58 protein-coding genes and 1 tRNA gene (2 of these 59 running past the window's edge) are annotated in these 56035 nt (G+C 63.1%); 30 read left to right on the top strand and 29 right to left on the bottom strand.

Annotated features, from left to right (window positions below):
• From HL657_RS06350 to HL657_RS06335, 4 genes are all read left to right on the top strand, one after another.
• On the top strand, positions 1 to 840 hold the 3' portion of the coding sequence (locus HL657_RS06350; protein WP_317295986.1) for a thiamine pyrophosphate-dependent enzyme. Its footprint begins 45 nt before the window's first position; 840 of the gene's 885 nt are visible here — the last part of the coding sequence; its start codon lies off the left edge, out of view; the stop codon is at positions 838 to 840.
• 87 nt (positions 841 to 927) lie between these two features.
• A complete protein-coding gene (locus HL657_RS06345; RefSeq protein ID WP_317295985.1) occupies positions 928 to 1740 on the top strand; it encodes a glucose 1-dehydrogenase in 813 nt (270 codons plus the stop codon).
• 227 nt (positions 1741 to 1967) lie between these two features.
• Positions 1968 to 3479, top strand: a complete 1512-nt coding sequence (locus HL657_RS06340) for an MFS transporter (RefSeq protein WP_317295984.1) — start codon at positions 1968 to 1970, stop codon at positions 3477 to 3479.
• Positions 3480 to 3502: 23 nt separating this feature from the next.
• On the top strand, positions 3503 to 4264 hold the full coding sequence (locus tag HL657_RS06335) for a SagB/ThcOx family dehydrogenase (RefSeq protein WP_317295983.1): 762 nt from the start codon (positions 3503 to 3505) through the stop codon (positions 4262 to 4264).
• A gap of 219 nt (positions 4265 to 4483) precedes the next feature.
• Here HL657_RS06335 and HL657_RS06330 read toward each other — a convergent pair whose 3' ends face one another.
• Positions 4484 to 6397, bottom strand: coding sequence for an agmatine deiminase family protein (locus tag HL657_RS06330; protein ID WP_317295982.1), 1914 nt, complete (start codon positions 6395 to 6397; stop codon positions 4484 to 4486).
• 98 nt (positions 6398 to 6495) lie between these two features.
• Between HL657_RS06330 and HL657_RS06325 the strand changes: the two genes are divergently transcribed.
• Positions 6496 to 7056 carry a manganese efflux pump MntP gene (locus HL657_RS06325; RefSeq protein ID WP_317295981.1) on the top strand — a complete coding sequence of 187 codons (561 nt, stop codon included), beginning with the start codon at positions 6496 to 6498 and terminating at the stop codon, positions 7054 to 7056.
• 3 nt (positions 7057 to 7059) lie between these two features.
• On the opposite strand, the gene HL657_RS06320 is transcribed toward HL657_RS06325, so the two are convergent.
• Complete coding sequence (locus HL657_RS06320; protein WP_317295980.1) at positions 7060 to 7980, bottom strand: DUF362 domain-containing protein; 921 nt, start codon at positions 7978 to 7980, stop codon at positions 7060 to 7062.
• Positions 7981 to 8300: 320 nt separating this feature from the next.
• Between HL657_RS06320 and HL657_RS06315 the strand changes: the two genes are divergently transcribed.
• Positions 8301 to 8744 (top strand): hypothetical protein, encoded by a 444-nt coding sequence (locus HL657_RS06315; protein WP_317295979.1) that lies wholly within the window; start codon positions 8301 to 8303, stop codon positions 8742 to 8744.
• Here the strand turns inward: HL657_RS06315 and proS are convergent, their stop codons facing one another.
• The 3 genes from proS to HL657_RS06300 are packed head-to-tail and all read right to left on the bottom strand — an operon-like array spanning position 8745 to position 11618.
• Positions 8745 to 10178 (bottom strand): proline--tRNA ligase, encoded by a 1434-nt coding sequence (proS, locus tag HL657_RS06310; RefSeq protein ID WP_317295978.1) that lies wholly within the window; start codon positions 10176 to 10178, stop codon positions 8745 to 8747. It lies immediately after the preceding gene.
• A 35-nt stretch (positions 10179 to 10213) separates the two neighbouring features.
• Entirely contained in the window at positions 10214 to 10780 is a 567-nt protein-coding gene (locus HL657_RS06305; RefSeq protein ID WP_317295977.1) for a stage II sporulation protein M, read from the bottom strand.
• Positions 10773 to 11618, bottom strand: coding sequence for a DUF63 family protein (locus HL657_RS06300; protein WP_317295976.1), 846 nt, complete (start codon positions 11616 to 11618; stop codon positions 10773 to 10775). Before HL657_RS06300 ends, HL657_RS06305 begins: the two co-directional genes overlap by 8 nt.
• A 12-nt stretch (positions 11619 to 11630) precedes the next feature.
• Between HL657_RS06300 and HL657_RS06295 the strand changes: the two genes are divergently transcribed.
• Positions 11631 to 12713, top strand: coding sequence for an NAD(P)-dependent glycerol-1-phosphate dehydrogenase (locus tag HL657_RS06295; protein ID WP_317295975.1), 1083 nt, complete (start codon positions 11631 to 11633; stop codon positions 12711 to 12713).
• Positions 12714 to 12719: 6 nt separating this feature from the next.
• Positions 12720 to 13172: a UPF0179 family protein gene (locus HL657_RS06290; protein WP_317295974.1), complete on the top strand. Its 453-nt coding sequence runs from the start codon at positions 12720 to 12722 to the stop codon at positions 13170 to 13172.
• Between the two features lie 684 nt (positions 13173 to 13856).
• Here HL657_RS06290 and HL657_RS06285 read toward each other — a convergent pair.
• Positions 13857 to 14729, bottom strand: coding sequence for an ADP-ribosylglycohydrolase family protein (locus tag HL657_RS06285; protein ID WP_317295973.1), 873 nt, complete (start codon positions 14727 to 14729; stop codon positions 13857 to 13859).
• A gap of 67 nt (positions 14730 to 14796) precedes the next feature.
• Between HL657_RS06285 and HL657_RS06280 the strand changes: the two genes are divergently transcribed.
• From HL657_RS06280 to HL657_RS06230, 11 genes are all read left to right on the top strand, one after another.
• Positions 14797 to 15063 carry a UPF0058 family protein gene (locus HL657_RS06280; RefSeq protein ID WP_214020594.1) on the top strand — a complete coding sequence of 89 codons (267 nt, stop codon included), beginning with the start codon at positions 14797 to 14799 and terminating at the stop codon, positions 15061 to 15063.
• A gap of 3 nt (positions 15064 to 15066) precedes the next feature.
• Positions 15067 to 16641, top strand: a complete 1575-nt coding sequence (locus tag HL657_RS06275; RefSeq protein ID WP_317295972.1) for a tRNA uridine(34) 5-carboxymethylaminomethyl modification radical SAM/GNAT enzyme Elp3 — start codon at positions 15067 to 15069, stop codon at positions 16639 to 16641.
• Complete coding sequence (locus HL657_RS06270; RefSeq protein ID WP_317295971.1) at positions 16638 to 17753, top strand: DNA primase small subunit PriS; 1116 nt, start codon at positions 16638 to 16640, stop codon at positions 17751 to 17753. Before HL657_RS06275 ends, HL657_RS06270 begins: the two co-directional genes overlap by 4 nt.
• Positions 17753 to 18412 (top strand): hypothetical protein, encoded by a 660-nt coding sequence (locus HL657_RS06265; RefSeq protein ID WP_317295970.1) that lies wholly within the window; start codon positions 17753 to 17755, stop codon positions 18410 to 18412. The genes HL657_RS06270 and HL657_RS06265 overlap by 1 nt, the downstream gene beginning before the upstream one ends.
• A 37-nt stretch (positions 18413 to 18449) precedes the next feature.
• Positions 18450 to 18728, top strand: a complete 279-nt coding sequence (locus HL657_RS06260) for a 50S ribosomal protein L44e (RefSeq protein ID WP_317295969.1) — start codon at positions 18450 to 18452, stop codon at positions 18726 to 18728.
• Positions 18729 to 18735: 7 nt separating this feature from the next.
• Positions 18736 to 18924: a 30S ribosomal protein S27e gene (locus HL657_RS06255; RefSeq protein WP_317295968.1), complete on the top strand. Its 189-nt coding sequence runs from the start codon at positions 18736 to 18738 to the stop codon at positions 18922 to 18924.
• A 7-nt stretch (positions 18925 to 18931) separates the two neighbouring features.
• Positions 18932 to 19711: a translation initiation factor IF-2 subunit alpha gene (locus HL657_RS06250; RefSeq protein ID WP_317295967.1), complete on the top strand. Its 780-nt coding sequence runs from the start codon at positions 18932 to 18934 to the stop codon at positions 19709 to 19711.
• 6 nt (positions 19712 to 19717) lie between these two features.
• A complete protein-coding gene (locus HL657_RS06245) occupies positions 19718 to 19885 on the top strand; it encodes an RNA-protein complex protein Nop10 (RefSeq protein ID WP_317295966.1) in 168 nt (55 codons plus the stop codon).
• Complete coding sequence (locus HL657_RS06240) at positions 19867 to 20613, top strand: proteasome assembly chaperone family protein (RefSeq protein WP_317295965.1); 747 nt, start codon at positions 19867 to 19869, stop codon at positions 20611 to 20613. The genes HL657_RS06245 and HL657_RS06240 overlap by 19 nt, the downstream gene beginning before the upstream one ends.
• 458 nt (positions 20614 to 21071) lie before the next feature.
• Positions 21072 to 21209, top strand: coding sequence for a hypothetical protein (locus tag HL657_RS06235; protein WP_276832671.1), 138 nt, complete (start codon positions 21072 to 21074; stop codon positions 21207 to 21209).
• Between the two features lie 407 nt (positions 21210 to 21616).
• Positions 21617 to 22285 carry a DUF2115 domain-containing protein gene (locus HL657_RS06230; RefSeq protein WP_317295964.1) on the top strand — a complete coding sequence of 223 codons (669 nt, stop codon included), beginning with the start codon at positions 21617 to 21619 and terminating at the stop codon, positions 22283 to 22285.
• Between the two features lie 118 nt (positions 22286 to 22403).
• On the opposite strand, the gene HL657_RS06225 is transcribed toward HL657_RS06230, so the two are convergent.
• The 8 genes from HL657_RS06225 to HL657_RS06190 form a co-directional block, all read right to left on the bottom strand.
• Positions 22404 to 22486, bottom strand: a tRNA-Leu gene (locus HL657_RS06225).
• 101 nt (positions 22487 to 22587) lie between these two features.
• On the bottom strand, positions 22588 to 26445 hold the full coding sequence (locus HL657_RS06220) for a DNA-directed DNA polymerase II large subunit (RefSeq protein WP_317295963.1): 3858 nt from the start codon (positions 26443 to 26445) through the stop codon (positions 22588 to 22590).
• A gap of 58 nt (positions 26446 to 26503) precedes the next feature.
• Positions 26504 to 27097, bottom strand: a complete 594-nt coding sequence (locus HL657_RS06215; protein WP_317295962.1) for a CheB methylesterase domain-containing protein — start codon at positions 27095 to 27097, stop codon at positions 26504 to 26506.
• Positions 27098 to 27112: 15 nt separating this feature from the next.
• The gene (locus tag HL657_RS06210) at positions 27113 to 27499 is read right to left on the bottom strand and encodes a response regulator (RefSeq protein ID WP_317295961.1); all 387 of its coding nucleotides are present in this window, start codon (positions 27497 to 27499) and stop codon (positions 27113 to 27115) included.
• 44 nt (positions 27500 to 27543) lie between these two features.
• Positions 27544 to 29442: a sensor histidine kinase gene (locus tag HL657_RS06205; RefSeq protein WP_317295960.1), complete on the bottom strand. Its 1899-nt coding sequence runs from the start codon at positions 29440 to 29442 to the stop codon at positions 27544 to 27546.
• Positions 29443 to 29471: 29 nt separating this feature from the next.
• Positions 29472 to 29999, bottom strand: a complete 528-nt coding sequence (locus HL657_RS06200; RefSeq protein ID WP_317295959.1) for a HEAT repeat domain-containing protein — start codon at positions 29997 to 29999, stop codon at positions 29472 to 29474.
• 26 nt (positions 30000 to 30025) lie between these two features.
• Positions 30026 to 31228: a HEAT repeat domain-containing protein gene (locus tag HL657_RS06195; RefSeq protein WP_317295958.1), complete on the bottom strand. Its 1203-nt coding sequence runs from the start codon at positions 31226 to 31228 to the stop codon at positions 30026 to 30028.
• Between the two features lie 57 nt (positions 31229 to 31285).
• Entirely contained in the window at positions 31286 to 31840 is a 555-nt protein-coding gene (locus HL657_RS06190) for a type 1 glutamine amidotransferase domain-containing protein (protein WP_317295957.1), read from the bottom strand.
• Between the two features lie 230 nt (positions 31841 to 32070).
• Between HL657_RS06190 and HL657_RS06185 the strand changes: the two genes are divergently transcribed.
• Both HL657_RS06185 and HL657_RS06180 read left to right on the top strand, forming a co-directional pair.
• A complete protein-coding gene (locus HL657_RS06185; protein WP_394804645.1) occupies positions 32071 to 34767 on the top strand; it encodes a cation-translocating P-type ATPase in 2697 nt (898 codons plus the stop codon).
• Between the two features lie 15 nt (positions 34768 to 34782).
• Positions 34783 to 35022: a hypothetical protein gene (locus HL657_RS06180; protein WP_317295955.1), complete on the top strand. Its 240-nt coding sequence runs from the start codon at positions 34783 to 34785 to the stop codon at positions 35020 to 35022.
• Positions 35023 to 35029: 7 nt separating this feature from the next.
• Here the strand turns inward: HL657_RS06180 and HL657_RS06175 are convergent, their stop codons facing one another.
• The 3 genes from HL657_RS06175 to glnA form a co-directional block, all read right to left on the bottom strand.
• Positions 35030 to 35314 (bottom strand): HEAT repeat domain-containing protein, encoded by a 285-nt coding sequence (locus HL657_RS06175; protein WP_317296019.1) that lies wholly within the window; start codon positions 35312 to 35314, stop codon positions 35030 to 35032.
• An 89-nt stretch (positions 35315 to 35403) separates the two neighbouring features.
• Positions 35404 to 35667: a HEAT repeat domain-containing protein gene (locus HL657_RS06170; protein WP_317295954.1), complete on the bottom strand. Its 264-nt coding sequence runs from the start codon at positions 35665 to 35667 to the stop codon at positions 35404 to 35406.
• A gap of 105 nt (positions 35668 to 35772) precedes the next feature.
• Complete coding sequence (gene glnA, locus HL657_RS06165) at positions 35773 to 37101, bottom strand: type I glutamate--ammonia ligase (protein WP_317295953.1); 1329 nt, start codon at positions 37099 to 37101, stop codon at positions 35773 to 35775.
• A 108-nt stretch (positions 37102 to 37209) separates the two neighbouring features.
• Between glnA and HL657_RS06160 the strand changes: the two genes are divergently transcribed.
• Together HL657_RS06160 and HL657_RS06155 are read left to right on the top strand one after the other, a co-directional pair.
• On the top strand, positions 37210 to 38250 hold the full coding sequence (locus HL657_RS06160; protein ID WP_317295952.1) for a class II glutamine amidotransferase: 1041 nt from the start codon (positions 37210 to 37212) through the stop codon (positions 38248 to 38250).
• Positions 38247 to 39755: a glutamate synthase-related protein gene (locus HL657_RS06155; protein WP_317295951.1), complete on the top strand. Its 1509-nt coding sequence runs from the start codon at positions 38247 to 38249 to the stop codon at positions 39753 to 39755. Before HL657_RS06160 ends, HL657_RS06155 begins: the two co-directional genes overlap by 4 nt.
• A gap of 6 nt (positions 39756 to 39761) precedes the next feature.
• Here the strand turns inward: HL657_RS06155 and HL657_RS06150 are convergent, their stop codons facing one another.
• From HL657_RS06150 to HL657_RS06130, 5 genes are all read right to left on the bottom strand, one after another.
• On the bottom strand, positions 39762 to 40922 hold the full coding sequence (locus tag HL657_RS06150) for an aconitase X catalytic domain-containing protein (RefSeq protein ID WP_317295950.1): 1161 nt from the start codon (positions 40920 to 40922) through the stop codon (positions 39762 to 39764).
• On the bottom strand, positions 40922 to 42163 hold the full coding sequence (locus tag HL657_RS06145; RefSeq protein WP_317295949.1) for a UbiD family decarboxylase: 1242 nt from the start codon (positions 42161 to 42163) through the stop codon (positions 40922 to 40924). Before HL657_RS06145 ends, HL657_RS06150 begins: the two co-directional genes overlap by 1 nt.
• Entirely contained in the window at positions 42156 to 42710 is a 555-nt protein-coding gene (locus tag HL657_RS06140) for a UbiX family flavin prenyltransferase (RefSeq protein ID WP_317295948.1), read from the bottom strand. Before HL657_RS06140 ends, HL657_RS06145 begins: the two co-directional genes overlap by 8 nt.
• A 14-nt stretch (positions 42711 to 42724) precedes the next feature.
• Positions 42725 to 43933, bottom strand: coding sequence for an HD domain-containing protein (locus HL657_RS06135; protein WP_317295947.1), 1209 nt, complete (start codon positions 43931 to 43933; stop codon positions 42725 to 42727).
• Positions 43934 to 44368: 435 nt separating this feature from the next.
• The gene (locus HL657_RS06130; protein WP_317295946.1) at positions 44369 to 44917 is read right to left on the bottom strand and encodes a hypothetical protein; all 549 of its coding nucleotides are present in this window, start codon (positions 44915 to 44917) and stop codon (positions 44369 to 44371) included.
• Between the two features lie 131 nt (positions 44918 to 45048).
• Here HL657_RS06130 and HL657_RS06125 point away from each other — a divergent pair, with 131 nt between their 5' ends.
• The 4 genes from HL657_RS06125 to cofD all read left to right on the top strand — a co-directional run bounded on the left by HL657_RS06125 (position 45049) and on the right by cofD (position 48195).
• Positions 45049 to 45570 carry a MarR family winged helix-turn-helix transcriptional regulator gene (locus HL657_RS06125; RefSeq protein ID WP_317295945.1) on the top strand — a complete coding sequence of 174 codons (522 nt, stop codon included), beginning with the start codon at positions 45049 to 45051 and terminating at the stop codon, positions 45568 to 45570.
• 7 nt (positions 45571 to 45577) lie between these two features.
• Positions 45578 to 45886, top strand: a complete 309-nt coding sequence (locus HL657_RS06120) for a hypothetical protein (protein ID WP_317295944.1) — start codon at positions 45578 to 45580, stop codon at positions 45884 to 45886.
• Positions 45887 to 46316: 430 nt separating this feature from the next.
• Positions 46317 to 47219, top strand: coding sequence for a 2-phospho-L-lactate transferase CofD family protein (locus HL657_RS06115; RefSeq protein ID WP_317295943.1), 903 nt, complete (start codon positions 46317 to 46319; stop codon positions 47217 to 47219).
• 73 nt (positions 47220 to 47292) lie between these two features.
• On the top strand, positions 47293 to 48195 hold the full coding sequence (gene cofD / locus HL657_RS06110) for a 2-phospho-L-lactate transferase (protein ID WP_317295942.1): 903 nt from the start codon (positions 47293 to 47295) through the stop codon (positions 48193 to 48195).
• 10 nt (positions 48196 to 48205) lie between these two features.
• On the opposite strand, the gene nifU is transcribed toward cofD, so the two are convergent.
• Genes nifU through HL657_RS06085 form a run of 5 tightly spaced genes read right to left on the bottom strand, consistent with a single transcriptional unit; the run spans position 48206 to position 50694 of the window.
• Positions 48206 to 48595: a Fe-S cluster assembly scaffold protein NifU gene (gene nifU / locus HL657_RS06105; protein WP_317295941.1), complete on the bottom strand. Its 390-nt coding sequence runs from the start codon at positions 48593 to 48595 to the stop codon at positions 48206 to 48208.
• A 10-nt stretch (positions 48596 to 48605) separates the two neighbouring features.
• Positions 48606 to 49760 carry a cysteine desulfurase family protein gene (locus tag HL657_RS06100; RefSeq protein ID WP_317295940.1) on the bottom strand — a complete coding sequence of 385 codons (1155 nt, stop codon included), beginning with the start codon at positions 49758 to 49760 and terminating at the stop codon, positions 48606 to 48608.
• Positions 49761 to 49772: 12 nt separating this feature from the next.
• On the bottom strand, positions 49773 to 50132 hold the full coding sequence (locus tag HL657_RS06095) for a DsrE family protein (protein WP_317295939.1): 360 nt from the start codon (positions 50130 to 50132) through the stop codon (positions 49773 to 49775).
• 57 nt (positions 50133 to 50189) lie between these two features.
• Positions 50190 to 50441 carry a sulfurtransferase TusA family protein gene (locus HL657_RS06090; RefSeq protein WP_317295938.1) on the bottom strand — a complete coding sequence of 84 codons (252 nt, stop codon included), beginning with the start codon at positions 50439 to 50441 and terminating at the stop codon, positions 50190 to 50192.
• 10 nt (positions 50442 to 50451) lie between these two features.
• Positions 50452 to 50694, bottom strand: a complete 243-nt coding sequence (locus HL657_RS06085; RefSeq protein WP_317295937.1) for a sulfurtransferase TusA family protein — start codon at positions 50692 to 50694, stop codon at positions 50452 to 50454.
• 489 nt (positions 50695 to 51183) lie between these two features.
• On the opposite strand from HL657_RS06085, the gene HL657_RS06080 reads away from it, so the two are divergent.
• The 3 genes from HL657_RS06080 (at position 51184) to HL657_RS06070 (ending at position 54058) form a co-directional block, all read left to right on the top strand.
• Positions 51184 to 51726 carry a pyruvoyl-dependent arginine decarboxylase gene (locus HL657_RS06080; RefSeq protein WP_317295936.1) on the top strand — a complete coding sequence of 181 codons (543 nt, stop codon included), beginning with the start codon at positions 51184 to 51186 and terminating at the stop codon, positions 51724 to 51726.
• Between the two features lie 143 nt (positions 51727 to 51869).
• A complete protein-coding gene (gene aspS, locus HL657_RS06075; protein WP_317295935.1) occupies positions 51870 to 53159 on the top strand; it encodes an aspartate--tRNA(Asn) ligase in 1290 nt (429 codons plus the stop codon).
• On the top strand, positions 53156 to 54058 hold the full coding sequence (locus HL657_RS06070; protein WP_317295934.1) for a methionine synthase: 903 nt from the start codon (positions 53156 to 53158) through the stop codon (positions 54056 to 54058). The genes aspS and HL657_RS06070 overlap by 4 nt, the downstream gene beginning before the upstream one ends.
• Here HL657_RS06070 and HL657_RS06065 read toward each other — a convergent pair.
• Together HL657_RS06065 and HL657_RS06060 are read right to left on the bottom strand one after the other, a co-directional pair.
• Positions 54055 to 54639: an RAD55 family ATPase gene (locus HL657_RS06065; protein WP_317295933.1), complete on the bottom strand. Its 585-nt coding sequence runs from the start codon at positions 54637 to 54639 to the stop codon at positions 54055 to 54057. The two genes, HL657_RS06070 and HL657_RS06065, sit on opposite strands and share 4 nt — an antisense overlap.
• A 317-nt stretch (positions 54640 to 54956) precedes the next feature.
• Positions 54957 to 56035, bottom strand: the 3' portion of a protein-coding gene (locus HL657_RS06060; protein ID WP_317295932.1) for a class I adenylate-forming enzyme family protein. 451 nt of this gene lie beyond the right edge of the window; the window shows 1079 of its 1530 coding nt (coding positions 452–1530); its start codon lies off the right edge, out of view; it ends in the stop codon at positions 54957 to 54959.

Genomic DNA, 56035 nt, shown 5'->3' with positions numbered 1-56035 from the left:
AGCCCGGCGCAGAACACCTGGTGCCCCGGGTGCGGCAACTTCTCGATCCAGCACATGATGAAGTCGGCCATCGCGGAACTCTCCGAGGAGGAAGGGATACCCCTCGAGAACTTCGTCCTCCTCGGCGGGATCGGGTGCCATGGAAAACTGGCCGATTACTTAAACGTCAACAGCCTCTACGCCATCCACGGGCGTTCTATCCCGGCAGCAACCGGGATACGCCTTGCAAACCCGGATCTGAAGGTGATCTGCCACGTCGGGGACGGGGACATCTACGCCGAGGGGCTCGATCACCTCATCTTCGCGGCCAAACGGAACAGCGACATCACCGTCATCGTCCACGACAACCGGGTCTACGGGCTGACGACGGGGCAGTACACCCCGACGTCGCCCACCGGCTTTAAGGGCCGGTCGACCCCCGGCGGGATAACGGAGCACCCCATAAACCCGCTCGAAGTCATGCTCGCCGCCGGGGCCACCCATATCGCGCGGGGCTACACGAAGAAGGTCCGGCACCTAAAAGATCTCTTCAAGGAGGCGGTCATGCACCGCGGGTTCTCGCTCATTGACGTCCTCCAGATCTGCGCGACCTACTTCAACCTGACCGACTACTACAATGAGCACGCCTACGAGATGCAGGAGGGCGAGGTCGATACCGGGAGATTCGAGAGCGCTCTAGGAAAGATCCGGGAATGGGACTACGATCGGGAAGCGTCGATCCCGCTCGGGACGTTCTACTCGGTTGAAAAGCCGGTCTACGAGGAGAAGTTCCAGGCGCTCACCGCCGGGAGGCCGGAGAGGAGAGCGCTTGTCCGGAAGGTTATCGAGGAGTGGCGGTGAGCCCCGCCCGAGACCTTCATAAACCACCCGCTCCACCGGGGGCCGGGACGGGCGGAGTGCCCGGACCACCCAGAAGGTGAAGCGGGTATGAAACGGCTGGAAGGAAAGAACGTCCTCGTCACCGGCGGTTCGACCGGCATCGGCCGGGCGACGGCGATCCGGTTCGCGGACGAAGGTGCAAACGTTGCCATAAACTACCATTCAAGCAAGACGGAAGCGGAGATAACGCTTGAGGAGACGAAAGATGCCTGCAGCATCATCCGCGAGAAAGGGTGCCGGGAGATGCTGGTCCAGGGAGACGTCGCCCGCGAGGAGGACGTGAGGCGCATATTCCGGGAAGTCCTCAAGGCCTGGGGGAGGCTCGATATCCTGGTCAACAACGCGGGCATCCAGACCGCGAGCCCGACCCATGAGATGGCCGCGGACGCCTACGACCGGGTCCTCGCGGTGAACCTCCGGGGCGCGTTCCTCTGCGCCCGCGAAGCGGTGCGCCATTTCCTCGACCGCGGGGGCGGGGGCATCATCCTCAACAACACCTCGGTTCACGAGACCATCCCGAAACCGCAGTACGCCCCCTACGCTGCGAGCAAGGCGGGACTCAGGGCTCTTTCGAGGACGCTCGCGCTCGAGTATGCCGGGCAGGGCATCCGGGTGAACACGGTCGCCCCCGGCGCTATTAGAACCCCGATCAACCGGGAGTGGACGGACGACCCCGGGAAGAAGGCGGCCGTAGAAGGCCATATCCCGATGGGGCGCGCCGGAGAGCCCGAGGAGATCGCTGCGGTCTTCGTCTTCCTCGCATCCGACGAGGCCGCCTACATCACCGGGCAGACCATCTACGTGGACGGCGGGCTGACGCTCTGCGCCGACTTCAGGACCCCATGGTCGTCGGGAAGTTGAGGGATCGGTAGGAGAGCCCCCATAGGGGGCCTGCCGGAGAATGCCCGGGAACGCTCCCGGGAACCCTCCAGAAAAACCCGGCAGGCCGTGGAATCCATTTGAACAAATTAATATAATCCTATTTTTATATTATATGGCTCCAAAAAAGCGCCCGGCACCGGATCTGCTGTTGCAGTCCGGCAATGATCCCACCTGTCGCCGGGCAATCCTTTGAGGGGAGAGGTTTCGTGAGCATCAGGAGAGGACGCAGGCAACACACGATCTTCGAGACAAAGGAGAGCCTGACGGAAGAAGAGATCCGTCACGGCTTAAAACTCGTCATCCGGGACGGCCTTGCCACCCAGGCGATGGTGACGCTGACCGGCGGCATCTTCCTCGTAGCCTTCGCCCTGCAGCTCGGGGCATCCAACACCGTCATCGGCCTGGTTGCCGCCATCCCGCCACTCGCAGAACTCCTGCAGATACCCGCCATCTACGTCGTCAACCGCGTCAGGAAAAGGAGGCTCGTGGTCGTGGCGGCGTCGTTCGCCGCGCGCCTCTGCTGGATACCCATCATCCTGATACCCTTCTTTCTCTCGCCGGGGCAGGGAATATTCATGCTCATCGCGTCGATTGGCCTCTACGCATCGTTCTCGGCGATATCCCACTGCGGGTGGAACTCCTGGATGCGGGACCTGATACCGCAGGACCGGCTCGGGGACTTCTTCTCCCGCCGGCTGACCCTCTCCACGGTAATTGCGCTCGTCATCAGCCTCGCCGCCGGATTCTTCATCGACTCGTGGGAGATCGCCTTCCCCGACCTCGCCGCCTACGGCTACTCGATCCTCTTCCTCCTCGGGCTCATCGCCGGGCTCGTCGGGATCACGTTCATCGCCCGCACTCCCGAGCCCCGGATGACCGTCGAGGGCGGCGAGGATGGCCTGTTCGCCGCGATCAAAAAACCATTCGCAGACATCAACTTTAAGAACCTCATCATCTTCCTCGGGTCATGGAACTTCGCCGTCAACCTCGCGGCGCCGTTCTTCACGGTCTATATGCTGCAGAGGATCGGCCTGGACATCTCCGTCGTCGTCGCTCTCAGCGTCGGGAGCCAGGTCATGAACATCGTCTTCTACCGCTCGTGGGGCCGGGTCTCCGACCGCTACTCCAACAAGTCGGTGCTTGCCGTGAGCGGCCCGCTTTTCATGCTCGCGATCTTTGCGTGGATGTTCGTCACCCTCCCGAACGTCTATATCCTGACCTACCCGCTGCTCATCCTCATCCACATCCTGATGGGAATCTCGCTTGCGGGGGTCTCGCTCGCTTCGGGAAACATCAGCCTGAAGATGGCGCCGCAGGGCCAGGCGACCAGCTACCTTGCGGCGAGCACCTTTGCTAACTCCGTCGCCGCCGGTGTTGCCCCGATCCTGGGCGGGCTCCTGGTGGACTTCTTCGCCGAGCGGGAACTCATCTGGACCCTGATCTGGAAGGATCCGGTACAGGAACTCGTCTTTGTCACCCTCGACATTCAGCAGTGGGAGTTCTTCTTCCTCTTCGCCTTCATCCTCGGCCTCTACTCCCTCCACCGCCTGACAGTGGTGCAGGAGGAGGGGGAGGCAAAGGAGCAGGAGGTCGTCGACGAACTCATCTCAGGGGTCCGGCGGGATATGCGCAACTTCTCCCCCGCAGGGGGGCTCCGGGACTTCGTGAAGTTCCCCTTCTCGTCCGCCGGGAGCCGCCGGCGGAAGAAGAAGCGGTAGGGGCGGGGTGCGCCGATACTTTCATGAACCCGGGAAAGAAGCCCGGCACCATGGACAGGAAGAATCACCGCACCATCTCCGTTGCCGTGGCAATGCTGGCAGTAGCGGTGCTCGCCGCCGGGTGCGCAGGCACCCCGGCACCGGACGGGAACAACACGCCGGCACCGCCATCGGAAGGCGCCGTCACCCTTCCGGAGCCCCGCACCGAGGGCGACGTCTCCGTCGAGGAGGCACTCTCGGCGCGGAGGTCGGTCCGGGTCTACGCCGAAGTGCCGCTGACGCTCGACGACGCCGGGCAGGTCCTCTGGGCGGCGCAGGGGGTCACGGATGATCGGGGCTACCGGACCGCCCCCTCTGCCGGGGGCCTCTATCCACTGGAGGTTTACCTCGTCGCCGGCAGCGTCATGGACCTCGAGCCGGGGGTCTATCATTACCGGCCGGGAGAACACCTGCTCGTTCAGGTCGACGCAGGCGACCGGCGGGCCGCGCTGCAGGCGGCGGCCGTCAACCAGACCTCTGTTGCCGACGCCCCGGCAACGGTCGTCATTGCCGCGGTTCCCGAGCGGACGACCGCGAAATACGGCGAACGCGGGATGCGCTATGTCTCCATGGAGGCCGGGCACGCCGCAGAGAACGTCTACCTCCAGGCAGAGGCGATCGATCTCGCCACCGTCGTCATCGGGGCGTTCGACGAGGACGGTGTCAGGGAGGTCCTCGCGCTCCCGGAGAACACGACACCGCTCTACCTCATGCCGGTGGGACGGCCCGTTCCGGGGGATAATTGAAGTCACGGATGCCAGACGACGGTCCCGCGCGAAGACGCGAAGGGGAGGTGTGAACCGAAGTGCCGACGGGCACATGAACTTCGCGTCTTTTTCGCGACTCGAAGACCTTCGGCCCGGGCCCCCATATCGTCAGGGGAAAGCAGCGGGTGATGGTCGTCCCCGCCGTCCCGGCCATCGCAATCGCCGCCGCCGGCATCACCCGGAGCACCGCAACGTATCTTATTGCTCCGGTCGTGCTCCGGCTTCTCCTGCCGACGGCTGCTGCTGGCTGATGCAGTGGATCGCGCCGAGACCATCGACCATCGCCGTGCAGTCGATCCCGATGACCTCCCGATCGGGGAAGAACCCCTGGACCCTTTTTATGGCGACCTCGTCGTTCGGATGCTTAAAAACCGGCACCAGCACGACAGAGTTCCCGATATAGAAGTTCGCGTAACTCGCCGGCAGCCTCTTCGCGCCGCCGACCCTCCCCGGCATGGGGAGCGGAACGACCCGGAGGGGGTTGCCGTCCTGGTCGGTCGACGACCGGAGGATCGCGAGGTTCTCCTGCAGGACGGCGTAATTCTCGTCGTCCTCGTTCTCCTCGACGGCGCAGAGAACAGTCCGCTCGTCTACGAACCGAACGATATCGTCGACGTGACCGTCGGTATCGTCGCCGGCGATGCCCTGCTTTAGCCAGATGACGTGGCCGGCGCCGAGGTAGGCCTCCAGGTATGCCTCGACCTCCTCCCGGGAGAGGTGCGGGTTCCGGTTCGGGTTTAAGAGGCACGCTTCCGTCGTGATCACCGTGCCGCACCCGTTCACCTCGACCGAACCGCCCTCGAGGACGATCCCGGGGGTGAAGAGCGGGAGTTCCATCTCGCGGTTCATGGCGAGCGGGATCCGGGTATCCCCCATGAGTTCCGTGTATTTCTCCCCCCAGGCGTTGAACGTCCAGTTCACCATCGCGAGGCTCCCGGTCTTAGGGTTGACCAGGAACGTCGGCCCGTAGTCCCGGAACCAGACGTCGGCATAATCGGCGAGATGGAACCTGATACCGCCCGTATCGATGCCTTCCTCCTCCAGCATCGCCTTCACCCGGATCTGCATCTTCTCGTCGGTGACGAGCAGGTCGACGGCCTCGGAACCGCGAAGCGCCGCAACGATCTCGACGTAAGCCCGCTCGACCGCAGCAAGGTCGGGGAACGTTTCGCGGTCGTGGGGCCAGGCGAGCCAGACGGCATCATGCGGCTCCCACTCCGCCGGCATGCGGTAGCCGAGCGCCTGTGGTGTCTTGCCCGGCAGGAACCGCCGGGTGAGCGCCCTGTAGGTCTCCGGCCGCCGGTTCGAAAAAAAGCCCCAGCCCTCCCGGACGGCCTCGTTTCCCGCGAGGTCGACCTCGACGACGAGAACCTCTTCGGCGGTCTCGCTCGCCCGGGCAAGGACGTTGCCGAACGCGTCGGCGACGAACGAACTCCCGAAGAACCGGATATCCCCCTCGTCGCCCACACGGTTGACGGCGGCGACGTGGACGCTGTTTGCTATCGCGTGGCCGCGCTGCACCGTCTCCCACGCCTCCCGCCAGTCGCCCTCGGGCGGTTCCTCGCCGATGATCCGGCCGATGGCAGTCGGGTAGATGATGATCTCCGCGCCCTGCAGCGCAACCGCCCTCGCTGCCTCCGGGAACCACTGGTCATAACAGATGAGCACGGCAATCCGGCCGTACCGGGTATCGTAGACCCGATAGCGGTCACCGGGCCGGAAGTAGTTCTTCTCGTAGAAGAGCGGGTCGTAGGGGATGTGCACCTTCCGGTAGGCGGGGAGCAGCCGCCCGTCGGCATCGATCACCACCGCGGTGTTGTAGTGCTCGCCCGATGCAGTCCGCTCGTAGATCGGCACGACGATCACCACGCCATGCTCCCGGGCGAGCGCCGAGAACGCTTCGGTCGAGGGGCCCGGAACGGTCTCAGCGTAGAGAGAGGCGTCTGTATTCTCGTACTGCGGGAAGTAGCGGGCGCGGTAGAGTTCCTGCAGGCAGAGGATCCGCGCACCCTTCGCGATCGCCGCTCTCGCCGCCTCGAGGGTGTGTTCCAGGTTGCGGTCGGCATCCTCGCTCACCGCCGTCTGGATGAGGCCGATCGTTTGCGTGCTCATCTGTATCATCTCTCCGTATCGGTAGGGCACTCCAGCGTTTTATAGCATCCGCCGGGCCATAGCGTTATCCGGCACCGTGTCGAAGATCTCCGGAAGCAATGGAGTTTGCGACGACCCTCCTCATCGCCGTCGGCCTCGCGATGGACGCGTTTGCCGTCTCAATCAGCGGCGGCGCCACCCTGCGGGAGGGGCGGGTCCGGTGGGCTGTCATTGCCGGAGCGCTCTTCGGCGGGTTCCAGGCGGGGATGCCGGTGCTCGGATGGCTCGGGGGGATGGGGCTCGCCTCGTTCGTCGGGACTTACGGCCCCTGGATTGCCTTCCTGCTGCTTGCCCTGATCGGCGGGAAGATGATCCTCGAAGCGGTGCGGGGGGACGGCGGGAGCGTGCAGTTCGCCGCCGGGAGCGCGGCTACCCTCCTCCTGCTCGCCGTCGCGACGAGTATCGACGCGCTCGCGGTCGGCGTCTCGTTTGCCGTGCTGGATACCGCCATCCTCTGGCCCGCAGCCACGATCGGCGCCGTGACCTTCGCCCTCTCCGTCGCCGGCGTGCTTGTGGGGAGCTCGTTCGGCCGAATCATCGGGCGGAAGGCAGGGCTCGTCGGCGGGGTGATCCTCGTCGGGATCGGTCTTCGGATCCTGCTCGAGCACCTCTTCTTCTGACCTTCAGGTGCTTTCGTCCAGGATCCGCCGCATATCAAGGACCAGATCTTTGCTCTCGGAGTCGAGCGCGACGAGCCGGAGATCCGCGGCCGACCTAACGCCGATGCCGAGCTCCACGGCCCGGGCAATCTGGTCCATCGCAAATATCCGGCCCTGCATCACCTCCGGCGTCGAGCCGTAGTGCCGGAGAAGCGCGATCCCGGCAGCGTCGAGAGCGACCCGGTCGGTGCTCGCGAGGATGACGTTGGGGGCGATACGGGTGCCCCGCTCGGGCCCCCCGGTCGAGAACCCCTCCGTCGCGTCCATGATGGCGACAGCACAGGGAACAAACCGGTTGATCTCGGCGACCATCCGCCTCTGGTGCGGTGACGAGTGCAACTCCGCCATGTAGTTGTAGCCGTCCCCGGGGTTCCTCGCCGCCACGGCCCCTACCATATTCTTCAGAGAGAGGGAGACGTGGCCGCCGAACCGGTGCGTCTTCAGGCAACAGGTCTGGACCACTGCATCGGCCTCCCGGAAGAGCCGGGCAACCAGAAACCCGCGCTTCCAGTGGAGACCGTCCGGCGGGACCGCCTCCCACCCCGCCGGGGGGAGGGCGTCGAGCGCCGTCACCTCCGCTCCCGCCCGTGCCGCTATCTCCGTGCCCCCCCGGTTCTCCAGCACCGCATGGGTCTCCCCCATTCCGCTCCGCTCCCCGAGCCGGATCGTTTGGGCCCCGGCATCGCGGACCTGGCCGAGGATCGCTTCCAGCATATCCGGATGAGTCGTCGCGGGGAACGGGTCGTCGCTGTTGAAGTTCGCTTTGACCGCAACAGTCTTACCCTCGAAGGAAGGAAGGCCAATCTCGTGCCAGAGCGTTTCAACAGCGTGGTAACGATCCGATGCGTCGATGATGTAAACTTCAGATGCCGCGGGAGATGCCATGCGCGCAGAGTGGCGCGCCAAACTATAAAAAATTGTGCGTCGTCGGCCCTAATCAGGAGAATAAGGCTGATTTGAGGTATTTGAGATATGCGAGGGAGAAAGGATAACGGCAGGGGCCCCCACAGGATCCCCTATCGAGAGGAGATCCTTCGGCCCCATTCGACACGTATAAGAGTACCTTGAACGCAATACGTAGTAAACCTCACGACAATCGTACAGACCGCGCGATTTCGCGTGGAATGCTTTCAGAAGGCACGCGGGCCCGCCTGCTGCCCTGGAAGAGTAAAAAGTATGAGGCCAGTATAATCATGACTTCCAGAATGCATACCCCCCACACCACCTGTCCTAGCTGCCATGAAGAGGTCTTCCTGGACGAACTCGTGGGTGGGCGCTGCCCCCTCTGCGGGTATTCCCTCGATGAAGACGATGGAGCGTGCAGCGAATACGAGGAGACCATCGAGCGCTCCGATCTCGGGTGGATGATATTCCAGTTCTATGTCTTTAAGCGGTTCTGCAGCGAAGGAGCAAACCCGCTTCAGGTCATGCAGATCCTCTCCCGGTATGAGGAGCTCACCCAGTGCAACCCCGCCGACGCGGAGAAGATGCAATTCACTCTGGAAGTTCCAATGAGCCGCTGGGAGCGGCTGCTCCCGAAGAGATGCGAAAAATGCGGGAAGATATTCTTCCTTGGCGGAAAAGCGACGATATCGGGTGACATCTCGTCCCCCGAACACGTAAAAACGTATACCTGCCCGTCCTGCTGATCAGTAGGTCCGGGCAACCAGAGCCGACGTCCCGTTCCCGCCGCAGGCGATGCACGGGCCGTCCGAGACGGCGATCAGGTCCGAGCGGATCTCGGAGCCGATGATGCTCGCATCCACCGCCGCCTCAATCTTTTCTGCGCACTCCTGCGATCCGCACCAGTGGACGACCGCAACCCCGTTCTTCACCACCTCGGCGGCCTCCTCCAGGTTCGACGCCGTCGTGATCCGGCCGGCCATCGCCTGCCGTGCCGTCTGCGAGAGTTCCTCCCCAAACTGAGCAAGGATGGAGCAGACGCCCTCGACGACACCGCGCCTGTCAAGCGTGGTCTTCTTGCCGTTCCGGGTGACGGCGACGACCGTGTTCGCGTCGATATCCCGCGGTCCGACCTCGACCCGGAGCGGCACGCCGCGCATCTCCCAGTGGTAGTACTTCGCGCCCGGGCGCATCTCCCGCGCATCCAGTTTCACGGCGAATCCGGCGTTCCTGAACTCCTCTTCAAGCACCGTAGCCGCCGCGAGCACCTCGTCGCGCCGCTTCCCGACGATGATCGGCACGATGACGACTTCAATAGGCGCAACCTCCGGGGGGAGGACGACCCCCTTATCATCGCCGTGCACGCTTATGACGGCCGCAATCGACCGCTCGGAGATGCCGTAGCAGGTCTGGTAGGCGTATTGCCGCTCCCCGTTCGCGTCCTCGTAGGTGATGGCGTAGGTGCGGGAGAAGTGGTCGCCGAGCATGTGCACCGTCCCAATCTGGAGCGTTTTACCGTCGGGCATGACGGTATCGACCGCGATGGTGTAATCGGCGCCCGGGAACTTGTCCCAGGCCGGACGGCGGGATACGATCACCGGCACCCGGAGGCTGTCGTAGAACTCCCGGTAGAGGCCGAGCGCGACCTCGACCTGCGCCGCCGCCTCCTCCCACGTCGCGTGCACGGTGTGCGCCTCCTTAAACGACGTGATCTCCCGGAGACGGATGAGCGGGCGGGTGTGCTTCGTCTCGTAGCGGAACGTATTGACGACCTGGTAGAGTTTTAAGGGCAGATCTGTATGGGACCGGATCCAGAGCGAATACATCGGATAAATGGCGGTCTCGCTTGTGGGCCGGAGAGCGAGCGGCACGTCGAGTTCGTTCCTGCCGCCGTGGGTGACCCAGTAGACCTCGTCCTCGAATCCCTTGATGTGCTCAGCCTCCTTCATGAACTCGGTCTTCGGGATGAGGAGCGGGAACATCGTCTCTGCATGGTCGCGGTCCATCAGGTCCCGGAGTATCCCGTATGCACGTTTCCGGATGCCGAACCCATGGGGATACCAGACGTACAGTCCCTTGACCGGGTAACGGACGTCCATGATCTCGGCTCGCCAGAGAATCTCGTTGTACCACTCGGAAAAATTCTCTTTCCGGGGGAGTGCTCCTGTATCTTCTTCCATCCGTCTCGTACCTCAAAAACTGTTGATCTGCCGCTCTAAGCTATCATACTTAGGATTGCCGGCGTAATAAATGCCTCTACGGCCGCGGCAACCGCGAGAAGCGGGACGACGACCCGGAGAAAGAGGCGGGCGAGAGGCAGGGCTCCTGCAGCGGCATCACCGCTGCCGTGCCATTCGGCAATGACCTCCCGCCCGAGGAGGAGGCCGAGGCCCCCCGCGATGAGGAAGGCGGGGATCTCGAAGATGCCGTGCGGCAGGAGCGCCGCCGCAATGTAGAGCATACCCTGCTGCTGCCGCACGAGTTCCGTCACTGCACCGATCAAAAGCCCGTTGACCGAGAGGATCAGCACCGTGACCACGCCGAGAGAGACTCCCCCGAGGAAGAGGAGGAGGCAGGTACTGAGGTTGTTTAAGAACAGTTTGACCGCAAGGACCGCCGGGGAGTCGGAGAGGAGCCCGGCTACGACCTGTTCGGAAAAAAGGGCCATGACCTCCGCGCCTACGCCCGGGTCGCGGAACACGGCAGCGACGCCGAAGCCGATCGAGACGGCGAAGAAGACAGCCGCAAGACCCGTTGCCCGGACGAGCGAGCCTTCAGACATAGAGCACCATCCGTCCCAGATCGCGTATCCCCGGCGCCATGCCGACGACGATCATGGCGAGCAGGATCAGGTGCCAGAGGTCGGAACTTCCCTCCCGTCGGTACATCTCGAGGACGTAGACGGCGGGGACGATCACCGCGAACTTCAGGAGGAACATCGAGAAGGCAGTGCCGGTCGCATCGATCAGGGCCGCACCCACGACGTGCTGCTCGACGTAGCCGACGGGGTGGATGTCGATCCCGTAACTCGTGGCGCTCGCGTCCAGCATGTGGCCGAAGATGAGGAGTTTGTAGAGGATGTGTGAGGCGTAGTCCCATTTAAGGCCGTGGACGAGGAGCACCCAGAGGGCAAGCGACGAGGCGGCCGCGAGGGCGAGGATGGCGGCGAGGACGTCGAGCGCGATCCTCGTCTCGGTGAGGCCGAACCAGGCAAGCGCCGCTGTGGCAAGAAGGCAGGCGGCGATCCCCGCCCCCGCGTAGAGGCGGCTGTAGCGCCTGACAAGCCCGGCGTTCTCCGCGATTTTCCCGGCAAAGAGGGCGATTATCGCAACCCCAAAGATCGAGAAGAAGATCAGGGGCGTGATCAGGAGGAACCGGAAGTCCGAGGTGATCATCCCGGTATCCTCGACGACCCGGAGAAGCCCGCCGAGGACGACGAAGGGGAGAGTTGCAAGCACCAGTTCGTCATCGATACCTATCTTATACCGGCGGAGCCCCCGATAGACAAGGTAGACCGCTACGATGAGGATCAGGGCATAGGTCAGCGTATCGACGAGCGTATACGCCTCGCCGTAACGGATGGGATCTATGTAATATTTGTAGAGGAACTCCCTAATCATTACCTGATCTAAATGAGCGCAGACCGCATAAACCTACTCAGAACCAAGGTCTTCGACAAGTCCAAATGGATGCAGCTCCCCCGTGACGTCGTCATCGGCCACGACGTCATCGAGCAGATCCCGGCTGTCTGCGAAGACCTTGCGCTCGGCGACTCTGTGCTCATCGTATCGGGAGGCCAAACCAGGGACATCGCCGGGAAGAAGGTCGAGGCACTCCTTTCCGGCTCCTACGACGTCGCGACGTTTGCGGCAAACGTTGGCGATCCCCTTGAGGCGATCCGGCGGGCCGAGGCGGCGGCGGCAGAGGCCGGGTTCGTCATCGGTGTCGGCGGCGGCCGGGTTATCGATACAGCGAAGATCGCCTCCTACAACACCGACCGCCACTTCATCAGCGTCCCGACCGCCGCATCGCATGACGGCATCGCCTCGTCGAGGGCCTCGGTCCCGACCCCCGAGGGGAATGTCTCGCTCGCCGCCGAACCGCCCGTCGCCGTCGTCGCCGATACCGCCATCATTGCATCGGCGCCTCACCGGCTGCTGGCATCCGGGTGTGCGGACATCATCGCCAACTACACCGCAATCCTCGACTGGGAGCTCTCCCACCGTCTCCGGGGCGAACCGCTCTCGGAGTATGCGCTGACACTCTCCCGGATGACCGCCGAGATCCTCTTCAAGAACGCTGATCTCATCAAACCGCACTCCGAGAAGAGCGCCTGGATCGTGACGAAAGCGCTGGTCTCCTCAGGCGTCGCGATGAGCATCGCGGGGTCGTCGCGGCCCGGCAGCGGCGGCGAGCACAAGTTCTCCCACGCGCTGGAGCAGCTCGCACCGGGAAAGGGTCTCCACGGGGAGAAGTGCGGTATCGGGGCCATCATCACGATGTACCTCCACGGCGGCGACTGGAAGGCAATCCGCGGTTCCTTACGAAAGATCGGCGCACCGACCACCCCCGCCGAGATCGGGGTCGACGACGAGACGGCGGTTGCGGCGCTGCTCGCCGCTAAAACGATCCGACCGGAACGGTTCACCATACTGGATATGGGGCTGACCAGCGAATCGGCACGGGATCTGGTGAAGATGCTCTACCGGGAGTGAGACAACATGGCAAAAGAGAAGACAAAGGTGACGCTGATCGGGGCAAGACTCGCAAAGCCGGGGCTTGATTTCGTCTACGAAGGCATCACGTGTACGGAGTGCGAAGGCTGCAAGGTGCGCAAGGTCTGCCACAACCTGCAGCCGGGGAAGCGGTATCGGGTCACCACTGTCCGTGCAAACACCCGGCACGACTGCCCGGTCCACCACGAGGCGGCGGTCGCGGTCGATGTGGTGGAGGCCCCCATCGTCGCGTTGGTCAGCGCCGACATGGCGATCGCGAACTCGAGGATCAGCTACGAGTTCTCCTGCCCGAGAACCGAATGCCGGAGTTACCGGCTCTGCCGCCCCGACGGCATCATCGAGGGGGAGAAGTACGTCGTCGGGGAGGTGCTCGGCAACGCTCCCGATGTCTGCGAGCGGGGCCGCCCCCTGAAACTGGTGGAACTCCGGCCGGCCTGACGCTCTTTGCGAGACCTCGCTTGTACCTGTTCTGGTATTTTTCTCAACCCCTCATCCAGATCGCGGCGGATGCTCCGCCAAGGTGGCGATGGGAGTTGCAGGGGAATTTACGAAAGGGTTCGCGAGGGGCGGGGAATACCCCTATGCCCTTCTTCGGCAACCCCCACTCCGCCCGCGCCTTCGGCGCTCCTCCCCCGCCCCCTCCCGGGGGCAGGGGCAGTGCGTGGCGATAGCCGGAGGAAAGCCGTGCTTTCGGAAACGAGCAGGGGAACCATCCTTCTCCCGGCATCTCCCCATGCAGTGGACCGTGGGGATATCGCCATCGGGGGTGGGGCCGACGGGGAGGGGGGCGAGCCCCCCTCCCCTGTCTCCATCGCATATGGCTCTCCTTTGTAACCTCTCCTCCTCCCGCACTGGAAGGGGCAGTCATGGCGATATCTAGTGAGCAACCGTGCACGGCTCTTCTCCAGAGTCTCCCCGCGCTTCCGGCGCGAGGCCGCTACCAATGCAGAGGATACATGCTCTGTAGACGGCGGAGGAAATTGCAGGAGATACTGTGAGAGGATTTGCAAAGGGAGATCTAACGCACTTCATGGGCTTATTTTACTCCGGGGGCAGGGGCTATGGGCACCCGATTCTGATTCTGAAGGAAATGGGTAGAGAACCATCAGGTTCCCCGAAGCCCTATGCCCGGCTCACCCGGGCGAGCCGCCGGGCGAGGTCAAGAAGATCCTCCCGGTCCTGGAGCGTCGAGAGCCACGAGAGAGGAATCGCCTCGCACCCGAACCGTGCCCCGGCGAGCCCGCCGACGATCGCCCCGACGGTATCGGCATCCCCCCCGAGATTGACCGCCGCGACCACCGCTTCGCGGAAGGAGACAGCGTCCATGAAGACCCTGACGGCGCAGTGGGTGCAGAGGACGGCGTCGAGCGACGGCTCCGGCGGGTATGCACGGTAGTCTTCGAGGAGTCCACGGAGTTCCTGATCCTCGCAGGCGGCAAGCGCCCGGCCGAAGGCCACGGGAGCCTCTTCCCCCCGGCACATCCCGCTGACCATCCGGTTGACGAACCCCGAGGCCTCGCCGGCGGCGGGGTCGAAGTGCGTCACGCGGGACGCAGCGAGGCTCGCCTCCCGCACCTCTTGTGGCGGGTAGAAGACGCCGACCGGGATACCGCGCATGACGCTCCCGTTGCTCCGGCTCCCGCCCCGCGCCTCGTGCGCCATCCTTGCGGCGACAGTGGGCGCGACACCCCCCTCGACGAGATCGAGGACGGCACGGGACGTCGGCCCGAAGAACTTCGGATGGGCGTGGTAAACCAAAACCAGACGCTGGGCGAAGTCATCCGGGTTGAAACCCCCGCACTCGATGAGGGTCCGCGCCAGGGCTGACGCCTGCAGGGTATCGTCGGTATACTGGCCCGGAAGGGTGTTGTGGATGCCACCTCCTGACATCTCCGTTACGGTGATAGGGGCCGGAGGGAGGCCTTCCAGGGGCGCGCCCAATGCGTCGCCGATTGCAAGCCCGATGAACGCTCCGACCGCCCGCATCCTGTGCATATAAAAAGATCACCAACAAATTATATCTACCCGCGGACAGTAGTATTCTTCGAGGAAAGGTGATATCGTGCAAAAGGAAGAGCTGCTCCACTTACACATGCTGTTAGTCCACGTCAGAAAGTACTATGAAAGTACCACGGGAGAGGATGTCCCAACCGACCAGTACAACGCTCTCCACATCTCACCCGTCCACATCCATAAGAATAAGGTAACGCATAAAAAGGCTATTCTTACTCTGGGCGACGAGATCGTCCACCACATCAGGGCTCACCACAATCCCTACATCGAATATCACGCCGATTTTCACTCCGAACGGATTGCAACCGAACACTAAACGATGAACAATACCGAAACTCTCCGGGAGATCATCTCCCGCATCCTTTCTACCGGACCCGGCCCTGTCGACATTCAGAAGATTAAACTCAGCGTATGCCGGGAGTACAGCGTCGATATGCCCAGGAACTCCGCTGTCCTCGCCGCAGCCACGTCCGAGGAGCGCGAGTGGCTCCGGCCGCTTCTCCTGGTCAAACCCACGCGGACGCTCTCCGGGGTCGCACCCGTTGCGGTGATGACCTCGCCCCACCCCTGCCCCCACGGCAAATGCCTCCCCTGCCCCGGCGGGCCGGAGCACCCCTTCGCGTCCCCCCAGAGTTACACGGGAGAGGAGCCCGCGGCGCTCCGGGCGAGAGAGCACGCGTTTGACCCCTACGAACAGGTGCAGGCCCGGCTCGGGCAGTTTGAGGCGCTCGGCCACCACGTCGACAAGGCGGAACTGATCGTGATGGGCGGGACGATGACCGCCCGGCCGGTCGAATACCAGGAGTGGTTCGTCGGGGCCGCCGTGCAGGCGATGAACGATTATCCACAGGCCGGGATAGCGCAGGAGAAACCCGAACTCGAGGCGATCTTTGCCGCGAACGAATCTGCAAGGGTCCGGTGCGTCGCCGCCACCTTCGAGACGAGGCCGGACTGGTGCCGGGAGGAGCATATCAACCGGATGCTTTCGATGGGCGTGACCAAGGTGGAACTCGGGGTCCAGCACGTGGACGACCGGATCCTCGACTACAACCGCCGGGGCCACTCGGTCGCGGACTCGGTCATGGCGAACGGCCTCCTGCGTGACGCAGGGCTGAAGGTCGGGTTCCACATGATGCCGAACCTCCCCGGGGCGAGCATGGAGGACGACCGGCGGATGTTTGAGGCCCTCTTCTCCGATGAGCGGTTCCGGCCGGACTTCCTGAAGATCTATCCGACCCTGGTGACGCCCGCCTCCGAGATCGAGGCGCTCTGGGAACGGGGGGAGTATCTGCCCTACAACGAAGAGGAACTGATCGATCTCGTCGCCTACGCGAAGTCCCTCCTCCCGGAGTATGTCCGCCTCCAGCGGGTCCAGCGGGATATCCCGGCTAAGTTGATCGTCGCAGGCTCGCGGCACAGCAACTTCCGGCAACTTGCGGAAGCGCGGCTCCACGCGCAGGGGGGGCGCTGCCGGTGCATCCGCTGCCGGGAGGTGGGGAGGACGCCCGAACCCGAGGAGGCGACGATCTCGACCCGGGTTTACCGGGCGTGCGGCGGGGAGGAGCGGTTCATCCAGGCGGGCTCAGAGGACGCTCTCGTCGGGTTCGCCCGGCTCCGGTTCCCGCACCGGCCATTCCGCGACGAACTTACCGACGCGGCGCTCCTGCGCGAGCTCCATGTCTACGGAAGCGTGGTCCCGATCAGCACCCCGGCATCCGCCGACGAGTGGCAGCACCGCAGTTTCGGCGTGCAACTCCTCTCCGCGGCCGAGGAGGAGGCCCGCGACCACGGTTACGGGCACCTCGCGGTGATGAGCGGTGTCGGGGTGCGGCCCTACTACAGGAAACAGGGATATGAACGAGTGGGCCCATATATGATCAAGACGTTCCCATGAGACCCGCGACGCTCGAGTTTGTGAAGCAGAGGTTCACCGAGTACTACCAGAGGCAGAATCTCACCGTTCCGTCCTCCCTTGAGCAGCGCGAATGGGGTTTTGTCTTCTTTGATGCCGCGGCCGAAGTCAGGATGCGTCGGCATATGGCGTTTACCGACCCGCTGGAACTCGGCGCATATGTCAAAAACCTGGTTCCCGCCCACGTCTACTACTCGACGGCCTACTACCAGACGCCGTCGGCGCCGACGATGAACGAGAAGCACTGGGCAGGTGCCGACCTCATATTCGATCTCGATGCCGATCACATCGTCCGCGGTCCCTACGCGATGATGCTTGCCCGGGTCAAAGAGGAGACCGAAAAACTGCTCGGGATGCTGACCGACGAACTCGGCTTTGCACGGAACCATATCCGGCTTGCTTTCTCCGGGGGGCGTGGCTACCACATCCACATCACCGACATCGCCGTTCGGGGATGGGGGAGCCAGGAGCGGCGTGAGATCGTCGACTATGTCTGCGGCATCGGGCTCGACCCGGGTGTGATGCTGACCCCTGGGGGTGGCGAGACCGGGTGGCGGCGGCGTTACGCAGAAACCCTCCTGGCCCACCTCTCCTGGCTTGCGGATCTCGATCCGGCGGAGGCGGCGGCCTACCTTGCGGGACTCGACGGTATCGGGAAGCGGACTGCCGCGGAGTTCCTCGCGAACCTCGATGTTCTCTCCAGGAAAAAGCCGGATGGCCTCCTGCAGAATCGAGTCATCCGGGCGATCACGGCCGCGCCCGACTTCGAGGAGAGGCTCCGGGGCGCCGGGGCACGCGCGGACGAGCCGGTCACGACCGATATCAAGCGGCTGATCCGGACGCCGGGGTCGCTGCACGGCGGCAGCGGCATGCGGGTGGTGCCGCTCGATATCCGCGACTTCGCGGACTTCGACCCGCTCGTGGACGCGGTGGTCTTCGGCGACCGCGACGTGCGCCTCGACGTGAAGGCAAACTTCACCACGTCCCTGCTCGGGAACACCTATACCCTCAAGGCAGGTGTCCAGCATGTCCCCGAGGCGCTCGCGGTCTTCCTCTGTTGCCGGGGCATGGCAGAGATCACGGGAGGTGCGTGATGACCACCGACCTTCTTGAGAAACTGCGGCAGATGCTGCTCGACATGCAGCACACGGGACGGCTCTCGCACATCGAGCCCGGCCTCTACGAGGATGCCCGGGCATACATCGAGAAGCTCAAGGCGGACTACTACGGCCTGAAAAATCCCCTCGAGAGCCGGGCGGGGAGCCTGCTCATCGAGGAGATAGGGAGTGTCACCGAGACCGTGCAGGAGATCTTCTCGGTTCGGACACGGCAGATCCTCGATCTCGCATTTCAGCAGATGGAGGGGCAGTACTTCGACAAGGAAGAGGCACGCAAGATGCTCCCGGCGGAGCGGGCGATGTACGAACAGATCGTCGACGCCATCGAGGGGTGCCGGGAGACGCTCGTCCACGGGGTGGAGTGTCCCTTCGGCGGCGAAGGTGCAGCCGCCATCGACCGGATCGACCAGGCCGACGAGGCCCTGGGGCCGGAGGGGCCGGCAGCCGCCGCTGCTCCCCAGCCGGTCCAATCCCCCTACGCCCTCGTGCATATCCTCTCCGAAATGGAGTCGTTCATGGGAGTGGACGGCAGGACCTACGCATTGGGGCGGGGGGATATTGTCACCCTGCCGGAAAACAATGCAGACGTGCTCTGTGAGCGCGACATAGCCTTAAATATTAGGCTTAACAAGTAATATAGGTACTCGTATCTATCGAATAGAGGCTACTATCATGAAAATGCCATCAAAATTCAAGACATACTGCCCATTCTGCAGAAACCATCAGACGCATGAAGTTGTGAAGGTAAAGAAGGGCAAAGTTCGCCACTTTAACTGGATCGACCGCCAGAAAGCGCGCAGGAGCACGGTGGGCAACATGGGCAAATTCAACAAGGTGCCCGGCGGCGACAAGCCGACGAAGAAGATCAACGTGAAGTACCGGTGCACGGTCTGTGGAAAGTCGCACCTCCGACCGGGATTCCGGATCGGTAAATTCGAGCTTACGGAGTGAGGTTATTATGGTCCGGGTGAACAGAGAGAACAGGAGCACATTCCTCCGGGTAAAGTGTCCCGATTGCGAGAACGAACAGATAGTCTTTGAGAGGGCGAGTAGCGTTGTGGAGTGCAACGTCTGCGGGCGTATCCTTGCAGAGCCCCACGGCGGAAAAGCTGATATAAAGGCTGATATACTGGCAGTACTTGAGTGATAATTCCATGTATGAGAGAGAGTGGCCCGAAGACGGAGAACTCGTTGTCTGCACGGTCGCGGACGTCAAGGACTTTGCGGCGTTCGTGACCCTGGATGAGTACAACGAGCGAAGAGGGCTTATACCGATATCCGAGATAGCACGGGGCTGGATTAAACACATCCGGGACTACGTACGAGAAGGACAGAAAGTCGTCTGCAAAGTCCTGAATGTGGACCCCGACCGTGGCCACATCGATCTCTCGTTAAAAGACGTTAATGAACATCAGCGGCGCGAAAAGATTCACGAGTGGAAGAACGAGCAGAAGGCCGCGAAGTGGGTCGGGTTCGCCTCCGAGGCGTCGGGAGCGGACAGGGAGATCATCGAGGAGGCCATACACCGCGAATACAGCCAGCTGTACCCGGCCTTCGAGGATATTGTCACCACCGGCGGCGAGGCGGCGGATAAACTGAAACTCGATGAGCCGGTCAAAGAGGCGCTCATCAACATCGCGAACGAGAACGTGAAGGTCTCAAGGGTGACCATCACGGGGCACCTCGTCCTGACGTCGGCCCGGCCCGACGGCGTCAATGTCATCCGCCGTGCACTCCGGAGTGCGCAGCCGAAGGTTGAGAATGTAGATATCGACCTGATCTACGTTGGAGCCCCGAAATACCGGATAAAAGTGACCGCACCTGATTATAAGGAAGCCGAGAAGGCGATCGAGAAGGCGGCAAGCGCCGCCGTCGGCGTCGTCGAACGGGCGGGTGGGTCCGGCAAGTTTATCCGGAAGCAGAAGGCCGGATAAGACCATATGAGTAACCGTATTCGCCGCTGCCCGCATGATCGGAGGTACACGCTCTCTCCGGTCTGCCCGGTCTGCGGCCGCTCGTGCCGGCCGGCCCATCCGGCACGTTTTTCACCCGAGGATAGGTACGGTAGCTACAGGAGGACCGTACGCAGATGGAACACGTCACAATAACCTTTTTGCGAGATGATAACATCGACGCCCCGGTCCTGATCGAGGGGCTGCCCGGCATCGGGCACGTCGGTAAACTCGTTGCCGAACATCTGATCCACGAGCTCAAGGGTGAGAAGATAGGAGAGATCTCCTCACTCCACTTCCCACCGCAGGTGATCGTCGACGAGTGGGGAATCACGCACCTCGTCAACAACGAGATCTACCGCTCTGAGAAGGACGGGAAAGCGATTCTCTTCCTCGTGGGAGATTTTCAGAGCAACTCGGCCGAAGGCCACTATATCCTGGCCGAGCGGTACCTCGACATCGCACAAGACCTCGGCGTCCGGCGGGTTTACGCGCTCGGCGGCTATGGTGTCGGCCACCTGGTCGAGAACCCGAGGGTGCTCTCCGCCGTCAACATGGAGCACCTCCGCTCCGAGGTGGAGGGCGCAGGAGGATCGTTTGAGAACGCCGGGGGCGATGGGATGATCGTGGGGGCCTCAGGGCTCCTGCTCGGCCTCGGTGAGGCGCGGGGAATCGAGGGTATCTGCCTGATGGGCGAGACGAGCGGCTACATTGTCGACCCAAAAAGCGCCGACAACCTCCTTGCAATTCTCTCCCGCATGCTCGGGATCGAGGTCGATCACACCTCCCTGCAGCAGCGCGCCGAGAACATGGAACAGATCATCGCGAAGATCCGGGAAGCCGAAGAAGCCCGGGGCCGCGAAGAACTGAATTATATCGGGTAGTCTATCCTTTTTTCCCCGCAGGGAGGCCCACCTTGATCCCCTGAACGTCCTTTGACGTTTCCTCAATTCCACCCCTCTGTTTTGCACGGAAACACCCGGGCGTGGTATTTGTGCAGCAGGTTGCTGCACTCATTTCCCGGCCCCACAACCGTATCATCGGTGCATGACGGGGGCGGGAATTATACAAGCATTTCTTGCACAAATGTCAGCGAAGGTATCCCCGCTCCCGGTGTGCCGGGTCACCGGGAATGTTCCCAAGTGAAGATCAACCCCGGTCGGGAGCGGTTCTTCAGGTTCGGAGAGGCGGTTTTCCGGGCCGGGAGCGGCGGCCCCTATATCTGTTGAACTGGCCGATTTTTGATTTACCCGGAGTTTTTCTGGCTGGTACAACGATAGGCATATGTATATGGTGAAAAACGGCAAATAGAACCATTCAAAGACGTAGCGAGGTTTACTATATGCCGACGAGCAAGAAACAAATGGAGAAACTAAACAGAGCAAAGAAGGCCAAGGCAGAAGAACTCGCGCAGCAGGCGGCTGCAGGTAGCCAGGCCGCCAAGAAGAAACTCAAGAAGCTCGAGAAAAAGATAAAGTGAGCCTCCCGGAATTTCAAACCGTTTTTTCACTTAAGGGCTGATACAACGAACTGTACAAGACGCAAAATGCTTGCGTCATGAGGGCAGCAAAAGGCTCAATGTTTAAGCTCACTATATTCCCGGGCCTCTCTTATGGTTCTCCGGATCGTGGTGGGACGTGCCGGGGAGGCTCCTGTTGCGCCTTCCCCGGGCATCGCTGCCGCGAACTACTAACGAACTACTAACTTCTACTAAATTAGTAGTTCAGGAATCTGGCCCCCTGAACAGATCCCCGGGAAGGCCGGCCCCGGACTCAAGGAGACATACCTCGCGATCTGCCTCTACAACGCTGCTGCGAATGGGGCCAGCGGATGTGAGGTCACGGTCCGGCTGCGGGGATCCAGACAATGACAGCAGTTTTCAGCAGAGTGACAGCAACTGCTGTCAACATCCACCAGATTAATGGAAGATCACCAGTATACCCATACTGGAAGGAGTTCGATCCAATCACGGCAGAGGAAGAGACGGGTACAATCCATCAAATGGCCCGGCGGATGGCGACCGCGGTAACAAAGGGAGATCTCGGATTGCTCCTCGCCGAAGAAGTCAGTCGTTACTCGCTCATGGATCTTCAGATCATCGGGGGGCGGCTGCACGCGGAGATTATCCGGCTGCCCGATCCCTACCGGAAACAGGTGCACCCCTTCATCACCGAGCAGTTATTCGGCACTCACCACCAGCTTCTCGCCATGCACCGGTCGGGCCGGTTCCGGTCAATGACCGAACCGATCACCGATCGTGCAACGTTCGTTGAGTTCTGCAATATGATTCCCGATGGATGCTTCCGGCGGGATGAATCTCCGGAACGGATCCCGTTTCGGAATACACCCCGACATCGGGCCTTTTATTACCTGGTCTCGGCATTTACGATCTTCGTGCTCGACCGCCCGGGTCACCCGGTGGGAATGCCGTTCCCGGGAGGGTTTCGGGTCGAAGAGCACAATGGGTCTTTTTATTGTATCATCCGTGACCGCGAAAAGGAAGTCCCGTTCTCGATCTGCAACTTCTGCCCCGCACTGCAGACCGAGGACGGGTAGTTCCGGGTGGGCAACCAGGGCGAGGGGTTGACGCTCCAAAACGAATCGGCACGAGATGGAGTGATACAGAGCATGTGGAAAAAAGCCTGGCCCTGCAAGAGGTATTGACAAACCAGAATGCGAGTGGCAGGATTCGAACCTGCGAACTCCTTCGAGAATCGATCTTGAGTCGATCACCTTTGGCCTCTCGGTAACACTCGCGCCTGTACCTCTTGAACCTCTAAAGTAATGAGCTTGATGGCGGCCGGCCCCGCCGGACGAAGACACGATCCCGGCACGGCCTCCGGCGCCCTCCAGCCCCTCTACATAAAATCCGCGAGCCCGAGCTGCTTCTCCGGGGGCTGGCCGAAGGTGGACTCGATCTGCATGAAGAGCACCTCCACCCGCTGCTTCGTGTAGTCCGATATCGCGTAGGTCGCACAGATGTTGCGCGACATCTCCAGGTACTTTTTCACCGAACCCTCGTGGACGGTCGGGATGACGTGCCCCCCGCAGCGGGTGCACTTCCCCGCAAGCGGCATCCGCCGATACTTCGCGTTGCACTTCATGCACCGGACCTTTTGCTTGGAAAACGCGTTGAGGTTGCCCTGGAGGTCGCGGATGAAGTGGGTGTTCAAGACCCTCTCCGCGACGTCGTCCTCGTCCACCGCCCGGATCTTCTTTGCGAGGTCAAGTTCCGCATCAAGTTTGTCGAGCATCGAGCCGAGCTTCGTGTAGGTCGACTCGAGCGGCCCCGCCGAGATGTTCGAGGTCTGGTGAGTAAAGAGGAACCCCTCACACTGCGCCGGCGTCCCGAGCCGCCGCTCCACCCGGTCGACGTAGTCGTCGAGGTCTTTTGGATGGGCATAGGCAAGACACCCGTTGTAGACCTCGATCGGGTAGTGGTCGCAGACGTCGACGTTGAGACTCTCCTTGTCGACTTCCGCCGGGTCGATTCGGGTGGTCAGGACGAGCGGCGCATCCATCGTCCCGCCCCGGGTCTCGGGGAGATAGGCCCGGGAGAAGTTGATCAGGCCGTCGAGGAGGAGCATCACGCAGTCCTCGTCGCCGTCGCACTGTCCACAGAAGATGCCGTTTGCGACCAGGGTATGGTTATCGGCGACCGTCAGGCAGTAGACCCGGTCATCGAGCGCCTGCACGGTCTCACGGGAGACGACCTCGTCCGCCACGACAAGCCCGCCCTCCTCCACCGGGACGCGGTCGCCGACCGCGACCTCGAGCCCCTTGATCTTGCGGAGGTAATCGGTGTCCCAGACCAGCATCGCGTGGTCGGGTGTCACCGAAAGAACCCGCCCCCGCCTTGTTACGAACCGGATCAGGTGCGCCGGGGCGCGGTGGACGGAGACCGAAGTCACCCTCTTCAGGCTGGTCTTCCCCTGCGGGTCGATGCTCCGGACGTAGAACGGCTGGCGGGGATCGGAGTAGAACGTCCCGACGTGATCGATCCCCGGCTTCGATATATCGAAGTTCTCCGTCACGAACTGCCGGATCGGCAGCGACATCCACCGCCGGCCGTCGGAGACGGTGATCTCCGTATCGCCGGAGAAACAGTTCCGCCGTTTCGCCGCGTGGAAGAACGGGTGGCCGTAGCCGACCGGCGCCTTCGAAAACCCAATCAGCCGGGCGAGAACCCCGGCGCTCGTGTGCGGGGCAAGCCCCATCAGGAGGTGGCCGACGAGATCGAGAGGTTTTTCCGCCTTATAAAACGGTTCGAGCCCGTAGAGCCGCACCAGGAGGTCGTCGACGAACTTCGCCACCCGGACCAGCCACTCACCGCAGCCCTCCGATACCAGGATGTCCTGGTGGCGGAGTTCGAGCACCTGGTCTTCCGAGACGAGTTCCCGGCCGTAGGTGTCGTGGGTGTAGCCAAGTTCGCGGAGCCGCTCGATGGGGACGCCAACCTCGTCCGGCCGGAAATGAGTCAGGGGAAGGTCAATCATATCGTAGCGAACGGTGCCGTCCTTGAAGACATAAAGGTTCTGCAGCGCCCGGAGGATCCCCTTCTCGATCGGCTCCACCGGCCGCTCACGCGAGATCAGGCCCTTCACGCCCTTTAAGAGCGCGACCGAGGACTCGCGCACCCCGAGGCTCTCCATCGCCGCCGAATACTCGCTTTTCACGTTGATCGTGACCTTCTGGAGACAGACCGTCTCCACGTTGCACCGGGGGCAGACGTCCTGCCCGACGTCTTTGCCGCATTTCGGGCACCGGAAGACCGGGTTCGTGTGCGCCCCGCACTCGCAGAGGTTCTTGTAGGTGAAGGCGCCGCAGGCGGGGCAGTGCCGTTCCCCGACCTCCGCCTCGATCACCCCGCCGTCCGTATTCGACCGGGGCTTCGAGGAGCAGGCCGCCTGGAACGACCGGCGGGCGCCGCCCTCGTCCCCGATGGGGAAGAGCGAGTGGGGCGGCGGGCGCATCTCACGCGGCTTCGACTTCCCCGGCCGCCCCATCCGGCCGCCGATACGGGTGCCCGCCCTCGAGCGGACTGAAAAACCCGAGAGGTGCATCACGAGGCCGAGCGAGTTCTCCATCGGGGCGTCCTGCCACGCCGGCCGCTTCGTAAGTTGCAGCGTCAGGCCGAGGCAGGCGAGGAACACCAGATGCTCGCGGATCGCCAGCCGGTCCCCCGAGAGGTGGTGGGGCACCAGGAGCTCCTCGAGGATCGCCTTCACCTCCGCAGTGTTCGGGATCATCAGCACCCCGTCCTCGACCCTTCCGCCGGTGCTGACCGCTTCTGCAAGGTGGGCGATATCGGCCGGGGCGACGTCGTCCCACATGTAGGTGTAGTCGGGATGGAGCGGAACCCCGTCAAGCGCGAACTCGATCGCCTCAAGCTCGTTCTCCGGGTGCCGCGCCCCGCCCTCGAGCATCCACCACTCCTCGCAGTAGGCCGGCGGCATCAGGGGATGATTGTTCTCCATGAACTCCCCAAAACTGACCAGCATCTCGCCGACGTCCAGGATCTCGTCCACCTGGCCGGCAAGCCGCCGGGCCTCCGCCGCGTCGTCCACCCGGCGCACCTCCCCGCTCCTGAGTTTGACCGTCGGCCCCTGGATCGAGTCCACCGGCACGACCCCCGCCGCCTTCCCCGGGCGCTCGACCTTCATCTGCGTCCCGACCGCGAGGAAGTCGCCGAGGATGTGCAGCGTCGCCGGGTTGAAGCCCGCAGCCGCAAACCCGGTGTTCCGCGCCCGGCCGAGGCGCAGCCGGAACCCGCCCTTGCGCATCGGATACGAAAAGACCGGCCGCCCGCCGATCAGGTCGCGGATGTACTTGTCTTTCGGCTTGATCGCGGCACTTGCATCGTCGTCGTCGCTCTTCGGACCGCCACTGATCAGTTCCTCAAGCCAGTCCCAGCCCTCCATCTTCATCTTCCGGACGTTCTTCTGGACCTTCGGGGCCTTCAGGGCCAGCCCTTCCGCGACGACGAGCGCCATCCCGCCCCGGACGGTGTTCGTCTCCACCCGCTCCAGGTTCCGGTAGCCGCTCACCTCCTGCTGCTCGGTCGGCTCGCCGTCGATGCAGACCGGGCAGTTCTCGATGATCATCCGGAGCTCCTTCTCGCTCGGGAGATACTGGAGGCTCATGATGTTGTTGTACTGCCGGATTTCCTCGATATAGCGCTCCACTTCCTCAGGCCGGGGGATGTAGCGGCCGATCCCGAGCGCCTGGCGCACGTAATCGCCTACCAGCACCGAGAGCGCCTGCGCCGTCCCGCCGGCGCTCCGGATGGGACCCGCGTAGTAGATCTTCAGGTAGTCCGTCCCGTCGTCGTTCTTCCCGAGGCTGACCTTCGCAATCCCCTCTGTCGGGGCGGCCACCACGCCTTCGGTCAGGAGCGCCATCGCTCCCCGGATGGCGTGGTCGAGGATCTCCTCCGGCGTGGTCTCGCCGAATTTTCGTGCTGCAAAATCGTCGCCGATGCGGAGCGCCGCCTCTTCGCGGGACATCTCCTGCTCGAGCTCCCGTATCCGCGCCGCGATACCCTTGTAACCGAGGAGCGCCTCCACACGGTCGGCGAGGTCGCTTGCCACCGGGATCTCGATCTCCGTCCTTGGATCGATCCCGCGGGCCCGTGCAGCAGCGGCGAACTGCATCGCGGACTCAAGCCCGGCTACGAGTTCCTCGAAGTACCGGGCGGTAGCAGGTGAGACCTCCATGTAGGGAATATGGGTTCTTCACGCATTTAGATGGCGCGGGATCAGGTATGGGGCGCCTTCAGAGGGTGCCTGCGATCTGGATGATCCTCTCCCGGATCCCTTCCGGCGGGAGCATCTGGTCCACGTTCCCGGTCTCGAACGCGGCGCGGGGCATGGCATGGATGGCGCATGTCCGGAGGTCCTGCGCGATGGTGGCACCGCCGATAGTCTTGATGTGGCGAATCCCCTGAGCCCCGTCGCTCCCCATCCCCGAGAGGATCACCCCGACGATCCGGTCGCTGCCGCTCCGCTTGAGCGACGTCATGGCAACGTCGATCGAGGGCCTGACATACTGCACCTTCTCGTCGTCGAAGAGACTGATGGTCCGGTTCCCAACGAGTTTCAGGTGGATATCACTTGGGGCCACGTAGATCGTGCCGTGCTCCACGGGATCACCGTCCTCCGCGACCCTGGCCTCCATCCGGGACGTTTTTGCGAGATGCCTGCAGAGTGCGCTGTTAATATGGTGCGGCATGTGCTGGACAATGACGATAGCGGCATCGACGAGCGGGAACCGTAAAAAGATCGTCTCCAGCGTTCGCGGGCCGCCGGTGGAGGAACCGATGATCACGATCGTCCGGCCGTCACAGGAAAGGGATGCAGAGTTCTCCATGCGCGCTCCCATTTCTTATGCGAGGTAATCGAGGTAGCCCTTCACGATGGCTATGATCTCATTCGCTTCGAAAGGTTTTGTGATGTAATCGATGACATGTTCCTTAAGGTAGTCCAGTTCCCCGTCCGGAACGTCTTTTGCAGTAAGCATCGCAACGATATTCCCTTCCATCAGGCCTCGATCGATCATCTCTTCGATCGTCTCCCATCCATCCTTCTGGGGCATCATGATATCCATCAGGATAACGCCCCGGAACCCCTTCTCCAGTTCCCTGATGCATGCATCACCGCTCTCTGCGGTGACGACCCCGATCCCCTCCGGCTCGAAGAGTTCCTTCATCACCTCGAGGATGAACACGTCGTCGTCGACGACCATAATCCGCCGGCACGGCACTTCCGCCATCTGCTCCCCTCCCCGGACCCCACCCGGATCTCAGGTAGTTCTCTCTACCTCGAACCTGTATATAAGCCTGCGGATTTTCTCCGCGGTCCTTCGGCCGCTTCCAGGGTGAATAAGACGGTCGAACCCATTCCTTCCCCGGCACTCTCGGCCCATATGCGCCCCCCGTGCCGCTCGATAATCCGCCTGCAGATGGCAAGGCCGAGGCCCGGGGAGTCGAGGTCGTGCCGGGAGGAGTCGGCCTTATAAAACTCGACGAATACCCGATCGAGCTGTTCGGACGCCATGCCGATCCCGGTATCGCTGACCGCAACGATGACAACATCCTGCTCCCGCTTAGCGTCGATGCTGATTGTTCCGGTTCCATTCGGCATGTACTTAATGGCGTTGGCGATCAGGTTGTCGAATACCTCGCCCAGGAGCACCCTGTCGGCCCTGATGGTGAGCCCTGCCGGAACGTTGTTGTTGAGGGTGATCTCCTTTGCCTTGAAAAGCGGCGCATAATTCAGGAGAATGTTGTCCAGTTCGGCACGCAGGTTCAGCGGTTCGAGATCGAGTTCGATGTAGAGCGAGTTCATCCGGGCGAGCTGGAGGGTTTTCTGGACCAGATCTTTCATGTAGGTCACGTTGTGGCCGGCGATCTCGAGGAGGCGCCGGAGATCCGGATCCTGCTCGCGCTCGATGATCCTCGGCATGAGCGCGACCAGCGGTGTCAAGGGCGTCTTGAGGTCGTGCCCGAGCTGCGATATGAACTCGTCCTTCTGGGCAAGGAGTTTCTCGACGTCGGCGGTTCGCTCCCTGACCATCGCGTCGAGTTCCTGGTTGACGAGACTGAGCTGGCTTCGCAGCACCTCCAGTTCCCGGTTCTTTGCCTGAAGGTTCCCGGCAAACCCTTTGAGTGCCTCTTCCGCCTGCACCCGCTGGGTGATATCGATCCCGAGCTGCAGCATCAGGGGCGACCCGTCCGTGTCGGTGAACGGGTAGGCGTGGACTTCGTAGGTCTTCCCGTTCATGTGATCCCACTCCCACCGTTGCGGGTTCCTGAGGGTAAAGACCAGCGTGCTGTGGCAGGGGTTGCAGGGCCTGCGGGTGCCGCGCTGCACCTCGTAGCAGGGTCTATCCCCCGGAGTGCCGAAGGTCTCCCGGAATGCCTTGTTGGCGAACCGGAAGGTGTGGTCCTCCGCCTGCAGGGTGATGTAGGCGGGGAGCGTGTCCAGGACTGAGAGAAGGCGGCTATGTTCGGCGCTCAGGGCGGCTTGTGCTTCTTTGTACCGGGTGATGTCCGAGACCCGGCAGGCGATGACGGCATTGTCGAAACAGCGGCCCCAGAGAACCAGCCAGCGTGTTTTACCTTCCCGGCAAACGAACCGTGTCTCGAGGACCACGTTGCCCGCATTGGGTTTTGCCCGGGTGAAGAACCGTTCGCGATCTTTTGCGAACGGCCAGATCCTCGATACCGGCAGGTTCTGCAGCTCCTGCACCGTGTAGTCCAGGAGTTCCGCGAAGTCGCTGTTCGCGTCCACTATCGTCCCGTCCTCCTGCCGGAGAAGGAACGCCCCGCCGGGGGCACGTTCCATGGCCTCCTGGCGGCGGGTCTGTTCCCGGGTCGAGTAGCCGACGGTCGAAGCGAGCGACGCAAGGGCGATCATGGCGACGAGCGGAAGGAACGCACCCGGTTCGGGGTATGCGCGCAACATCGTGACACCGAGAGAGGCAAGTCCGAGCACGGTGGCGGCGACGATCCCCCTCTCGTGGTAGAGATAGCCGGCGATTGCGGCAGGAACAAAAAGGAGAAACCATAGGATGGGGTTGGTGCCGGGAGGCTCCACAAGGAGCGCGGCAAGGACCGCAATACCCGAAGTTCCTGCAACCAGGACCATCCGGGGTTTCAGGTAGCGCCCTATCGGCAGGAGCGGAAAGGGGCTCTTTGTGATTCGAGCTGCCATCAGACCCTATGGATCTGAAGGCTTCCGGATCATTTATTATTCGCGGATCGGCTGTCTGCCTCCAGTGCTTCGGTGAGCGGGCCGGCTCCCGGCTCCCCCATCTTCCAGAGGAGGAGCGCAGCGCGTTCCTGCGTCTTCGGGTCGGGGCTCTGCATCAGGCGGAGGAGCGGTTCGACCGCCGGCTCCCCGATCCGGCAGAGGGCCATCGCGGCAAACGGCTGGAGGGCCGCATCAGCGCTCTCGACGATGCCGACGAGGGGTTCGATGGCAGGCTCGCCGATCCCCGTCAGGGCCGCCGTGGCGTATCGCCGGAAGTCCCGGTCGTCTGCGGTGCGCATCGCCGCGAGGAGGGGTTCGATGGCATCCTCGCCGATCTGCACCAGCGCACGGGCGGCGTACCACCGGACGTCGTTGTTCCCGGTCTGCATTGCGTCGATGAGCGGCCCGACTGCCGCTTCTCCGCTTGCCCCGAGCTCTGCTGTCGCCGCCCGGCGCGCCGCGAGAGGGCCGTCCCGGAGATCGGCGATCAGTTCCGCGATCCGGGTTCTGTCAGTCATAGCGTCCAGGTACACCTTCGCGGGTGTTATGTCTTCCTGATGCTGCCGAGTGCCTCGCGGGCAGCCTCGCGGACCTCCTCCCTCTCGTCGTCGAGTGTCCGGATCAGGGGGTCGGCCGCCCGCCGTTCCCCGATATCCCCGAGGGTTCGCGCGGCACCCGCGCGGACGCGCCAGTCATCATCGGTGCGGAGCGCTTCAATGAGCGACCTGACGGCGGGTTTCCCGACAAACCCGAGAGCGGCGACCGCTCCCTGCCGGAGCAGATCGTCGTCCGTCCGGAGCGCCTCGATGAGAGAGAGGAGGGCAGGCTCGCCGATGTCCCCGAGCGCGCCCGCCGCACGCTGCCGCACGTCCCCGTCGGGGTCGCGGAGCGCATCGATAAGGGCCGCAACGGCACTCTCTCCCCCGATGCCCCCGAGCGCCAGCGCCGCCCCCCACCTGACGCGCTCGTTCCCGGTGGAGAGGCTCGCAATGAGCCCTTCCCGCGCGGCCTCGCCGATAGCCCCGAGCGCGAGAGCCGCCCTGCTCCGGACGTAGGTCTCCTCGTCGTTGAGCGCCCCCATCAGTGCCGGGATCGCTGCGGGGTCGCCGATCTCGCCGAGAGCGACCGCGGCCATCCACCGCACATCGACATCGTCGTTCCGGAGGCTCTCGGCGAGCGGCCCGACGGCCGGAGGGCCCAGTCTTCCGAGGGCCTCCGCCGCCTTCCAGCGGACGCCGACCTCCGGGTCCGCGAGGAGGGCAGCGAGCGGTTCGACCGCGGCGGAAACGCCGGCGTCGCCCAGGCACCCCGCCGCCTGGTAGCGGGTCTCCGGGTCCCGGCTCGAGAGCCGGGCGATCAGCCTTTTCGTATCCCGGTCACATGCGGGTGCCCCGGGCCCCCCGATACGGAAGTGGAGATCGCCGGCACGCCTGCCCGCAAGCTCGAAGAGGTAGCCGAGGAGGTATGCCGCGACGACGAAGACCCCCGCGCTTACGAGGATGCCCGGGCCCGGGGGGCCGTAGAAGAGATACTCTACAGCAATGTGGACCGCGGCGAGCAGGAACCCGACGGCGACTGCGCGTCTGCGGTACCAGAACGCGGCGAGGATGAGCACCAGATAGAAGAAGTGGGTATACGTGACCGTGTTAACGAGGAGATCCAGCAGAACGGAGAGCGCCGTGACGAGAGCAATTATCGCAAGCCTGCCCCATTCCCGTGAGTTCCCCGGCAGACCTGCAGGATTCATCCTGATGATCGGGTGCGGGCCGCATCCATAAAGAGTTTGTGCGGCCCCGCTCCCCCCTCACCGCTGCTCTGCGCCCGCGGTTTCTACCTTCCTGCCGGCGGTCTCCTTCAGTTTCGCAAGCGACGCCTCGATGAACACGGGGATGTCATCCGGCTGTCTGCTCGAGACCAGATTGTCGTCGATCACGACCTCCCGGTCGATGTACTCCGCACCGGCGTTCTTGATGTCCTGTGCGACGGACTTCCAGCCGGTGATCTTGCGGCCCCGGAGCACCTGCGCGGTGATAAGGAGCTGGGGCGCATGGCATATGGCGAGGATCGGTTTGCCGCTCCGGGCAAAGCGGCGCACGAACTCGACGGGCGCATCGTGGGCCCGAAGTTTGTCGGGCGAGTAGCCGCCCGGTATGAAGAGCGCGTCGAAATCGTCCGGTGATACGTCCGATGCCGCCCGGTCGATCGTGACCGGCGTCTGATCCTTCTTCCCGTGCACGGTCTCTCCTGCGGAGAGGCCGACGTGGATGAGGTCGTGGCCGCCCTCCCGGAACGCTTCCGCGGGCTTTGTGTACTCGACATCCTCGAACATATCCCCAACCAGGACTGCTATTTTGCTCATCGTCATTCCTCCAGGGCCGGACTCCCGACCCGGCCCTGATCGGCTCGGCCGGAAGATATAATGGTATCGGGACCGGGAACCGTGGGCGTCCGGCTATCCCTCCGGCCGCTCCGGCCGCTGCTGCGGCTTTCTCCCGGATGTCGGAGCGATCTCTATACCTTTTTATAGCCCTGCGCAGAACCGGGAACATATGCCCGTGCCGACTGGAGAACCCGGCAGAGGCGCCACCCATGGGAGGAAGGCCTCTGGCTGACTGGTACACCCTCTCCGCGGAGGAGGTCCGCCGGGAACTCGGCACCGGCCTGTTGGGCGTAAGCCCGGGAGAAGCGGAGGAGCGGCTGCAGCGCTACGGGAAGAACGTCCTCCGCGAGGAGGCCCGGGAGACCCGGCTCCAGGTCTTCCTCCGGCAGTTCAAGAGCGTCCTGATCGTCATCCTGATCATTGCGGCGGGAATCTCGTTCCTCGTCGGCGAGCCCGTCGACGCCGCGGCCATTCTCATCATCGTCGTCTTGAACGCCCTGCTCGGGTTCTCCCAGGAGTGGCAGGCCGGAGAGGCGATCGAGGCGCTCAAAAAGATGCTCGTCCAGCACGCCGTGGTCATCCGCGGCGGGGAACGGCAGGAGATCGATGCTGCGGGGCTCGTGCCGGGGGATATCGTCATCCTTGAGATGGGAGAACGGGTGCCTGCCGATCTCTTCATCACGGATGCGACGTCGCTTGAGGTGGACGAGGCGCCGCTGACCGGCGAGTCGTCGCCGGTGGACAAGGCGCCGGGGTCGCTCCCCACCGGGACGGCTCTCGCCGAGCGGAGCAACATGGCTTTCGCGGGCACGACGGTGGTCAACGGGCGGGGGCGGGGCATCGCGGTCGCCACCGGGATGCAGACGGAGTTCGGGAAGATCGCCGGCCTCTCCCAGCGGGTCGCGGACGAGACGACGCCGCTTGCCCGGCAGATGGACCGCCTCGGCCGCGATCTCGGGCTGATCGCCATCGGCATAGCCGTGCTCGTCGTTGTCGTCGGTCTCCTGCAACAGCGCGGGTTCCTGGAGATGTTCCTGATCGGCGTCTCACTCGCGGTGGCGGTGATCCCGGAGGGCCTCCCGGCGGTCGTGACGCTGACGCTCGCCCTCGGCATCAAGAACATGATGCGGAGGAACTGTCTGATCCGCCACCTCCCTGCGTCGGAGACGCTCGGCGCGGTCTCGGTGATCTGCACGGACAAGACCGGGACCCTCACGCGGAACGAGATGGCGGTCGTCCGGGTGAGGACGCCTGATACGGAGGTCGCGGTGACCGGGACCGGGTATCTTCCGATGGGCGAATTCCTCGTTGAGGAAAAACCCATCGACCCGCTCGCCGACCCGGGGCTCCGGCAGTTCCTCCGCACCGGCCTCCTCTGCAACCACGCGACCCTCATTCTCGAGGAAGGGGGATGGCGAATCCTCGGCACGCCGACCGAGGGGGCGCTCGTCGTCGCGGCGGAAAAGGCCGGCCTCTCCCGTGACGATGCCCCGGAGGCAGCGAAGGAGTTCTCGTTCAACTCCACCCGGAAACGGATGACGATCGTCTACCGGGAGGCGGAAGGGGACGTTGCCCACGTGAAGGGGGCGCCGGAGGTGCTCCTCTCCCTGTCGTCCCGGCTGCTCCGGGGGGGTTCGGTCGTGCCGCTCACGGACGATCTCCGGGATACGCTTCTCTCCGAGATCGAGGAGTATGCGTCGCAGGGACTCCGGGTGCTCGGGGCGGCGTACCGCCCGCTCCCGGAGGGCCTCGCGTGGACCGAGGATACGGTGGAGCAGGACCTGATCTTTCTCGGGTTCGCCGGGATCGTCGACCCGCCGCGCCCTGAGGCGGCGGAGGCGATCCGGCTCTGCAGAAGCGCCGGGATCGACGTGATCATGATCACGGGGGACAACCCGCTGACCGCCTACGCCATCGCCCGGGGCCTCGGGCTCTCGAGCGAGGGGGCGCTGACGGGGGCCGAACTCGAGGCCTTGAGCGACGACGAACTCGAACTGCGTCTCCGGACGACGAAGGTCCTCTCCCGGGTCACGGCAGAGCACAAACTCCGGGTGATCGATATCCTCTCCCGGAATCAGGCGGTCATCGCCATGACCGGCGACGGCGTCAACGACGCTCCGGCACTGAAGAAGGCGAGCATCGGTATAGCCATGGGGATCAAAGGGACGGATGTGGCGAAGGAGTCGAGCGACATGGTGCTCGTGGACGACAACTTCGCAAGCATCGTCGCCGGCGTCGAGGAAGGGAGGCGGGAGTACGACAACATCAGCCGGTTCACCCGCTACCTCCTCTCCTCGAACGTCGGAGAACTCGTCGCGATCGTCGGCGGGCTCCTCCTCGGGCTGCCGCTCATCCTCATCCCCGTCCAGATCCTCTGGATAAACCTGGTCACCGACGGCCTCACCGCCCTCGCCCTCGGCCTCGAGCCTGCCGAGCGGGACGTCATGCGGAGACGCCCGCGGGACCCCGGGGAGGCCATTCTCACGCGGAACGCTTACCTCGTCATCCTCATCCTCGGGGTTTGGCTCGGTCTTCTGACCATCTACGTCTTCTCCGGCCTCTACGAGACCAACCTCGACAGGGCGCGGACGATGGCGTTTACCGGCCTCATCATCTTCGAGCTCTACAACGTGCTGAACTTCCGGTCGTTCCGGCAACCTCTCTACCGGGTCGGGTTCTTCTCGAACCCCACTCTGCTCCTCGCGATCCTCGGGAGCCTCGCCCTCCAGGCATTGGTCGTCTACGTCCCGATCTTCAACACCTTCCTCGGGACCGCGCCGCTGACCCCGGGTGACTGGGGGCTGCTCGCCCTCCTCGGGCTGCCGGTGCTGATAGCCGGGGAAGCCTACAAGATTCTCCTGCTGAGGCGGGGGAATGATGCGACGGGCCGAAGGGCCGGAGCATGAGCACCGGAGGTGCGATTGCGACTGAATCTCCGCCGGGATACGGGCGTCTCGATGGATACCCGGGCGCGAGCGCTCGCGCCCGGCGGGAACAGCACGGCTATCGGGGCTTCTGCAAACAGCGCCGTCCTCGGGATCGTTGCAGGGAACGGTCTCTCCGTCTCGTGTCTGGAGTTCCTGACGGTACGGACGTTCGTGCTCTTCGTTACAGTGGCCATCGGGACGGCATTCCTCCGGCTCAACTTCGTCATCCCATGAGCCGGCGTTACCGGGTCGGCGGGATCCTGGACTCCCGGGTCGCCTCGACCTCCTGGAGCCGGCCGACCACCCACCTGTACGCGGTCGCGGCCGCCTCCCTGACCGAGGCGCTCGGGTCCTCTCTTCGCATCCGATCAAGCGGCTCCCGCGCCTTCGGGTCGGCGATCGTCCCGAGGGAGAGGGCCGCCTGCGCCCTGACATACTCGTCGGGGTCCTGGAGGGCCTGGATCAGCCCGCCGACGTCCCGGGCGTCACGCATGGTATCGACCTCATCGATTGTCGCCATAGCAATCTCCTGATCGTTTCGCGTAGACGTCCCGGCGGTATATATGCCTTGCCAGGCGGACCGGAGGGGGCCCCGAAGCGCGGGTTCCCGACCGCCTACGTCCGGCCCTCCGCCGCCTTCCGGTCCGCGAGCCTTCCCACCACCCGGGCGTGTGCACCGGACGCGGCCCGCCGGACGCCCGTATCAGAGTCCGAGAACTTCAGCCGCACGAGCGCCTCCAGCGCCCGTTCGTCGCCGACGGTGCCGAGCGCCTCGGCGGCAGTCAGCCGCACGTTCTCGGCGGGGTCTGAAAGCGCCGCAACCAGCCCGTCCACATCCCTCTTCCGCCGCATGGTATCGATGTCCTTTCTCTGCGTCATATGCCTCTCCGATTATCAGATACGGCGCATTTAAGGCACTCGGCGTTATGAACGTTGCGGAAGAGCATCATGCAGGACGCTTATGGCTTGCCTGCCAAAAAGAGGTTAATATGCCGCCAGATACCGGTCGAGTTCCCAGGGGTGGACCGTCGTCCGGTAGGCATCCCACTCGGCTTCGGCAACGCTCGTGAGCGCCTCGACGACGTGGGGGCCGAGCGCGTTGCAGATGAGGTCGTCAGCAAGCAGGGCGGAGTGAGCCTGGTGGAGGTCGCCGGGAAGCGTCTCGATCCCGTTCTGGCCCCGCTCGGTGGACGTCATGTGGAAGATGTTCTTGTGAACATCGGCCGGGGGCTCGATTTCGCTCCGGACCCCGTCCATCCCGGCGGCGAGCATCGCCGTGAAGGCGAGGTAGGGGTTGCAGGTCGGGTCGGGGCTGCGGAACTCGACCCGGGTGCTGTTGCCCCGGGGCGCCGGGACCCGGACAAGGGCCGACCGGTTGCTCGCGCTCCAGCTGATGTAGCAGGGCGCTTCGTAGCCGGGGACGAGCCTCTTGTAGGAGTTGACCGTCGGGTTCGCAATCCGGGTGATCGCCGGCGCGTGTTCGAGCAGCCCACCGATGAAGTGCATGCAGGTCTTCGAGAGCTGGAGGGGGGCGTCGGGGTCGTAGAAGGCGTTCACCCCGTCCTTTGCGAGCGAACAGTTCACGTGCATCCCGCTCCCGTTGATGCCGGGGATCGGTTTTGCCATGAAGGACGCGTGCAGGCCGCGCATCAGCGCCATCGTCTTGACCGCGAATTTGAACGTGATGACGTTGTCTGCGGTATGGAGGGCATCGCTGTACTGGAAGTCGATCTCATGCTGGCTCTCGGCGACCTCATGGTGCGACGCCTCAATCTCGAACCCCATCTCGATGAGCGCAAGAATGGCCTCGCGCCGGAGATCCTCCGCGAGGTCGGTCGGTGCAAGGTCGAAGTAGCCGCCGACGTCCTGGAACTGCGTGGTCGGCCGTCCCTCGAGCATCTTGAAGAGGAAGAACTCCAGTTCCGGCCCGGTGTTGAAGACGTAGCCGTCCTTCGCCGCATCCTCCATCGCCCGCCGGAGCACGTAACGCGGGTCGCCCTCGAACGGTGTGCCGTCCGGTTTGCAGACGTCGCAGATGAACCGGGCAACCCGGTTCTCCCGGGGCCGCCAGGGCAGGAGGGTGTAGGTCGAGAGGTCGGGTTTGAGCACCATATCGGACTCCTCGATCCGGACGAACCCCTCGATCGACGACCCGTCAAACCCGATGCCGCCGGTCAGTGCCTTCCCGACCTGTTTTGCCGGGATGGCGACGTTCTTGGGCATGCCAAGGAGGTCGGTGAACTGCAGGCGAAGGAATTTGACGTTGTCCTGTTCGATGCGCTCGAGCATTGCTGAGATGTTGTCGAGGGTCATATGGAAGGAAACTTCCTTCCAATAGTATTTATACTTAGCGGGATTACACCTATCAGAGCGTTCCCCGACTGCCTGGAGGCGGAGGGGGGCGGGTCGACCGTGATGACAATGTGCGGCATAATTGGCGTAATGGATAAATCTCGCCGGACGATGGACGGTTCCGGTATCCGACAGGCCCTCTCCATGATGAACGAACGCGGCAGCGGCGAGGGGGCGGGGTATGCAGCCTACGGCATCTATCCCGACTACCGGGACTGCTACGCCCTCCATGTCTTCTTCGACGACGTCCACGAGAACAAACCGCTCCTCGATTCGGCGCTCGCGCAGTGGGGGACGATCGAGCACGACGAGGCGATCCCCACCTGCGACCGACCGGGCCTCCGTGCGGTCCACACCCCCTGGCGCTACTTCTTCAAGCCCGACCCATCTCTCGCGGCGCCTGAGGACGAGATCGTCAGCGCTCTCGTGATGCAGGTCAACGCCGCCCGCCGCGGCGCGCTCATCTTCTCCTCCGGCAAAGACCTCGGGGTCTTCAAGGCCGGAGGGTGGCCCGAGGACGTCGCAGACTTCTACCGGATCGAGGACTACGAGGGCTACATCTGGCTCGCGCACAACCGCTACCCGACGAACACCCCGGGGTGGTGGGGCGGCGCACACCCGTTCAACCTCCTCGACTGGAGCGTCGTCCACAACGGCGAGATTACCTCCTACGGGACCAACCGGCGCTACATCGAGAGTTTCGGGTACACCTGCACGATGTTCACGGACACCGAAGTCATCGCTTATTTAATTGACCTCATGGTGCGGCGGCACGGCCTTGACATCGACCTCGCCGTCCGGGCACTCGCGCCGCCCTTCTGGGAGGAGATCGGCCGGATGCCCGCGGCGGAGCGGGAGTGGAACAGTGCTCTGCGCCTCGCTTACGCGTCCGCGATGATGAACGGGCCGTTTGCCATCGTGGCCGCGAACCGCGACATGATGATCGGGTTCACCGACCGGGGCAAACTCCGGCCGATGATCGTCGGCGAGTGCGATGACCGGCTCTACATCTCAAGCGAAGAGGCGGCGATCCGGGCGATGGAACCCCGGGTCGAGTCGATCCGGATGCCGGCCGCGGGCGAGCCGGTGATCGGGAGGGTTATCGCATGATCGGGAGCCTCCCCCCGCGCTATCGGATCAGCGTCGACCCAGTCCGGTGCATGGAGTGCGGGCGGTGCATCGAGAACTGCGCTTACGGAGTCTTTTCGCGGGACGGAGACCGGATCTTCGTCAACTCCCGGAACTGCACCGCCTGTCATCGCTGCATCGCCTGCTGCCCCCGGGACGCCATCAGCCTTGAGGAGCACCCCTGCGACTACCGGAGCCACCCTCTCTGGACCCGGGAAGCCCGGGAGGCGATCTACAACCAGGCCCGGACCGGAAAGATCATCCTCGCCGGGATGGGCAATGCCCTCGACTACCCGGCCATCTTCGACCGCCTGGTGCTGGACGCCTGCCAGGTCACGAACCCGAGCCTCGACCCGCTCCGCGAGCCGATCGAGGTTACAACCCACCTCGGAAAGAAGCCTGCAAGCCTCGATCTCCGGCGGCGGGAGGGCGGCGACGTCGAACTCAGGACCCGCCTCACCCCGAACCTCCGCATCGAGACCCCGATCATGATCGGGCACATGAGTTACGGGGCGATCAGCCTCAACGCCCACCTCTCGATGGCCCGGGCGGCAAAAGAGACCGGGACCTTCATGGGCACCGGGGAAGGGGGGCTGCACGCCGCCCTCCACCCCTACCAGGACCGGATGATCGTCCAGGTCGCCTCCGGGCGGTTCGGCGTGAACATCGACTACCTGGAGCGCGGCGCCGCGATCGAGATCAAGATCGGCCAGGGGGCGAAACCGGGGATCGGCGGCCACCTCCCCGGGGAGAAGGTCTGTGCAGACATCTCCAGAACGAGAATGATCCCGGAAGGCAGCGACGCGATCAGTCCCGCGCCGCACCATGACATCTACAGCATCGAGGACCTCGCCCAGCTCGTCCGGGGGCTCAAGGAGGCGACGGAGTGGAAAAAACCGGTCTTTGTGAAGATCGCCGCCGTCCACAACGTCGCCGCCATCGCCGCCGGCATCGCCCGCTCGCCGGCTGATGCGGTCGTCATCGACGGGTTCCGGGGCGGCACCGGCGCGGCGCCGATGGTCTTTCGCGACCACGTCGGCATCCCGATCGAGGCGGCGGTCGCGAGCGTGGACAAAAAACTCCGCGACCAGGGGATCAGAAACGAGCTCTCGGTCATCGCGAGCGGGGGTATCCGAGGAAGCGCCGATCTCGCGAAGGCGATCGCCCTCGGTGCGGACGCGGTCTACATCGGCACAGCGGCGCTCGTGGCGATGGGGTGCCGGGTCTGCGGGAACTGTTACCGGGGTCTCTGTCCCTGGGGGATTGCCACCCAGCGGCCCGACCTCGTGGCGCGCCTGAATCCCGACGAGGCGTCGAACCAGGTGGCGAACCTGATCCGGGCGTGGACGCTCGAGCTCTCCGAACTCCTGGGTGCCGCCGGGATCAACAGCATCGAGAGCCTGCGGGGCAACCGCGACCGGCTCCGGGGCTACATGCTCGACGAGGGGCTGATGCAGGTGCTCGATGTCAGAGGGGTGGGGGCGTGAACGCCCTCACGACGTCGCGACCTCGACACACTCCTTCCTCGTCCCGATCCGGGCAAGCGCCCCACACATTCCCGGGACGTAGGCGAGGGCCTTGCCCGAGTCCACCATGATCGAAGCGAACTCGTCCATCCGGGGCGAGACGACCATGCAGGTATCCGGGATCACCCGGGCGCCGCTCCGCTCGATGACGCTCACGAGGTCGGGGTTGTGCCTCGCGACCCCCTTTGCGGCGAAGATGTAGAAGGGTTTCGTCGTCTTCTTCCCCCGCAGAAGTTCCGCGAGTTCCTGGAGTTCGTCGGGGGAACAGTGCGGACACCCGACCGCGACCGCCTCGACCTCGGTCTCTGCAAAGAGGGCTTCGACCTCGTCCTCCGTGACCGTCACCCGGTCGAGGTCGCCGGTATCAAACGCGAAGACCCGGGCCTCGGGGGTAATCTTATCCACGTGGAAGAGGGCGACCGCGCCGGTCGCGGCCATCGCGGCGCCGAGGGCTTTGAGGTGGTCGCGGTTCGGCCGGATACCCTGGAACAGCGGGATCCTGTTCCCCACCTTCTTCCCTGCGACGTGACCGATGGCCCCCCAGTGGCCGGCATGCGGGCCCGTACCGCACTCGACCTCGACGACGACCTGCGGCCGCCGGTTCTCGACGATGTGGAGGCCGTAGTACGGAGTCTTTCCGATGATCGCCGCCGCAAGGGCACTCGGTCCGCCTTCGCGGTTCGTCCGTGCGCCGAGAACTGAGTTTGCGTAGGCGACCGCCGAGGACTCCGACCAGGCAAGGTGCTCCCCGTACTCCGTGATGCGGAGGTAGTAAGGCGTGCAGGTACACTCTACCCGGATTCCGAGTCTCCGGTAGGCCTCAACGACCTCATTCTGACGGCGGGCGAACTCCTCGTCGATCCCGAACTCCTGCCACCCCTCCCGCGGCATCCCGATGGGGTTCAAGACCGCCGGAACCGCCGCCCGGGCGTTGAGGCTCTGCAGCCAGGAGAGCCCCCATTTTCCGATGGTCTTGTAGGACGCACCGCTCACCTGGGCGCTCGTGATCGGGACGAGTTTCTCGGCCTCGTAGACCCTCCCGAGCGCGACCAGGATCTCCATCATCTTCTGGCGTGTCTCGCCGAACTCGCCGGCGAGCACCTTCTCGTCATCATCGTCGAGATACATTACACCCACTCCGCTCTTTTGAATTCGTCCTCTCTTCCCATAACCATCGTGGCATCGACCCCGACCTTCACGTTCGTCCCGTCTCCAAGGCGCGTCGGGTCGAGCGACGAGCCCCGTACGCCGGTGACGACCATGATATCGGTATCGCCCCGTACCCTTGTCGCGATCGCGTATTCGACGTCGTAGGGGTCGTGGATGTTGATATCCTCGTCCACCACCACGACATGTTTTACGGACGTATGGGCGGCAAACGCCGCCATGATGGCATTCTTCGCGTCTCCCTGCGTGTTCTTCCTGATCTGCACCACCACATGGAGGTAGCCGGCCCCGCCCTTCGTGAGGAGGACGTCTTTGACCGTCGTCACCTCCCCGACGGCGCGGTAGATCTTCGGTTCGTAGGGCGCTCCCATCAGGAGTTTGTGCTCGTCGCCGGCCGGGAGGATACCGTGGTAGATGGGGTCCTCCTTGCAGTACATCTTCGTGAACTCGATCACGTGCTGCTGCCGCACAGGGTCGTAGGTCCCGGTGATATCGACGAACGGGCCTTCTGCCGCCTTTTCGGCACTGATGTAGCCCTCGAGGACGATCTCGGCGTCGGGAACCCGGACGCCGTTTTCGCACTCCCGGACGGCGAGTTCCCCGCCCATCAGCTCCGCGGCGTAGGCGAGTTCCTTTCCTTCCGGGACGCGGGTGCAGGCGGCGAAGGTCACGAGGGGATGGGTGCCGACGGTGACCGCGACCGGGAGTTTCTCCCCCCGGGCGAGCGCCGCTTTGAGCAGGGTATGGGTGTGTCTCCCTTCCACCAGGCGGGCGACGACCCGGTGGCCGTCGAGGACCATCATCCGGTGGATGGAAGCATTCTCAACGCCGTCATAGCGCGAAAAGACGATCCCGGACGTGAAGTAGCGCCCGGCATCGCCGGGAAAGTGCTTCATGATCGGGAGGCGGGAGAGGTCGGCAGGGATGCCGCCCTCGCACCGCCCGGCATCTACCACGCGGCCGCCGTAGGTCATGCCCGCGAGGTGTCCAACGAGATCACGCTCTTCCACGCCGAGCGCCGCTGCAAGCGCTCCGCGGCCGGAGAGAAGGTTCATCACCCCCCTGCGCCCGTCAAGGTCACGGAAGAAGAGGATTTTGTCTGTCCGGCTCGCCATACGGGGAGCCTCGTAGACGGTCGAGCAGGGGCTCTCGATCTCCTCGACCCGGCCCTGCTCCCGCATCAGTTCGATAAAGTTACGCATCGTATCCGCTCCATCGGGTCCCGAGGTCATGTTTGACTCCCATGTGGTCGAGCATCCGGGCCACCACCATATCGACGAGGTCGTCGATGGTCTCCGGGTGCTGGTAGAAGGGAGGGCTTGCGACCATCACGGTCGCGCCGGCCTCGTCGGCGGCAAGCATATTCTTCAGGTGAATCCGGGAGAGCGGCATCTCCCGGAGAAGGAGAAGGAGGGGCCGCCTCTCCTTGAGGCAGACGTCCGCCGCCCGGACGATCAGGTTGTCGGCGAACCCGTTGCTGACCGCTGCAAGCGTCTTCATGCTGCAGGGCACGATCGCCATCCCGTCGTAGCGAAACGATCCGCTCGCAATATCGGCCGCGAGGTTGCTGTTCTCGGCGTATATGGCGTCGAACCCCTCAAGGTTCACGCCTTCGATCCCGGCTATCTGCCGGGCGGTATCGGAGATGACGATGTGCACCGTTGCGTTATCGCAGAGCACTTCGAGGAGGCGGCGGGCGTAAACAACCCCGCTTGCCCCGGTGATCCCGACGACGAATTCCTTCTTCATGCGCTCCTCATATGTTATGTCACTACGAGTTTATCCTGTTTTGTCGCCCGCTTCACCCGGAGCACCTCTGTTGCCGCCTGCTCCACGGTGTCCCGCTGCTCCTCTACGGTATAGACGCCGAGACGCCACTGCTGCCGCCGGGTGTCGTTTAAGGTGTTGATGAGGGGGGAGACTTCCTCGATATCCACCATCGCGTGGCTGTTCCTGACCCGGACCTCCATCGAGAGCGCCCGGGGGAGCCGGGGGATGTCGACGAGGACTGCGTCTTCCGTGACGCCGGCGGTCCCGGCGATCTCGCGGGCAATCTCCCGTTCCCGGGCGGGGCCGGGTTCCTGCCGGAGGGCTGCGGCGTTCACCCGGTCTTCGCCGATATACAGCGCCCGCTTGTAGAGGTCCCGGGCGTAGACCCTGCGGGCGAGGTCGCGGACGATCGGGGAGGGGGAGTGCTTCAGTCGCTCCATGCAGGCGGCGTCGTCCATCCGCATCAGTTCGCGGGCGTCAGTGCCCGGGACGTTCTGCACCTCTTCCCGGAGAGCGTGGACGAACATGCTCGTCGCGATCCGGCTCACGTGATGGAAGTAGACCGCCGGGCGCATCAGCGTCCGGGCGATGAGGAGCGACTCGGCGGCGTTGATCCCGCCTTCGTGCAGGGCGATCCCTGAGGGGGTCATGATCGTCGACCGGATCAGCCGGTGTGCGTCGACCGTCCCGTAGGGGACGCCGGTGTAGTGGGCATCCCGCATCAGGTAGTCCATCCGGTCGACATCCAGACTGCCGTGGATGATGCTTGCGAGGCGGTGCTTCCCCGCGACGACGGCGCAGACCTCGGCGGGGTCGAGCCCCGCCTCTTCGAGGATTCCGGCGATCGTCCCCTCGCGGACGAGATGATCGATCTGGTGGTGGCTCCTCCCCGTGAACTCCTCCATCACCGGCTCGGTGACGTGGGAGAAGGGGCCGTGGCCGATGTCGTGGAGGAGGGCGGCCGTGGTGACGAGTTCGGTCTCGCCGGCGTCGAGCCCGAGCTCGCCCGACATCAGGCCCGCAAGGTGCATCGTCCCGAGCGAGTGCTCGAACCGGGTATGGTTTGCCCCGGGGTAGACGAGGTTTGCAAACCCGAGCTGGGTGACGTGCCGGAGCCGCTGGACGACCTCTGAGTCGAGCAGCCGGAGCGCGAGCGGTTCCGCCTCGACGTAGCCGTGCACCGGATCTTTGATGATCTTCATCGGTTCTGTTAAGATTCTTGGGAGATGGAAGATAAAGGTATTTGAAGGCGCGCGGCGTGCGGGGCGGTTTTCTTTCGGCGGGAGCGCGATGTGGCTGTGGGGGTGGAGCGCTCCGGCGGCGGGGAGGGACATTTCGGCGGGGAAAGATCGAGTAAATCATTTTCTGGATAGAGGAAACTACGCAGGCATTTCGGGAAGAGATCGCAAGTTCTTATGGATGCTTTAACGATGCCGATGCACTAAACAGACTAATCATCATCGCAAAGAGCCCAGAGAGGTTCACTGCAGAAGTTGAAGAGCGGGTACCCAGTAAGGTAATACCGATTCTCAAAAGCAGGAGATCGGGGCTTTTCAGATCGGAGTGGTTCGAGGAGTTAGTCCCGCACATAGTTCTGGCAGAACACATCCCTGAGGTAGGGTGAGCATGTTCGGATGTTAGAATCCATAGAGATCAGCGAGGCTACGTTCGCAGAAACGCCTTGCGGGTTTGTAGATTTGTTCAATAGTCTTAAAGAACTCTATATCCCAACCATGCTCATTCTGCGCAATCCGTCCCTTGAAAACACCCCCTGCAATTTTTTCCAATCCTTCTTCAATGTAAATGGCAACAGGCTGGTCTTCCTTTATACCATGTTGAATTAAAGTGCTTAAACGCTGGAATTCCATCGAAACCGACTGAATTAGATAGTGTTCGTTTGGGTTTTCTTTAACAAAAACGAAAATGTGAATAGAACTTTCATCCATCAACAGGTCGCTAAGTTTGATATCCTTTATGGACCCGTCTTCGGTTCCGGGATCCAATCTATCACAGTAGTCTTCAGAGATTCTGGTGTTCAGGTAGCCATTTGCCCGTAAGTAATCTCTCAGCGCGAGAAGATCTCCCTTTCGCGACTGCTGGAATGAACCATAGATTGCAATGTTAATATTTCCCTTGAAATATCTGTGTAGTTGAACCCTATTTGCGATTTCGTTAGGTATCTGCACTCTATGGCTCATTTGACAAGTTTTTCGTCTGCGGGACAAATAACAATGCTAGTTGCTATGATGTAACTGAGATCCTGGGAAACATTGATATAAGTTACAATTATAGAACTGATATAGATGGGGGCATCAGGATGGATCAGATAGTCATGGAGGCTTACTTAAACCGGGTACCTGTTGAAATTCGTGAATCCGTGATGGAACTCTCGACGGATGCTAAATGGGCTGTATACATAGCGCTTACCCTCGAGAAGGAGATGTATTTCAATGAACTCAAGGATACCTTCGTAGCGAATCCACGTGAGATGGATCGTATACTGAAGTCCTTGGTTGATGGAGGTCTAATCGCGAAAAAGGTGAGGAGCCTGGAAGAGATTGGCGATCGGAGGAAAGTGTATTACAAATCAACAAACTATGGGAAAAAGATGTTAAATGCCTTGTGTGACGTAGTCCTTCCTCCTGAGAGTCTGATTAAGTACTATAAGTTCACTGCGAGCGAGAGAGCGAACTACTGGGCTATGTCTTCAGTAACTGTGAAAAGAGGCAGTGAAACCGATCCACAGAATTGGAAATTTGACCAGACACCTGCCCAAAGGGACGTCTTTGATACGAAACTAACAATCACCAGCGCAAAACAAGCAGAGATTAAGGGGTGAGTTAAAAATGACTGCAGAAAACCAGAAGCAAGCGTTGAAACTTGAAATAGTAATGGATCCTGAATTCAAGACGACTCACATAGATGGTGCTATTGTAACTTTGAATCCAAATTTCGGCCAATTAGCACTGACATATGATCAGCCTGAATTCAAAGTTCGTCCAAATGGCGATATTTACACGGATAGAATTCAAAAACGGGTAATACTTGATGCAAGATTGTCTCCTGAGGCGTTTAGAGCACTCGCCTACACCATGATGGAACATGTGCAACAATATGACGAGTGGCTTAAGCAGCAGAAATCGGAACAGAAATAGTTCGATGTCCCTGGTGTAGAGGGACAACCTCCTTTTTCCTTCCTCTAAACCGATATAAATTGCCATATGAACCGAAGCCCCATGACTATGACCCTGGCGGTCACCCCAGATATCATGCTTAACGTTTGCAATTTCCTTTTGTTTCGCGACTTTAACTGCGTCCCCAGTTTCCGCTTCAGCCAGACCCCGTAGATGGGCGCTCCCCGGCCAGCACCACAATGCAGACCGCGGGGATCCATATCGGGTAAGTGAGGTAGCACCACCTGATGGCTGCCGAGATCACCGGGAGGGTGAGCGCCAGGATGAGGCGGGAGAGCTCGATTCTCTCAGAGAGCCAGGAAGTCCAAGAGCAAGAGCACCAACAACCCACCCCACCACAACAACTGAAACTGTTAACCCCCCCGACACCCCACATACATGACATTCAGCCATGATCACCTTCCTCTCCGGCGGAACCGGGACGCCTGCGCTCATCCGGGGCGTTCGCCAGATCCTCTACGACAGCGAGATCGCCGTGGTCGCGAACACCGCCGAGGATCTCCGGGTATCGGGCGGCCACTGTGCGCCCGACATCGACACCGCCGTCTTCCTCTTTGCCGGCATCCTCGATACCGGCCGGTGGTGGGGGATCAAGGGCGACACCTACGCCACCCATAACTACCTCCCGAAGGTGGCGGGCGGCGAACCCTTCCCGGTCGGCGACCGTGCCCGGGCCGTCCAGATCGCCCGGGCGGGGCTGCTCCAGAAGGGTCTGACCCTGACCGAGGCGGTCGAGCGCCAGTGCCGCTCGCTCAGGATCGGGGCGACCGTCCTCCCGATGACCGACGGCGATGCCGCCCTCTTCGTCGATACCGGCACCGAACGCGTGGCGCTCCTCGAGTACCGGATGGCCGCCGGGATGGGTGCGGAGGTCCGGGAACTCGTCAGGTCCGAGCCCCCGGCGGTCACCGGCGAGGTGCGGGCGGCGATCGAGGAAAGCGACGCCGTGGTGATCGGCCCCGCGAACCCGGCGGCGAGCATCCTCCCCATCCTCGACTGCGCCGGGATGCGGGACCTCCTCCGTGATACGTTCGTCGTCGCGGTCTCGCCGTTTTCAGGCGGCATCGCGCCGGACCAAAAGGACGCCGCCCTCATGTACGCCGTCGGCGAACCCCCCACCGCTCCCGCGGTCTCCCGGCTGTATGGGGATATCGTCGACGTCTTCGTCCAGGACATCCACGACCCCGACGACGTCCCCGGGTCGCTCCGCCTCGAGACGCGTCTGATGCACGAGCGGCAGGCCGAATCGCTCGCCTGGGACGTCATGGCGGTCATACGCCACGCCGTTTCTTAAAAATGGGGCGTTGACCATCCGGCAAAGTTTAGGAAAATTCATATAAGGATGCACTTGAAACGCTAATTATCCTATGATAACCTTCCTCTCGGGCGGGACCGGGACCCCGAAGCTCCTCCGCGGAATGCGGGAACTGCTGGATGACCGGGACGTCGCGGTCATTGTCAACACGGCCGAGGATACGTGGCTCTCCGGCAACCACCTCTCGCCCGACATCGATACGGTCATGTACCTCTTCGCGGGCATCCTCGACACCAACCGGTGGTGGGGGATCAAGAGCGACTCCTACATCACCCACGACCTCCTCGCACGGCTCGGGATCGACGAATACATCGCCGTCGGGGACCAGGATCGAGCGATCCACGTTGCGCGAGGGGAGATGCTCAGGGACGGCATAAGGCTTACAGAGGCAACTGCTGCGCTCTGCCGCACCCTGGGTGTCCGGGCGACCGTCCTTCCGATGACCGACTCCGTCGTGACGACCTACGTCCGGACGCCCCGGGGCGAGCTGCACTTCCAGGAGTACTGGGTGAAGCACCGGGGAGACGTGGCGATCGACGGCGTGGTCCGCCGGTTCCGCCAACCGCCGGCCGCGACTGAAGAAGTCGTCAGGGCGATCGAGGCGAGCGACGCCGTGGTGATCGGCCCGAGCAACCCGGTCACGAGCATATCGCCGATCCTCGAGTGCGCCGGGGTGCGGGAGGCGCTCCGGCGGCAGCGCGTCATCGCGGTCAGCCCCTTCATCGGCGATACGCCGGTCAGCGGCCCGGCGGCGGCCCTGATGCAGGCGTTCGGAAAAGAGGCATCGTCCGCCGGGACGTACGCCCTCTACAAGGACTTCATGGACGTCTTCATCCAGGATACCCGGGACCCGGTCGAGCTCGATGGGGCGCTGCGCCTGGACACCCTCATGGTCAACCGGGGCAAGAGCCTGGATCTCGCAAAGAATATCCTGACCCTGATCTACGGGTGCTGAGGAACCCCTTTCATCCCTTCTTCTGTTTCTCGCGGTAGTCCTCTATCGCCGCATGGAGCGCATCCGCCGCGAGGTTCGAGCAGTGCATCTTTTTGGGCGGCAGCCCCTCGAGTTCGGTCGCAACGTCGTCGCGGGTGATTCTCATCGCCTCATCGAGCGTCTTCCCCTTGGCCATGTCGGTCACCATGCTGCTCGTCGCGATCGCCGACCCGCACCCGAACGTCCGGAACCTGATATCCTCGATGACGTCGTCTCTGACCGTGATGAAGATCTCCATGATGTCCCCGCAGACGGGGTTGCCGACCTTGCCGTAGCCGTCGGGGTTCTCGATCACCCCGACGTTGTGCGGGTTCATGAAGTGTTCCATCACTTTCTGGCTGTATCCGATCTGGTCTGCCATTACTCTCCACCTACAGCGGTGTAATAGCCCGCAGGCGTTTAACTGTTTCTTCGACGGCCCCGACGATCCGGGGCACCTCTTCAACGCTGTTTCCGCGCCCGAACGTCGCGATCATCGACCCGTGCGCCTCCTCGTGGGCGAGCCCGATGGCGAGGAGGACGTGGGAAGCCTCGAGCGTCCGGGAGGTGCATGCCGATCCGGTGGCGACCGCGATCCCGAGCAGGTCCATGGCAAGCTGGATGCTCTCCCCCTCGATCCGGGAGAAGCGGAAGCTCGCGTGGTGGGGGAGCCGCTCTGTCGGGTGGCCGGTCAGGTAGGCTTCTTCAAGCCCGGTGATGCCGGCAATGAGCCGGTCGCGGATCGCGGCGAGACGCCTGCTCTCCTCCGGCATCTCCTCCTTCGCAAGCCGGGCGGCCTCTCCCATGCAGGCGATCCCGACGACGTCCTCGGTCCCGGGCCGGAGACCGCGTTCCTGCCCGCCCCCGACGAGGACCGGCTGGACGCGGACACCCGGGCGGATGTAGAGCGCCCCGGCCCCCTGCGGCCCGCCGAGCTGGTTTCCCGAGAGGGTGAGGAGGTCGATGCCGTCACGTTCCACGTCGATCGGTATCCTTCCCGCGGCATCGGTGGCGTCCACATGGAGGAGCCCGCCCCGGTCATGGACGATTGCCGCCACCTCCCGGATCGGCTCGACTGTCCCTATCTCGTTGTTCGCGTAATGGACCGACGTAACGACCGTCTCCGGCGTGACCGCCGCGCCGAGGGCGTCGAGATCGATTACGCCGTAGCGGTCGACCGGAGCCGGCGTGAGGGAAAAACCGCTCTTCTGGAGATACTTTGCCGGATTCAGCACGGATATGTGCTCGATGGCGCTCACGACGATCCGGTTCCCCGCCTTCCGGTTCCGGAGCGCGGTCCCCCGGACGGCGATGTTGTTCGACTCGGTCGCCCCGCCGGTGAAGATGATCGAGTCCGGGGCGCTCGCGCCAACGAGCGCTGCTACCTTCTCGCGTGCCGTGGCAAGGACTTCCTGCGCCACAAGCCCTTCACGGCAGAGTGTGGAGGGGTTGCCGGCGAAGCCGTCCGAAAACCCCATCCCGAACGAAAGGACCTCCGGGCGGACCGGCATTGCCGCCGCGTGGTCAAGATAGATCCGCCCTTCCATTCCCTGCAACTCCTAAAACGTGATGACCGCATCGGCATCGACCGCGAGGTCGTTTAAGGTGAGCGCGCCCACGACCTGCCCCTCTTCGATGAAGTCGCCCCGTTCCATGCCGAGGAGCTGGGTGCTCTGCTCGCAGATGTAGATCGTTGCCCCGGAAGCGATCGCCTGGTGCATGATCTCCGAGAGTTTCGGGAAGTTCCCGACCTTGATCTTCTCCGCGGCGCCTTTCTTGACGACCGTCACCCCCTTGATCATGAAGTAGATGTCGGCGTCCATGTCCATGTTGCGCGCCGTCATCGCGAGGACGAACGGCGCATACAGCCTCTCAGAGGCATCGGTGCCGCTGGTCTGGATATAGAGTATCCGTGCCATGCATCTCAGCCTCCCTTCATGATCTGGAGAGGTTTGTCGCTTTCGGCGTCCATCCGATCACGTCGCCTCTGCCGTTGCCGCCGCTCCCTTGCGCACGATGAGGGTCGTCACGCCCGAGGCGACGAGCTCCTCCTCGATCACATGCCCATTCTCGCCGGCCCAGGACCTGACCGTCTCGACAAGGTCCGATTTGTCGGTCGTGATCTGCAGAATCTGTCCTGTATCAAGCGTTTCCATCTCCGTCTCGATCGAGAGCATGGGCGACTGGCAAATGCCGACGCAGCTCACCGTCTTATCCGCATACATCATCTCTCTCACCTCATTTCATCTTCCTGATGGAGAATCTCATGACTCCGTCGTCCTTCTCGAACTTCACGATCTCGTGCCCCATCCTGTTTGCCCAGCGCCGGATATCTTCCTCCGCTGCGGGGTCGTCCGCCTCGACCTGGAGTACCTCTCCGACGTCGAGCGCATCGATCGCCTCTTTCGTCATCGCGATCGGCATGGGGCAGTAGAGCCCGATACAGTCCACGACCGCTGCAGGTTTCCCTTCCTCTTCCATCTCTTCACCTTCCGTTGCAGGGCGCGCGTGGGGATCCGGGTGCCGTGACGGGTCTGCGGCACGCTCCCGGTTGGACCGGATGCTGCACCATCGCATATAAGCGTTCCTTTGGGGATGCCCGGATGGCGCGACTCGCGGAGTCGCTTGAGAGCGAGGGTATCGCGACCTGCCGGGGAATGATCAGGGCACGGGGTGATCTTGTCCGGTGTGCGCTCCCCCCTTCCCCGCAGGGTCGCGAGAATGTTTCCGTATTGGCCGTCGGGATAACGATTCTCGCGAAGGCCGTTCTGCGGGAGAGGAACGGCGGGCCCGGGCTCAGCCGCGGCCACTCCTTTGCGCAGGGAAATGTCCGCGTTTTTAAGTTACTTCTCCAAAATTCCTGCACTCTTCGGTCAGAACGGCAAAAAAGTCAAATAATTCGCTCCATTTTTAAATTGTGACTGTTATTACCGAAAATTTTAAAAAACTCAAACGATAAGAAGATCCCTAATGTTCGTTCCGACCAAGTGTTTCTTTACGAAAGGTGTGGGCATCCACAAAGACAAACTGGCATCGTTTGAACTGGCTCTCAGGCAGGCGGGCATCGAGAAGTACAACCTGGTCTACGTCTCGAGTATCTTCCCCCCGAACTGCCAGCTGGTCTCAAAGGAGGATGGCTTAAAGGAGCTCTCGCCGGGCAGCATCGTCTACGTCGTCATGGCCCGGAATGAGACCAACGAGCCGAGCAGGCTTGCATCCGCCGCCATCGGCCACGCGATGCCCAAGGAGAGCAACGCCTACGGCTACCTCTCCGAGCACCATGCCTTCGGGGAGACGGAGGAGATCTCGGGCGAATACGCAGAAGACCTTGCGGCAACCATGCTCGCGACGACGCTCGGGATCGAGTTCGACCCCGACAAGGCGTGGCAGGAACGGGAACAGATCTACAAGGCCAGCGGCCGGATCATCAACACGACCCACACCTGCCAGGCTGCGGAAGGGGTTATGGACGGTCGCTGGACGACAGTCCTCGCTGCAGCGGTCTTCGTCTAAGACTGCCCCTCCCGGAGCAGCTTTTCCTTTTCCCGCGGCTGTCCGGGACCGGCCATACCCGGCCGACCTGCCAAAGCGCTTTCCCGGGGTGGAGCGCAAAACAAAATACCTCCCGGGGCCCACACTGTACCCAGGTTTTTCACATGCGTCTACCAATACGGGCCGTAACCCCGGAAACTGAATCTGCTGAGATTATCGGCTGGGTGCATGAGGTCCGCGATCTCGGAGGACTCTCGTTTTTCCTGATCCGCGACCGGACCGGCATCATCCAGGTGACCATCCCGAAGAAGAAGGTCCCGGCGGAGATCCTTGAGGTCGCCCGGAGCGTCTCAAGAGAGTCCGTGGTCAGGGTCCAGGGCAGGGTAAAAGCGATCGATAAGGCCCCCGGCGGGCGCGAGATCGTCCCTGAACACCTCGAGATCATCAGCACCGCAGAAAGCCCGCTCCCGCTCGACGTCGCCGAGAAGGTGCCTGCCGAGATGGACACCCGGCTCGACTCCCGGTTCCTGGACGCGAGGAAACCGCGTGTCCGCTCCATCTTCACCATCCGCTCGGCGGTGACCTCTTCCGCGACCGCGTTCCTCGCCTCCCGGGGCTGCGTCAACATCGCCACCCCCAAGATTGTCGCCGCTGCGACCGAAGGCGGCACCGAACTCTTCCCGATCGCCTATTTCGAGAAAGAGGCGTTCATGAACCAGAGCCCGCAGCTCTATAAACAGATGATGATGGCTGCCGGATTCGAGGGGGTCTTCGAGATAGGCCCCATCTTCCGCGCCGAGGAGCACAACACCGTCCGCCACCTCAACGAGGCGACGAGCCTCGACGTCGAGGTCTCGTTTGCGGACCATAACGATGTTATGGAACTCCTCGAAGACCTGATCGTCCACGTCTACGAATCCGCCGCGAAGAACTGCAGCGACGCGCTTGAGGAACTCGGCGTCGACCTCAAAGTTCCGGCAAAACCGTTCCCCCGCATCCCCTACGCAGAGGCGATCGAGATCGCGAACCGCACCATCGAGGAGAAACTCACGTTCGGCGACGACCTCTCCCCGGCGGCCGAACGGGCGATCGGGGATACCGTCGGGCAGCACTACTTCATCGTCGACTGGCCGACCGATATCAGGCCCTACTACGCGATGCCGTATCCCGACCGCCCCGAGTTCTGCAAGGCGTTCGACCTGATGCATCCGAGGATGGAACTCTCCTCCGGGGCCCAGCGTGTCCACGACCACGACCTTCTGGTGGAGCGGATTCGGGCCAAGGGCCTCTCTCCCGAGAGTTTCGAGTTCTACCTGAAGACATTCCGCTACGGGATGCCCCCGCACGCCGGGTGGGGGCTCGGCATCGAGCGCCTGGTGATGACGATGCTCGACCTCGGAAACATCCGCGAGGCAGTGCTCTTCCCGCGTGACCGGCACAGACTGACACCATGACGCTGACAAGTATGCTCCTCCCGACCACCGTGGTCGGGAGCTACCCGGTGGTGAAAGGATCGGGGGTTCGCGCTCTCGTCGATCCGCTGAAGCATGCGGTGGAGGTAGCGGTCGCCGACCAGATTGCCGCCGGGATCGATATCATCTCCGACGGCCAGGTCCGGGGCGACATGATCCGCGCCTTCACCTCCCACCTTCCCGGCATCCGGGGATCCGCGGTCGTCGGGAAGGTCCAGCCGGCCCAGCGGCCCATCACGCTTGCGGATACGAAGTATGCCCTCTCCCGGCACCCGAAGGTGAAAGGGATCCTCACCGGCCCGAGCACGCTTGCGCACGGCCTCTCGATCGAGACCCCGTTCTACCGGAACAAGGACGAACTGGTCCTGGACCTTGCCCAGGCGCTCGCGGTCGAGGCGGCCCACCTCCAGGATGCTGGCGTCACGCTCATCCAGATCGACGAACCCATCTTCTCGACGGGGGCCGTAAACCTTGCCGTCGGCCGCGAGGCGGTGAACGCGATCACGGGCATGCTCCGGGTGCCGGTATGCCTCCACGTCTGCGGAAGCCTCGGGACGGTCATTGACGACGTTCTCAAAACAAACGTTGCCGTATTCGATTTTGAGTTCGCGAACAACCCCGGAAACCTTGAAGTGCTCTCGGCAAAAGACCTGCGCGGCCGGATGGTCGGTTACGGGTGCGTGGACTCGGCCGACCCCGGCGTCGAGAGTGTTGAGGTTATCCGAAAGCGGATCGAGGCCGGCATCGATGTATTCTCGCCGGAAGCCGTGCTCATCGACCCCGACTGCGGTCTCCGGATGCAGTCGCGCGATGCGGCGTTTTCCAAACTGAAGAATTTGGTTGCCGCGACGAACGAGATCCGGGCCGGGTATACCGGCTAGACCACCCTGCTTGTCGTCGAGAGTTCGAGCCCCTCCGCCGTGATGTGGTAGGGGATCACCCGTTGCGGCACGTCTGAGCCCTTGAGTTTCTCGATGGCGAGCGTCCGCTCGAACTCGTTGCCGTGGATCTGGTGCCTGAGGGTGATGAAGACGTCTGCGGCACGCATCAGCCGTGCCTCCTCGTACGGGGTATGCATGCCGGCATAGAGGATGTATACGATGGTTGCCCCTTTCTCGATAATCTCACGGGTATCCTCGACGATGAATTCGACGGCCGCATCGATACCCCTGGCACAGATCAGGGTGGAGAGAGAGTCCACGACGATCCTCTCGCCCTGCATGGCCCCGGCCAGCGTCGTGGTATCAATAGCCCGTGCGTCGGTCATGCCCTCGAACGGCACGGCGTCGAGCATCAGGTATGTGCCTGTTCCCCCTCCCGCCTGCCAGAACTGTTGTGCCAGGAGTTCAAGACCGCTCAGGGGGGATCCGGAGATGATTATGCGGGAGCCCGGCGGAAACCCCCCGTTGAGTGCGTGGTCCAGGCCCGCGATTCCTGTCGATTGTCTGGTGGTGTCTGCCACGTCCGTACCTCGGTGTGTTCCTCAGAAGGTATCTATTCGCCGCTCTTTCCTTAATAGGCTACCTCTTGAATTTTGAACCTCCACGGCCGGGGAAGAGCGGTCTGGTACGCTCAAACACGTTTCCCGGAGTTCGATGCCGGCATGGGCCCATGGCCCCGGACACGGCGAGTTGCAGCAGCCGTTCGTAAACGGTGAACCCGCGGGCTCCCTGAAGTTGGTGGATGCCGGGGAGGTGTTGGCCGGAAGTGGCGGGCGCAGGCCCCCCGGAAGGGCGGCCGGTTTCACTCTTTTTGCCGCCACCTTGTGGGTGCGGTTCTCTACGCGCCGCAGTACTCTTCCCGGAGCCGTTTCCGGAGGAGCTTCCACCCGTTCACCCGGGGGATCTCGCCGGCGAGGATAATCCGGCGGGGAACCTTATAGCCCGCGAGACGTTCGCGGGCGAAGGCAATAACCTCGTCAGGCGAGATGTTGTTTCCGGCAACCACCACGGCCACCGGCACTTCGCCCCGGTGCTCGTCGCTGCACCCGAAGACCGCCGCGTCGCGGACGCCCGGGTGCTGGACGAGGACGTCCTCGACCTCGGTCGGGTAGACCTTCCAGCCCGACATCACGATCATGTCCTTTTTGCGGTCGGTGATGTAGAGCATCCCGTCCGCATCCAGGTGGCCGACGTCGCCGGTCAGGAACCAGCCGTCGGGGAGGAAGACGGCGGCGGTCTCCTCGGGCATCTGCCAGTAGCCGAGCGCCACCGCCGGGCCCCGGAGGGCGATCTCCCCGTCCTCGCCGGGGCCGAGTTCCTGCGCGGGGTCGTTTGCATCGACGATCTTCACCTCCGAGAATCCAACAGGGGTGCCGACACTCCTGAATTCGTCGGCGGTCGCGTAGTGCTCGGGACGGATGGCGGTCCCGGTCCCGACGACGACCGTCTCGGAGAGACCGTAAGCGTTGACGACGGGAATACCGAACCGCTCGTGGAAGGGTTTCCAGACGCCGGGTGTCAGGGGGCCGCCGCCGCTGATCATCGCCCGGACGGTGGCGAGCGCCGCTTCGGTCCCCGGCGGGGTCTGGATGAGCGAGTGGATCACCGGCGGCATCCCGGCGACGATCGTGGCCCGGTAATCCCGGGCGAGGTCGAGGTAGCGGTCGAGGTCGAACCGTTCCATGACGACGTAGGTCGCGCCGGCCCGGAGCGCCGCGATCCCCCAGCTGAGGCCGACGTGCCCCATCGGGTAGATCCCGAGGTAGACGTCGTTCTCGGTGAGCCCGAGGACGTCCCGCTCGGCGTCCATGGCGGCGATCCAGTTCCCGTGGGTGAGCATGGCGCCCTTCGGTTTCCCGGTGGTGCCGGAGGTGTACTGGATCTGGCAGAGGTCGTCGAACCGGCAGTGGGCGGCAC

Source organism: Methanoculleus nereidis, from assembly GCF_032944295.1.
In the GTDB taxonomy this organism is placed as follows: domain Archaea; phylum Halobacteriota; class Methanomicrobia; order Methanomicrobiales; family Methanoculleaceae; genus Methanoculleus; species Methanoculleus nereidis.
This window is presented reverse-complemented; position numbering and strand designations above follow the sequence as displayed.

Bases quoted from the DNA above. Each gene is read 5' to 3' on its own strand.
- HL657_RS06290 (WP_317295974.1), top strand. From the start codon at position 12,720: ATGGCAAAAGAGAAGACAAAGGTGACGCTGATCGGGGCAAGACTCGCA.
- HL657_RS06120 (WP_317295944.1), top strand. From the start codon at position 45,578: ATGACTGCAGAAAACCAGAAGCAAGCGTTGAAACTTGAAATAGTAATG.
- HL657_RS06070 (WP_317295934.1), top strand. From the start codon at position 53,156: ATGACGCTGACAAGTATGCTCCTCCCGACCACCGTGGTCGGGAGCTAC.
- HL657_RS06275 (WP_317295972.1), top strand. From the start codon at position 15,067: ATGAACAATACCGAAACTCTCCGGGAGATCATCTCCCGCATCCTTTCT.
- HL657_RS06150 (WP_317295950.1), bottom strand. From the start codon at position 40,922: ATGTATCTCGACGATGATGACGAGAAGGTGCTCGCCGGCGAGTTCGGC.
- HL657_RS06125 (WP_317295945.1), top strand. From the start codon at position 45,049: ATGGATCAGATAGTCATGGAGGCTTACTTAAACCGGGTACCTGTTGAA.
- HL657_RS06345 (WP_317295985.1), top strand. From the start codon at position 928: ATGAAACGGCTGGAAGGAAAGAACGTCCTCGTCACCGGCGGTTCGACC.
- HL657_RS06205 (WP_317295960.1), bottom strand. From the start codon at position 29,442: ATGGCAGCTCGAATCACAAAGAGCCCCTTTCCGCTCCTGCCGATAGGG.
- HL657_RS06300 (WP_317295976.1), bottom strand. From the start codon at position 11,618: ATGATTAGGGAGTTCCTCTACAAATATTACATAGATCCCATCCGTTAC.
- HL657_RS06235 (WP_276832671.1), top strand. From the start codon at position 21,072: ATGCCGACGAGCAAGAAACAAATGGAGAAACTAAACAGAGCAAAGAAG.
- HL657_RS06095 (WP_317295939.1), bottom strand. From the start codon at position 50,132: ATGGCACGGATACTCTATATCCAGACCAGCGGCACCGATGCCTCTGAG.
- HL657_RS06315 (WP_317295979.1), top strand. From the start codon at position 8,301: ATGCATACCCCCCACACCACCTGTCCTAGCTGCCATGAAGAGGTCTTC.
- HL657_RS06090 (WP_317295938.1), bottom strand. From the start codon at position 50,441: ATGATGTATGCGGATAAGACGGTGAGCTGCGTCGGCATTTGCCAGTCG.
- HL657_RS06210 (WP_317295961.1), bottom strand. From the start codon at position 27,499: ATGGCGGAAGTGCCGTGCCGGCGGATTATGGTCGTCGACGACGACGTG.
- HL657_RS06200 (WP_317295959.1), bottom strand. From the start codon at position 29,999: ATGACTGACAGAACCCGGATCGCGGAACTGATCGCCGATCTCCGGGAC.
- HL657_RS06155 (WP_317295951.1), top strand. From the start codon at position 38,247: ATGATCGGGAGCCTCCCCCCGCGCTATCGGATCAGCGTCGACCCAGTC.
- HL657_RS06255 (WP_317295968.1), top strand. From the start codon at position 18,736: ATGGTCCGGGTGAACAGAGAGAACAGGAGCACATTCCTCCGGGTAAAG.
- cofD (WP_317295942.1), top strand. From the start codon at position 47,293: ATGATAACCTTCCTCTCGGGCGGGACCGGGACCCCGAAGCTCCTCCGC.
- HL657_RS06220 (WP_317295963.1), bottom strand. From the start codon at position 26,445: ATGGAGGTCTCACCTGCTACCGCCCGGTACTTCGAGGAACTCGTAGCC.
- HL657_RS06335 (WP_317295983.1), top strand. From the start codon at position 3,503: ATGAACCCGGGAAAGAAGCCCGGCACCATGGACAGGAAGAATCACCGC.
- HL657_RS06285 (WP_317295973.1), bottom strand. From the start codon at position 14,729: ATGCACAGGATGCGGGCGGTCGGAGCGTTCATCGGGCTTGCAATCGGC.
- HL657_RS06250 (WP_317295967.1), top strand. From the start codon at position 18,932: ATGTATGAGAGAGAGTGGCCCGAAGACGGAGAACTCGTTGTCTGCACG.
- HL657_RS06145 (WP_317295949.1), bottom strand. From the start codon at position 42,163: ATGCGTAACTTTATCGAACTGATGCGGGAGCAGGGCCGGGTCGAGGAG.
- HL657_RS06245 (WP_317295966.1), top strand. From the start codon at position 19,718: ATGAGTAACCGTATTCGCCGCTGCCCGCATGATCGGAGGTACACGCTC.
- HL657_RS06115 (WP_317295943.1), top strand. From the start codon at position 46,317: ATGATCACCTTCCTCTCCGGCGGAACCGGGACGCCTGCGCTCATCCGG.
- HL657_RS06185 (WP_394804645.1), top strand. From the start codon at position 32,071: ATGGGAGGAAGGCCTCTGGCTGACTGGTACACCCTCTCCGCGGAGGAG.
- HL657_RS06320 (WP_317295980.1), bottom strand. From the start codon at position 7,980: ATGGCATCTCCCGCGGCATCTGAAGTTTACATCATCGACGCATCGGAT.
- HL657_RS06215 (WP_317295962.1), bottom strand. From the start codon at position 27,097: ATGGAGAACTCTGCATCCCTTTCCTGTGACGGCCGGACGATCGTGATC.
- HL657_RS06260 (WP_317295969.1), top strand. From the start codon at position 18,450: ATGAAAATGCCATCAAAATTCAAGACATACTGCCCATTCTGCAGAAAC.
- HL657_RS06295 (WP_317295975.1), top strand. From the start codon at position 11,631: ATGAGCGCAGACCGCATAAACCTACTCAGAACCAAGGTCTTCGACAAG.
- HL657_RS06305 (WP_317295977.1), bottom strand. From the start codon at position 10,780: ATGTCTGAAGGCTCGCTCGTCCGGGCAACGGGTCTTGCGGCTGTCTTC.
- HL657_RS06160 (WP_317295952.1), top strand. From the start codon at position 37,210: ATGTGCGGCATAATTGGCGTAATGGATAAATCTCGCCGGACGATGGAC.
- nifU (WP_317295941.1), bottom strand. From the start codon at position 48,595: ATGGCAGACCAGATCGGATACAGCCAGAAAGTGATGGAACACTTCATG.
- HL657_RS06195 (WP_317295958.1), bottom strand. From the start codon at position 31,228: ATGAATCCTGCAGGTCTGCCGGGGAACTCACGGGAATGGGGCAGGCTT.
- HL657_RS06190 (WP_317295957.1), bottom strand. From the start codon at position 31,840: ATGAGCAAAATAGCAGTCCTGGTTGGGGATATGTTCGAGGATGTCGAG.
- aspS (WP_317295935.1), top strand. From the start codon at position 51,870: ATGCGTCTACCAATACGGGCCGTAACCCCGGAAACTGAATCTGCTGAG.
- HL657_RS06085 (WP_317295937.1), bottom strand. From the start codon at position 50,694: ATGGAAGAGGAAGGGAAACCTGCAGCGGTCGTGGACTGTATCGGGCTC.
- HL657_RS06330 (WP_317295982.1), bottom strand. From the start codon at position 6,397: ATGAGCACGCAAACGATCGGCCTCATCCAGACGGCGGTGAGCGAGGAT.
- HL657_RS06325 (WP_317295981.1), top strand. From the start codon at position 6,496: ATGGAGTTTGCGACGACCCTCCTCATCGCCGTCGGCCTCGCGATGGAC.
- HL657_RS06240 (WP_317295965.1), top strand. From the start codon at position 19,867: ATGGAACACGTCACAATAACCTTTTTGCGAGATGATAACATCGACGCC.
- proS (WP_317295978.1), bottom strand. From the start codon at position 10,178: ATGGAAGAAGATACAGGAGCACTCCCCCGGAAAGAGAATTTTTCCGAG.
- HL657_RS06270 (WP_317295971.1), top strand. From the start codon at position 16,638: ATGAGACCCGCGACGCTCGAGTTTGTGAAGCAGAGGTTCACCGAGTAC.
- glnA (WP_317295953.1), bottom strand. From the start codon at position 37,101: ATGACCCTCGACAACATCTCAGCAATGCTCGAGCGCATCGAACAGGAC.
- HL657_RS06265 (WP_317295970.1), top strand. From the start codon at position 17,753: ATGACCACCGACCTTCTTGAGAAACTGCGGCAGATGCTGCTCGACATG.
- HL657_RS06140 (WP_317295948.1), bottom strand. From the start codon at position 42,710: ATGAAGAAGGAATTCGTCGTCGGGATCACCGGGGCAAGCGGGGTTGTT.
- HL657_RS06135 (WP_317295947.1), bottom strand. From the start codon at position 43,933: ATGAAGATCATCAAAGATCCGGTGCACGGCTACGTCGAGGCGGAACCG.
- HL657_RS06100 (WP_317295940.1), bottom strand. From the start codon at position 49,760: ATGGAAGGGCGGATCTATCTTGACCACGCGGCGGCAATGCCGGTCCGC.
- HL657_RS06080 (WP_317295936.1), top strand. From the start codon at position 51,184: ATGTTCGTTCCGACCAAGTGTTTCTTTACGAAAGGTGTGGGCATCCAC.
- HL657_RS06170 (WP_317295954.1), bottom strand. From the start codon at position 35,667: ATGACGCAGAGAAAGGACATCGATACCATGCGGCGGAAGAGGGATGTG.